We start from the raw sequence: 57,671 nt of genomic DNA, 5'->3' as shown, positions 1-57,671 counted from the left end.
GTCTATAACCTTGACCTTGTCCGGGCTTTCGGTCAGGTAATTCATCACATTACATCCGCCCGAAGCAATCGTCATAACCCGGCTGGTTTTATCAAGCTTCAGCGCCGCAAGATCAACTTCCGGATCTTCCCAGATCTGCGGATAGACAAATCCGCGAAACGAAAGCGTAAACAACCGCTCTAAAAAACCACGTTTGCTGATAGCTTTGTGTTCATGCACCGCTGTTTTTAGCAATGCACCGTCGGGCTTTTCATTTTCATTGGTTGCGGTTGGCTGCGTCATAAAAACTAATCCTTAATTCTCTCTTTAAGTCTTCGTTATTCCTATATATAAAAACCCGGCAGCACAATGGCTTTATAAGGGATTTATGGCTCAAACCGCAGAAAATATTGAAGTTTCTCAAAACGTCATTTACGGCGCAGTAGAAGGACAGGATGCAAGGTTGCTGGCCGCGCGTGCGCGTGAGATTATGCCTGCTGATAAAGTGCTGGTTCATATCGCACTCGACGATGCGCGCATGGCTATCCTGGGAGAACTTCTGGCTTTCTTCGCACCCGACGCGCATGTAATCGAATTTCCTGCTTGGGACTGTTTGCCCTATGACCGTGTGTCGCCAAATGCAGATATTGTTGTCAAAAGAGTCACAGCGCTGACGCAGATGCTAAACTGGGAGAAAGAATCCAAGCGTTATCCTCGCATTGTTTTGACCACCATCAATGCCGTAACGCAGAGGGTTATGCCCAAGGATGTACTGGACGGTGCGTCTTTTGCCGCGCAAAAAGGCAGCCCTCTAAATGTAGCCGCGCTGCAAAATTTTCTCACACAGAATGGATATACCCGCACGCAAACCGTGCGCGAGGCGGGAGAATACGCCATGCGAGGCGGCATCATTGATCTGTTTCCGCCCGGCTATAGCGATCCACTGCGCCTTGATCTGTTTGGTGATGAGATTGAAACTATCCGCAGCTTTGATCCGCTGACGCAACGCACCCACACAGATGTTAAAAGCCTCCAGCTCCGGCCCGTCACTGAATTCTTCCTCAATGAAGAATCCATTGATCGTTTCCGCAGCAGCTATCGTGAAGCCTTTGGTGTCGTACAAGGCTCCGATCCTTTGTACGAATCCGTCTCAGAAGGGCGGCGTTATAATGGTATGGAACATTGGTTGCCGCTCTTTTATGAAGGCATGAGCACAGTGCTCGATTATGCTGGGCAATATGAAGTAATTCTCGATCACCACGCCCGCCGCGCCGAAGGGGAGCGCCTCAAGCAAATTCGCGATTTCTATCAGTCACGTCAAACCCTCAAAGACGCAGCCCTCAAAAAGAAGAAAAAATCCAAAGACATCAGTCTTTCCGGTGCGTTCTATAATCCGTTGCCACCTGAACGATTATATCTGGGCGAAATCGAATGGGCTGCTACGGTTGCAGATGCACAGCTTCTTTCCCCTTTTGGTGCGCCGGGGCAGGGACATTCCCCCGTCAAAAAAGCCCGCGACTTTGCCGACATCCGTGCGCTTCCCGATGGCGACGTTATCGACGAACTAAAAACTCACATAGCCGGCCTCGCCAACGGCGAGCGTAAAATCCTCATCGCCTGTTTTTCCGAAGGCTCAAAGCAACGCTTGCAAGGGTTGATGGAAGAAGATGGAATCGGCCCGATCAAAGCGGTGACAAACGCCGAAGATTTTAAAAAGCTCAAACCTCGCGATATCGGCTTTGTCATTTTAGGTCTTGAGCACGGGTTTACGTCCGATGATCTTGCGGTGTTGACCGAGCAAGACATCCTCGGCGACCGCCTTGCACACAAGAGCAATCGGCGCAAAAAAGCCGAAAATTTTTTACGCGAAGTCTCAAGTCTTGATGAAGGCGACCTTGTCACCCATATCGACCACGGCATCGGCAAATTCCTCCAACTCGAAACTCTGGAAGCCGCAGGCACTCTGCATGATTGCCTCAAGATCGAATATGCCGGCGGCGACCGTCTCTTCGTACCGGTAGAAAATATCGAAGTCCTCTCACGCTTTGGTGCTGATGAAGGTGCGGTCCAGCTTGATAAACTCGGTGGGGCAGGATGGCAGGCCCGCAAAGCCCGCGTTAAAAAAGATTTGATGGCCATGGCCGATGGTCTTCTCAAAATCGCAGCCGAACGCCAACTCCGTAAGACACAACCTATCGAAGTCTCCAAAGAACTATACCACGAATTCGCCAGCCGCTTTCCTTACGCGGAAACTGACGATCAGGAACGCGCCATTAACGACGTGCTGGAAAGCCTTGCCGGGTCGCACCCCATGGACCGTCTTGTTTGCGGCGATGTCGGCTTTGGTAAAACCGAAGTTGCCCTGCGCGCAGCCTATGTCGCCGCAATGGACGGTTTTCAGGTTGCTATTGTTGCACCGACCACCTTGCTCGCACGCCAGCACTATCTTAATTTTACCAAACGTTTTGCCAGCACAAACTTGCGTATCAAACAACTCTCGCGGCTTGTCTCTACAAAAGAAGCCAATACCATCAAAGACGGCCTCACCGACGGTAGCGTCAATATCGTCATCGGTACGCATGCGTTGTTCGGCAAGGGTATAAAATTCAGCAATCTCGGCCTTTTGGTTGTTGATGAAGAACAACGTTTCGGCGTCAAACAAAAAGAGCGCCTCAAAGAGCTAAAAAACAATGTGCATGTCCTCACTTTGACAGCCACGCCTATCCCGCGCACGCTGCAAATGTCACTTACCGGCGTCAAGGAAATGTCGCTCATCACGACCCCGCCCGTTGACCGTCTCGCCGTGCGTACCTTCGTCATGCCCACCGACACGCATGTTATCCGTGAAGCGCTGCTACGTGAACATTATCGCGGCGGCCAGAGTTTTTACGTTTGCCCGCGCATCGCCGACATGGATGAGCTTGAAGATATGCTCAAAGACCTCGTACCTGAGGTTAAAATTATCACCGCCCACGGGCAAATGTCCCCAACCGAACTTGAAGATCGTATGAGCGCTTTTTACGAAGGCCGCTACGAAGTCTTGCTTGCTACTAATATCATTGAAAGCGGCATCGACATTCCACGCGCCAATACACTCGTAATTCACCGCGCCGATATGTTCGGCTTGGCACAGCTCTACCAGATCCGTGGACGCATTGGCCGTTCAAAGATGCGCGCTTATGCCTATCTCACATACCCCGCTAACGCGCCATTAAATCCTCAAGCGCAAAAACGCCTCGAAGTCATGGAGACGCTCGATACGCTCGGCAGTGGTTTTCAACTTGCTTCTCACGACATGGACATCCGTGGTGCCGGAAACCTGCTCGGCGATCAGCAATCCGGTCATATCAAGGAAGTCGGTGTCGAGCTATACCAGCAAATGCTCGAAGAAGCGGTTGCCATAGCCCGCGAGGGCGTTTCGCTCGATAATATGCCTGCGCAGGATGAAGGCTGGTCGCCCACCATCAATCTCGGGGCGTCCGTGCTTATTCCCGAAACTTATGTGCCGGATCTTGGCGTGCGTATGAGCCTGTATCGCCGTCTCACTGATCTTTTAGAGTCGCAAGACATCGAAGCCTTCGCCGCTGAATTGATTGATCGTTTCGGCGATCTTCCCGAAGAAGTGCAAAATCTGCTCGACATTGTCGCCATTAAACAACTCTGTAAAAAAGCCGGAGTTTCATCGGTAGAAGCAGGGCCAAAAGGTGCAGTTATCGGTTTTCACAATAACACTCCGCCTAATATCGAAGGCTTGATGCACTGGATGACGTCCAAAGGCGGCGCCCTGAAAATGCGCCCAGATCACAAACTCGTTGCCATCCGCCAGTGGGACAGCGTTGCCCGGCGCGTCAAAGGTGTGCAAAACCTGATGAAAGAATTGATGGAAATAACCGCATAATTTTATTGTTTTTTAATATTTTAGCATAAAAAGAGACATCATGAACGCCCACAAGAATATAAAACCGGACAATCATGTCCGCGTTGGCATCCTCGCCGAAAGAAATGAAAATGGTGAGGTATCTATTTGTGAACGCTGGGCGCGTCCATTTGAAAAAGCAGGGATGAATGTTGAATATATTCCCGTTGGTGCTGAAAATATTGATGAAATCTTAGACCGTATTCATGGCTTGCTGCTTCCCGGTGGTGATTCAAACATCAATCCGTATTTCTACGATCCAGGCCAACTCAATGACCATCTCTCCATAGCACAGCAGCGCGATATTGCCCGCGACCGCACAGCCATTGCATTGGCCCAAAAAGCCTACGCCTTAAACATCCCGACATTGGGTATTTGCCGCGGTATGCAGGAAATGCTTGTGGCCTTTGGCGGTGCGCTTGAAACGCTGAATACTCAAATCAATCACGCCCAAGGCTATAATGCTGTTCTGGCCGACGGCACCCGCTGCTTTGAAACCATGGATCGCCCCGTCCACGAAATAGAAATCGTGCCTGGCGGCCTTCTGGATAGCATCTATGATAAGAAAAACTTCTTCGTAAACTCCATCCATATGCAAGGCATCACCCATGAATTCTGGCAACATGATCGCAATAAAGATTTACGGGAGGTTTTCAGAGTCGAAGCCTATGCCCCAGACGGAGTGATTGAGGCAATTAGCACCCATCGCGAACATGAAAAGCGATTTTTTGTAGGTCTGCAGGCTCATTTCGAGTTACCAGGTGCATTGCACATTTCAATCTTCACCCCATTCCGCCGTGAAATTCGTGATTATGCCGCCAATAAATCTTAAGAGCTTGGTCAATCTTGCAAAATATGTCATCCTGACAGAGTATAAGGAATGAAAGGTCATCAGCCCGAAAAGGAGGCCGCGTATGTCACTAGAATACGCCGAAAACCGTATTAAAGAGGCTTTAAAGCTCAGTGGCGGGAATCAGATCAAAGCCCGCCAGCAGATCATTGCCTGGACCTTCGAAGATGCCAAGCTGCTTCACGCGCTGGCCAAGCCGCACCTTTCCGGCATTGTGGCCTATAATATAGAGCGTGTGGCTTCGGGGCGCGCCGATGCCGCACGTGCCAAGGCAGGATTGAAACCGGAAAAACCGCAGGCAACTCAAAAATCAAAGGCTTCAAATGAAGAAGCTTTTGGCTTTGAAATTCTTAAAGCTATAGCAGGCTCCAGCCAGATGTTCGGTCTCGAAGATGCAGGCGCGCCGCGCAAGCGCGCACCAACCTCACAGGCCCACGTCGATGCCCTGCGCGCAATAGCATCCAAACAAAAGAAAACTGATTAACGTCATTAATCAAAGGAGACCGGCGTGTCTCAAGCATTACAAAATCTTCTCTTTGACGAGGATCATCGCCAGATGTTTTTAAAAAAACATGGTTGGGAAATAATGCATTCAGTTGGACAGGATTCCTCTATCCGCCGTTATTTCCGGGTATCCAAAGGATCGCAAAACGCAATTTTAATGGAAACGGTTCCCGACGGCTCTACCCATGCCACGCCTGGCCACAGCCTTGATGATTTTATCCGCATCGCCAGTTGGCTCCGCGACATTGGCCTTAAGGCCCCCGAGATTTATGAACAAGACCTGAAAAACGGATATTTGCTGCTCGAAGATCTTGGCGATTTATGTTTTCGCGACGCGTTAGATTCTGGCGAAGACGCGTCCATGTTATACGGCTTGGCACGCGACATTCTGGACCATATCGCTGCGCAAAATTGTTCGCTGGATCTCCCCGATTATTACGACGCTCATGTTCATCGCCGTCATCGCCGCATCGTTGATTGGTTTATACCGCTAATGCGCGGAACGCCTAATGAAGAAGGGTTGGTTGAAGAATACCTCACTGTTTGGCGGGGAATTGAGTCCAGTGCTCCTCCAGTCCGGCAAGGGTTTCTGCATATAGACTTTCATGCACAAAATTTGATGTGGTTGCCCAGTGAAACAGGCCTAAAACGCTGCGGCATTCTCGATTTTCAGGGGGCTATGCTCGGCCCCCGTCCCTACGATCTTGGTAATATCCTCGAAGATGCGCGCCGCGATGTTCCTGCAGAGGTAAAAAGCCACATTCTTGATCAATTAAGTGAAGACGAACGCATCTGGTTTCGCATTCTCGCTACGCAGTTCCATTGCCGCGTTATCGGTCAATTCATCAAGCAGGCCGTAATCGATGAAAATCCCGCCTATTTAAAGCATGTCCCGCGCCTGCAAAACTATCTAGCTAATGGTCCGAAAGATCCGATCCTCACGCCGCTTGCCCGTTGGTTCACGCAGCAGAGGATAGATTTTTCATCTGCCGCATCGCTGGAAAATTTAGAAATCCTTCGCCCCCTTATTGCTGAAGACGCGCAGTAGGCAAGGCTAAACTCATCCCCAAAATAAACCAGAAAAACCGGGCATAAAGAATTTCATGCAGCAGAGAATAAATCCCAAACGCCAGAAGAATCAACACCGCGCTCATGATAAAGGCTTGATTTTCCGGATCAGCATCACGGCGCTTACGAAGCAGGGTCAGTAATATGGAAACATAAACGCTAACAAACCCCAGCAAGCCAAACGGCCCCATCTCGGTCAAAAGCCACAGCGGCGTATTATCAATCACCGATACATACTGCCGCCCTTCATCTTGTTGCAGCTTTAATATAGTTCCAATCCCTGCGCCGGTAAGTGGATGTTCTTTGATCAATCCCCAACTATCTTGAATAATCTGAATTCGCACCTGATCACCGCGATAAACAGACTCCTCATAGGGCAATGAACCTTCGTTTTTGACATGAGCCTGCACATGCGAAATTTTGCCAAGATTGTGCAGAGCATTTTCGACATTCGCAAAATTTGCAAAAGGCACAAGCAACAGTCCTGCTAACGTCAGAGGCAAACAAACCCGCAAAAAAAGGCATCTTTGGGATATAAGCAGATACAACGCTAGCGGAACCAAAACCAGCAAAGAAGCCCGTGATAGATTTAAAACAAGAAATAAAGGTAATAAAAACCACAGCGCCATAAACCCGATCTTTTGTAGCCGGTTAAGCGCCGGATGCAGCGCCAATTGCATACTGCCGAGGATCAGTGCGCATAAATATAAAAACGCAAACGCGTTTCGGTTGACCATAAAACCGGCCAGATCTCGCCCAAAACTATAACCGAAAAGCGATAATGATGGCAGATAGCCATGGGTATAAAGAATGCGTACGATGCTGTCGCCTGTAATTGCAAGGATCAGAAAGGCAATAAACGGTGTAATAAACCAGCGCAGAATTTCTTCAGGCTTGTTGGTGCACAGCCATCCTCCGGCTAGTAAATACGCCATCAATACGCACCAGCCGATGCCCTTGTTAAACAGCGCCCAATGACTCCAGCCGCCCTGCGCCCAATATCCATTCACCAGTGCAAAGCCGATAATAATGCTGAGAAGGGCAGGGGCCCAATATCCAAACGGTCGTTGCCAATGTGGCCAGCATGATTTTTTCAACAGCAAGCTTCCCGCGATTAAAACGCCCGCAAACGGTAATAGCAAATCGGCCAGATTGGCGCGCAGACCAATATAATCATCAGCGGCAAATAAAGTGATTTGAATTTGCAATGCAACAGCAAAAAGAAAAAGTAGCGAAGCGGAAATACGCGCAATGCCCATCATCTTTAACGTGATAATACCGAAAACTTAAAGGGTGAACTCCGCCGCAAGACTAGCGCAGGGACGCCAGCGATAAACGCGCAGAGCATACTGATTAAACCGATTTGCACGGATACGGCAAAAGCAATCTCAATGGGAATATCAATCAGCCCCAGCCCATAAACAAAGGCACCTTCACGAATTCCCCAACCGCCATAACCGACGGGCAAGCTGGCAATGACCGTAATCAACGGCAGAATTGAAATAAAATATAGCCACGAAAATTCTACGCCCATTGAGGCCGTAACCACATATACAGCAGCAAAATAGGCCACCTGCCCAACCAGACTGCTGGTAAGAATCTTGCCCATCATGTTGTGGTCCGTCATCACCGTACGCAAATATTGAAAGCACATCGCCACTTTCCGATGAGAGAAAATAATTCGCCGCCGGAATGTGTCAAACATCAGCAAAGCGAAGAGAAACGCACCGCTGGCAAAGAGGCTCAAAATAAACACGGCCTGATGCACAACATCATGACTGGCAATTGCGCTGAGCACCGGCAGAAATAAAGCGGTAAGGATGAGCAGCGCAAGCAAGGTCATCACCCGGTCAAGCGCGGTCGCGGCAATCGAGCGCACCAGCGAGATTCCGCTTTGCACACTCATTGCCACGCGTACGATGATCCCCCCGATTGATGTAATGAACAGATAATTAGCAATCATACTCGCCAGTGTTACACGCACCGCATTACGATAAGTAATTCGGCTTTCATGGGCGTTTATAAGCAAAAACCAGCGATAAGACAGTGCCAAAATCTGTACAAAAATCATTCCTGCAGCCAGCAACCAGATCGAACCCTGAATATGGCCAACATGCTCACCAAGCGCGCTTATATCCATCCGCATAGCCAGCAGCGCCATAATCGCCAATGAAACGACGATTTTAATGGAAAGCTTGTGCTGGTTATAAAAATCTTTCATGTGGGTTTCTGATTTACATTTCAGCGATTAAAAAAGGAATACAATACGGAACTTGCCAATCCAATGGGAAATTCTTACAACAAGAGGTAAGACTCTAACACAAAAAGATTCATCTATGTGAAACAAGCTAAATAAAAACATGGCTATGAACAAGAAATATGAACAAGAAAAAGGAAAAACTATGTCCATCATTGCCGATCGCCTCAGCCGTATTAAGCCTTCACCGACCATAGCCGTATCGACCAAGGCCAAGGAGCTTAAAGCCGCCGGGCGCGACGTGATCGGCCTGGGAGCCGGTGAGCCGGACTTCGATACGCCAGATTTTATCAAGGGCGCTGCCAAGGCTGCCATTGATGCAGGCAAAACCAAATATACCGCCGTGGACGGTACGCCGGAACTCAAAGATGCGATTATTGCAAAGTTCAAACGCGATAACGATCTGGATTATGTTCGCGAACAAATCACCGTCGGCACCGGCGGGAAACAGATTCTTTACAATGCGCTGATGGCCTCTGTGAATCCGGGGGATGAAGTGATTATCCCCGCGCCGTATTGGGTGTCATACCCCGATATGACGCTGTTGGCTGAAGGCACGCCTGTTATTGTTGATTGTCCGGAAAACAATAATTTCAAACTTCGTGCGGAGGATCTCGAGGCTGCGATCACTCCGAAAACAAAATGGCTGATCTTTAACTCGCCCTCCAATCCGACCGGCGGCGCCTATAGCCATGACGAGCTTAAAGCGCTCACCGACGTGTTGCTCAAACACCCGCATGTCTACGTTATGACCGATGATATGTATGAGCACCTCGTCTATGACGGGTTTGAATACGCCACGCCTGCCCAGGTTGAACCCAGGCTTTATGACCGCACCCTGACCGTTAACGGCATATCCAAAGCCTACGCAATGACCGGCTGGCGGATCGGTTATGCCGGCGGGCCGAAAGATTTGATTAAGGCCATGGCCAAAGTTCAAAGCCAGAGCACCTCCAACCCGTGCTCAATTTCCCAAGCTGCCGCTGTGGCCGCGCTGAACGGCGATCAATCTTTTCTCGCCGAGCGCAACGCCGTATTTAAGCAGCGCCGCGATTTGGTGGTTGATATGCTCAATGAGGCCGACGGCATTTCCTGCATCACCCCCGAAGGCGCGTTTTATGTCTATCCCTCGTGCGCGGGCTGCATCGGTAAAACGACGCCGGACGGCAAGGTGATCGAAAGTGATGAAGACTTCGTCACCTATTTGCTGGAAAGCGAAGGCGTCGCGTGTGTGCATGGCGAAGCCTTCGGCCTGTCGCCGCATTTCCGCATCTCCTATGCGACATCAACCGAGGCACTCACCGAGGCCTGCAAGCGCATCCAGCGCGCCTGCGCGGCATTACAAGGCGAGGCGAAGGCAGCTTAAACATTTAGTCCAACAACCGGGACCAAAAACTGCGTTTTTGTGGCTTAGAGTCGCGGTTACGCACCAAAATATGACAGAGCCGGTCAAATTCCTGGCTCTGTTCTTCTAGAATTGCCTCAGAGAAGTGGCTCATCCGCTTTAAATTTTCTGATCCGGCGTCGTCAATCGCCATGTTCACCGCATCCGGCTTGCCAATATCGGCCACCAGAGATTTGTTAAATACAAACAAATCATCGCCCAGCTCTTGCCGAAAACTTTCAATAAGCGCCGATTCCGGCGCATGGAACAAAATATTGATCAGCGGTAGATCATTCACCGGATCAACAACGCCAAGCCCGCCATAGCTGTTCCAGTCTTCTTTTTTGAATGAACGGTGCGTATAGCCCGTGCCCAGCAAAATCATAATCACCCGCGTTCCAGCGTCCAAATGCTGGCGGATAGCCCCATGATAGGAAACGCAAGGGTTGTCGAAAATGCTGCCGTCAATGCCGGAATATTCAACGATTTTGCCTGTGGCCGGATTTTGGCTTTTAAAATGATGACAAGGGAAGTATGTCGGCGCCGCCGCACTGGCCAATATGGCATCATGCAATTCGACATCCGGCGTTTTGCGCTGATTACGGCGCTGTTGAATGTTTTTGAGCCATACTGCATGCCCGCCGCCATCAATAAAGTTATTTTTCGTATGAACCGGCGTATTGTCGGTTTCTCCAGCCTCTTCAACCAAATCAAGCTGTTCGCCATCAATATTATAAACCGGAATAATAAGGCTCTTAAGTGTTTCGGAAAGCGTGCGCTTACCGTACAATCCGCGCAGGCAATAGGAAAGGTAAGACGGATCGTAATGCCCCTTGCGCATAAGCCCCTGCAACTGGCCGATCTTCATCGTCCGATTGTTAAAATCATGCACAAAGGCGCGGAAATCCCGAAAGCGATCGCGTGGAAAAATCTTAATGCCTTCGCGTTCGTAAAATTTCACCATATGCCGCGCCCGCCATTTGGGCCGCAAAGGGTCATCATCATGTGGAATATTGAGCGCCGCATTCAAGATAGCGCCCGTTGAAGGTCCGGCGAAAATATCAACCATGTCTGCCATAGGCAGGCCGGTAACCTCTTCGATTTTCGACATAAGATGCGCGGGGATAAGGCCGCGCATCCCGCCGCCATAGTTAAACAGGACAACAACAGTATTTTGATTGGTCTTCACAGCTACAAAAACTCTCTACTTCTGAAAATAAAAGCCAGAATAGAATTTTTTGAGCCGATCCGAAACCATTAAAATGCGTTTGTAATAGTATTGGAATTAGCTCGGTTGTTTCTCAGCTTTTGGCGGATTGATCTGTGGCAGCAGACTACCGGCGATCATGCCAAAAATCGCCATAAACAGTCCGGCGAGTTGCGGCGGGACCAGCATGGATTCGTCTTGCGCGGCCATTCGCACGTTGAGATATTCCAGCACAGACCAGGTAATGACGCCGCAGGCGATGGAAAGCAGCGCCCCGGCATTGGTGGCTTTTTTCCAGTATACACCGAAGGCTAGCGGCACGAAGGCCCCGCACAACGTAACGAGATAAGCGTTCTCGACCATCTCGAAAATACTTAAGCCAGCTGATGTACTTAAGTAAGCGTAGGCCAGTACGACCAGACCGAAACAAAAAACGCAGATTCTCAGGACAGTAAGCAGATGCTTATCGTCGAGTTTGGAGACCAGAATCTCCTTGAAAATGTTTTCGGCCAGAATCGCCGAAGGCGCCAGCAACGTACCCGAGGCTGTAGACATGATCGCCGAAAGAAGAGCACCAAAGAACATGACCTGAATAGGCATCGGTACGCCGTTCAGAATAAATTCAGGTAAGATACGCTGCGGATCTCCGCCTTCGCCCATATGCGTTGTGACCAGGTTCGGATCAATCAGGGTTGCGCCATAGGCGATAAAAATTGGCACAAAGCAAAAGAAGATATAGAACGTGCCGCCAATGACAGTGCCGCGCACGGCGGTCTTTTCGTCTTTCGCCGACATGACGCGCTGAAAGACGTCCTGTTGCGGAATTGAGCCGAGCGCCAGCGTCACGAATGCGCCGATGAAGGCGAGGATAGCCGCCGGGTTCAGATCCGGCCAGAAATCGAATTTATTGTTAGCGGCGGCGTCGTGAACGACTCCCATAAAGCCGCCATCGACCCGTCCGGCGATTAACCAAGCGACAATCAGCAATCCCATGAGAATCATCATCATTTGCAGGAAGTCCATGATCGCAACCGACCACATCCCGCCGAAGATGGTATAAAGCAGGACGATGCTCAGGCCGATGAGCATGCCAACCTCAAAGGAAATAGCTTCACCAGAGATTAAGCTAATGGTCAGTCCCAGCGCGACGATCTGGGCTGAAACCCAGCCGAGATAGCTGACACAGATAGCAAGAGAAACCAGAATCTCGACAGTTTTACCGTAGCGTTGGCGGTAGAAGTCGCCAATAGTCAGCAGTTTCATGCGGTAGAGCCTCGCGGCGAAGAATAGGCCGACAAAAACCAGGCACAGCCCTGCACCGAACGGATCGGCTACAATTCCACCCAGCCCTTCCTCCATGAAGGTCGCAGGCATGCCGAGTACGGCTTCCGAGCCAAACCATGTTGCAAAGACTGTAGCAATGGTTACATAAATGGGGAGCGAGCGCCCGGCAAGAACATAATCGGTGGAGGTCCTGACTCGCAGCGAAGCATACAGACCAATCGCGATTGAGATCACCATATACAGAACGACAAAAACGCCGAGTGCGCTCATTTTATTTCCCCACTAGTTATTTTCCTTGTTACTCCTACGCCGTGAGATTCATACTACACGACGATTTTCCGAGCCGATCCGAAACCATTAAAATCTGTTCGTGAAACTTCACCGTAAGCGCCTAATTGCTCTAACCTGATCCAGTCACCGGTTTGAACATCGGCAGGCAGCATAAAAGGGCCCTTCATCATATCAACAGAATCGCAGGTTGGGCCTGCAAAACGGAAAGGCTTAACGGGGCCTTCAAAAGAACGCTCTTCACGGCGGATCAAATGCGCAGGGTAGGCAAGGCCAATGGAGCCGCCGGCTTCAAACAAACCTCCATAAGTGCCGTCATTAAGGTAAAGGAGATCGTCTTTGCGCCCCTCAACACGTACAACAAGAGCGCCAGCACAGGCAACAAGCCCGCGTCCGATTTCGCACAGCAGCTCGAGTTCCTTAAGCCCGTTCACACGCACAGCACCCTCAATTTCTCGTGTAAAAGCCTGAATAGGGGCCATCGGATTTTCTGTATCTAATTCAGCAGGAAATCCGCCGCCAATATCGAGAACATCAACACTAACACCACTTTCCTCAATAACATTTGCGGCATGGGCAATAGCTTTCGAATACGCGGAAGGGTCTTGGCACTGTGTTCCAACATGAAAACTTAAACCCAGCTTCTTACAATAAGGACGGCAGAGTCTGAGTAGTTCGGCAGCATATTCAGGCTTGGCTCCAAATTTGCTGGAAAAATCGGTCGCCACATCGCTGCCTTGGTTGTCCTTCGGTACGGCCAGTCGTACAAAAAGTTCAAGATCCGCCGCTGCATTGGTTTCATAAAGAATTTTGTCCAGTTCATCGGCATAATCCAGAACAAAAGCCCTTACCTTATGGTTTATATAGGCTTCATGAATAGCTTCCGGAGCCTTGATAGGATGCATAAAATAAATCTTAGCCCTTGGAAACAGTCCTCTTATGAGACGAACTTCGCTAATAGAAGCCACATCAAAACGACGGACTCCGTTCGCATACATGGTTTTTAGCAAGACTTCATCCGGATTGCATTTCACGGCATAAAGAGCGCAGCCGGTAAACGATTTGGTAAATTCCTTGGCTCTTTGCGAAAGTTTTTGCGGTTTTAGGATAGCCACGGGAACAGTAGGGCGTAAGGTTCTGATATAATCGTCGATCACGTCAGAATCAATGTCTGCAGCCCCGGAGCGCGGCGGAATATCATCAAAAGAAATCTGATCTGAATGCGAGAATGTAAGTGCGGAAGCCTCCAGACTTCCCTGGAAAGTATCGTCGGTCATCAACGGTAAACCCTATGCTAAAGGAGGCAAAGCCTCAAGTTAACTACAAGATATACGTCGTTGCATAACCGACATAGGGCCATAGGCACGTGCGTACTTCCTTATGATACAAAAATACCAAAAAAGCAATATTTAATTTAACGTCAACATAGTAAAAAAAACCGGGCAACCACTACAAAATATAGTGGGCCCGGCGAGTTGAACAGGGAGGTTTCACGTCTGGGAGACGTAAGGATCTGTTACGACCCTTATCAACATAGTGTTGATCCCGGGGTTATAGGACATCTCGCCTGCGTTTTCAACATCTTCAGAAGGAAAAAATATGTCGTTTTTTACTCGAAAAACGTTACTTTACTTCGTTGATAGCAATTAAAAACGAGGCGGTGCGGAATGTTTTGGGTGTATTTTATGCTGTTTTATTCCGCTGCATGTGCAGGATTTCTGTTGTTAGGAGTATGTTGCACGGCTAAAAACCGATCGGCTTCCAACGCAGCCATGCAGCCCATCCCCGCAGCTGTGACAGCTTGACGATAGACGTGATCAGCAACGTCTCCGGCAGCAAAAATGCCCGGTACAGAAGTCGCTGTAGAATCTGCAGCCGTGTCGATATAGCCCGCCTCATCCATCTTGATCTGGCCTTTAAAAATCTCGGTCGCCGGATCATGACCAATCGCCACAAACATTCCATCAGCCTCCAGCGTACTCTCTTCACTGGTTTTAACGTTCTTGAGGCGTAGACCTGTCATTCCCGAATCATCACCCAGAACCTCTTCAACGGTGCTGTCCCAAATTACTTCGACTTTTTCGTTTTCAAATAAACGATCTTGCATGATTTTCTCGGCGCGCAAAGAATTACGGCGATGAATTAGCGTAACTTTCGAACAGAAATTCGTCAGGAATAATGTCTCTTCGACCGCAGAGTTTCCTCCGCCGACAACCGCAACGTCTTTACCGCGGAAGAAAAACCCATCGCACGTTGCACACGCCGAAACGCCTTTTCCACGAAACTTCTCCTCTGATGGCAGGCCAAGCCAGCGAGCTTTCGCTCCGGTAGAAATAATAACGCTATCACCTGTATAAACCGTGCCCTGATCACCAATTGCTTTAAACGGACGTGTAGAAAAATCGACTTCCTTTATATAATCATTAATCAGGGTTGTGCCGACATGCTCGGCCTGAAGCTTCATTTGCTCCATCAGCCACGGCCCCTGAATGACATCGGCAAAACCGGGATAATTTTCAACTTCCGTGGTGATCATTAACTGTCCGCCCGGCTCAAACCCAGTCACTAAAATCGGCTCCAGATTAGCGCGTGCCGCATAAATTGCCGCCGTGTACCCCGCTGGGCCGGAGCCGATAATCAAAACTTTTGTATGATGCGTTTCATTCATAATTTTATATGCTTTCTAATTTCATGGGCGATCAAATCAGCATCGTTAAGAGGTTCGTACAACCAACCCTCAAGATTACCGTCAAAATCACGTAAACACCCAGATTGTTTAAGGTTTTCGTGGAGCTTGTCAATACGCGGGTGACCACCTTCCAGAGGAATCATGTAAACGGGTTTGCCGGTCGTGCAAGCTTCGGACAACATCGAAGCACTGTCGGCGGTAACCAGAATAAAATCCGCCCATGCCAGCAGGCCAAAATACGGATTTTCACTTTGCCCGTTCCAGAAATAATGATTGCCCAATTCTCTGCGCAAAATCGCTTCATTCTCTGCGCCGGTGCGGCGCGAAGCAGTAATCATCAAGCTGGCATCAATGTTTTTGAGTTGCGCCGCCAATCGCCGCGTAATCTCGCTGGTCATCCCATAGGCTTTGCTGCTGCCGCCAATTAACACCGCCACGCGCGGAGTCGAAAGCTTGCCGAACTGTGAAAATTCCGCTTTTGCGGTTTCCAGCTTTTTCGGTGTAACTCGGTTGGGCGCTGAGGTCGTGACAATCACATTTTCCCCACGTGTCGGATCGTGCGCGGGCACCGCAACCAGATCAAACTGCTTTGGAAAAATGCGCGGATCCTGAATTTGCACGGTAAATGTTTTTCCGCCGCTTGCCTTTTTAATATAGCGCGAAGCTGCAATCGATTTACGCCCCGAGGCAAGCAGTAAATCTGGCCATGGCCCCGTAAGGGCAGGGGAGAAGCTCCAGTTTTGCTCAAAGCCCAAATAGGGCGAGAGGCTTTTCCACGGCTGACGAAGCTCTATGCGTTTAACTTCCGGCACTATGCCCAGAGCCTCGGCCACGCCAAGACATTGGTTTTCCGTGCCCGCAAGGCCTTCGGTAACAACCCAGCAGGTAATATTTTTTGCCGTATTTTTTGAAAGTTCTTGCATCATGGCTTGCGCAACTTTATATCAAGCTCATAGGTCTTTGTGAAACGATTTAATCTAAAAAAGAACCCCTCCATGCGCCGTTCAAAACTCGATGCTATTGATAAAAAAATCCTGCAAAATCTACAAGCTGATGGCCGAATGACCAATGTCGAATTGGCCAAAGTCGTCGGTATTTCAGCGCCGCCATGCCTGCGCCGTGTGCGCGCACTTGAAGAGGCAGGCTATATTCACAGCTACCACGCGCAGATTGATCCGGCAATTCTGGGCTACAGCGTCACGGTGTATGCTATGGTGCGCCTTGAGTCACAAGCCGAAAAAGACCTCGAAGCCTTTGAAAAACACATGGTTGAGCTGCCGATGGTGCGCGAATGTCATATGCTGGCCGGCGATGTCGATTTCATCCTGAAAATTGTGGCTAAAGACTGGGATAGCTATCAGGAATTTCTGACTCATGAACTGACCACAGCGCCCAATGTAGTCTCGGTAAAATCTTCGCTCAATATCCGCAGCGCCAAAGACGAAGCTGGCGTCCCGATTGAGCAATAACCAGGCTTTATTTATATTTCACCGCCAAAATCTCGTAATCGCCCTTACCTTTCGGTGTTTGAATCACGACAGAATCGCCTTCTGATTTTCCAATCAGCCCACGCGCAATTGGAGAGCTAATGGAGATTTTGCTGTGTGCTAGGTCGGCCTCATAATCACCAACGATTTGATAGGTGGACTCTTCATCCGTTTCCTCATCAACTATGGTCACGGTTGCGCCGAACTTCACCGCGCTACCGGACAGGGTGGATGGATCAATCACCTGCGCTCGCCCAATCACCGCTTCAAGTTCTTTAATGCGCCCTTCGATAAAACTCTGCTGTTCACGCGCGGCGTGATATTCCGCATTTTCCGACAGGTCGCCATGTTCGCGCGCTGTGGCAATCGCCTCAATCACATTCGGGCGCTGCACGGTTTTCAAATCTTTCAATTCGGCCTCTAAACCTTCAAAACCGATTTTGGTAACAGGAATCTGTTCCATGTCGTTCTATCCTTTTTTCGTCATTGCGAGCGTAGCGAAGCAATCCAACTCTTATACTCTTGTTCTGAAGATGGATTGCCGCGTCAGGCCATTCGGCCTTCCTCGCAATGACGGGTGGGGTCTTCAAAATAAAACCCGCCAAACGCGGCGGGGATTAACGCGATGCTATGCGAAATTTTAGTTTTCGTCAAGATTGATGTATAGATCCTAAACCCTATTGGGTGTGTGCTCATCTATAAAGCTTCTAAATGCATCATAACCATTATTATATGCATGATGCATGGCTTTTTGACCGCCACTATATGCATCTGGGTCACGCCGATCTTTTGTCTTGTCGTAAGTAGTATCCAAGACTAAAATTTTTGATTGTCCGCCAGCAGCCATCACGCCTTCTGTAAACTTTTCGAAAGCGTCGACAGGGATGTTTACAATATCTTGCTTGTCACACGCTGTTCGGTGTGCATTGGGTATGGAATGGTGAATAATGGTTGCGTTTTGTCCAGAGTCGCTACTGTCAAGATCTGCGGAAATAGCAAATGCGGTTTTAATTGCTCCCCCAAATTTATAAACAAAAAGACTCATAACGACGCTCCTTAACTGAATTTATTTTTCGTAAGGTAATAAGGATTTAATATTATGTCAATAAAAGCTTACGCCGCGTCTTTTTTGGCCTTGGCCCCGACCGGGAAAAACTCCTGCAACGGCGCGACCTCGATATCCTTGGCCTTGATCGCCGCAATCGCTTTGACCGCCGCGCTGGCCGCGGTGAGTAGCGTGTAATACGGAATCTTGTTCATCAACGCCATGCGTCGGATCGAGCTGCTGTCGGCTACGGCCTGCGATGATTTCGTCGTGCTGTTAATCACCAGCGCAATCTCGCCATTGATCATCGCATCCAGCACGTGAGGCTGGCCTTCCAGAACCTTGTTAATCCGTTCGACCTTCACGCCGTGTTCATCCAGATAACGGCACGTTCCGCCCGTGGCGACCAGATCAAAGCCCATCGCCTCTAGCTCCTGAGAAATCGGCAGTAACGCCTCCTTATCGGCGGTTTTCACCGACAGGAACACCGTCCCGGATTTGGGCAACAATGTGCCCGCCGCGAGCTGAGATTTCGCAATCGCATGCGCCAGATTTTTATCAATACCCATCACCTCACCGGTGGATTTCATCTCAGGGCCGAGCAGGGGCTCAACACCGGGGAAACGGTTGAACGGAAAAACTGGAGCCTTTACCGCGCTGTGCGTACTCGGCATACCGACAAGGATATTCTTAAAATCTTTAAGCTTTTCACCGGCCATCAGGCGTGCAGCGATTTTAGCCACCGGGACGCCGGTCGCCTTGGCAACAAACGGCACCGTACGGCTGGCACGCGGATTGACCTCAATCAGATAAATCACCAGTTCACCGGTATCATCATCCGGACGCACCGCGAATTGCACGTTCATCAGGCCTATAACATTCAGCGCTTTGGCCAGCGCGATGGTCTGGCGTTCCAACTCCGCCACGGTTTCAGAGGGCAGGGAATGCGGCGGCAACACGCAGGCACTATCGCCCGAGTGAATGCCCGCTTCTTCGATATGTTCCATGATGCCTGAGACATACACATCCGTCCCATCACACAGCGCATCAACATCCAATTCAATCGCGCTTTTGAGATAACGGTCGAGCAAAACAGGAGAATCGCCCGAAACCTTCACTGCAATATTAATATAGCGCTTCAACTCATCCATGTTATGCACGATTTCCATACCTTGCCCGCCTAGCACGTAAGAGGGGCGTACAACGAGCGGGAAGCCGATCCCTTCGGCCTTTTCAAAGGCTTCTTCCGCAGAAGAGGCCAGCCCGTTGGGCGGCTGTTTGAGGCCGAGGTCGTTGACCAGCTTTTGAAAACGTTCGCGATCTTCAGCCAGATCAATCGCGTCTGGGTTGGTCCCGAGAATAGGAATGCCTTCACGCTCTAATGCATCGGCAAGCTTGAGCGGTGTCTGACCGCCAAGCTGGACGATCACGCCCTTAACCCGACCGAACGCTTGCTCGGCGCGGATTAATTCAATCACATCTTCTTCGGTGAGCGGTTCGAAATATAGCCGGTCCGAGGTGTCGTAGTCGGTTGAAACCGTTTCCGGGTTGCAGTTGACCATGATCGTTTCATAACCCGCCTCTTTCAGAGCATAGGCCGCATGCACACAGCAATAATCAAATTCGATACCCTGACCGATGCGGTTCGGCCCGCCGCCCAGAATAATGACTTTTTCTTTCTCACAAGGATCAATTTCATTTTCAGCCGGGCTAAGCCCATCACCTTCGTAGGTGCCATACATATATGGCGTATCCGACGGGATTTCCGCCGCGCAGGTATCCACGCGTTTGTAAACCGGATGAACGTCATGCGCCCAGCGCGCCTTGCGCACATCGGCTTCTTCGACCTTCATAATCTTGGCCAACTGAGTATCTGAAAAACCGAGTTTCTTGATCTTCATCCAGCCTTCAGCCGTTGTTGGCAGACCGTTTTCACGCATCGCGCGTTCGGTCTTCATCAAATGATCGATCCGTTCCAGATACCATTTGTCGAATTTGCAAAGCTTGTAAACTTCATCGATACTCAGACCTTGATACAGGCCCTCGGCCACGTAAAGAAGGCGTTGCGGCGTGGCGCGGGCAATCTCGGCGCGGATTTCATCAATCTCCATGTCCGCCACCGGTTCAAGGCCTGTCAGTCCTTTTTCAAGGCTGCGCATGGCTTTCTGAATACTTTCCTCAAAATTACGGCCAATCGCCATCGCTTCACCCACCGACTTCATCGCTGTGGTCAGGTGCGGTTCGGCGCCCTTGAATTTCTCAAACGCAAAGCGCGGAATTTTTGTGACGACATAGTCGATTGTCGGCTCAAACGAGGCCGGGGTTTTCCCGCCGGTAATGTCATTGCCCAGCTCATCGAGCGTATAGCCGACGGCCAGCTTCGCCGCGATTTTCGCAATCGGAAAGCCTGTGGCTTTAGAGGCCAGCGCCGAAGAACGCGAGACGCGCGGATTCATCTCGATCACCACCATGCGGCCTGTATCGGGGTTCATACCGAACTGCACGTTCGATCCGCCCGTCTCAACGCCAATTGCGCGCAGAACAGCGATGCTGGCATTGCGCATGATCTGGTATTCTTTATCGGTCAGCGTCAGGGCCGGGGCCACCGTGATCGAATCCCCGGTATGCACGCCCATCGGATCGATATTTTCGATGGAACACACGATGATGCAGTTATCATTTTTATCGCGCACCACCTCCATCTCATACTCTTTCCAGCCCAAAAGGCTCTCATCAAGCAGCACTTCATGGGTCGGCGAAGCGTCCAGCCCCTCGCGCACAATCTTTTCAAATTCCTCGCGGTTATAGGCCACGCCGCCCCCCGTGCCGCCAAGAGTGAAGGAGGGGCGGATAATCGTCGGCAGACCAAGGGTCTTAAGCGCTTCACGCGCTTCCTCCACGGAATGCACCACCGCGCTTTTCGGGTTTTCCAGCCCGATACTTTCCATGCAGTGCTTAAACCGCTCGCGGTTTTCGGCCTTGTCGATCACATCCGCCTTCGCACCGATCAGCTCAATGCCCAGCTCTTCGAGCACACCCATCTTTTCCAGCTCCAGAGCGGTGTTGAGCGCCGTTTGTCCACCCATAGTCGGCAGCAACGCATCCGGACGTTCCCTGCGCAGGATCTTGGCGACAACTTTGGCGGTAATCGGCTCGATATAGGTCGCATCGGCCATCTCCGGGTCGGTCATGATCGTCGCCGGGTTGGAGTTGATCAGCACCACCCGATATCCTTCCTCACGCAGCGCTTTACAAGCTTGTGCGCCGGAATAGTCAAACTCGCAGGCCTGCCCGATAACAATCGGCCCGGCCCCGATAATAGCGATGGATTTTATGTCGGTTCTTTTAGGCATGTCTCATTTCTCTTTCATAAATTCCCAAAGTCCAGCCGTCGTGCTCGACCTCATCCTGTAGTTCAAATCCTAAATTCTCAAAAAAGGCGACAGACGCTTCATTCTTGACTGGTTTATGCACAATGTCAGTAACCCATAAATCGCTTTGCGGAGCATGCGCACGCAAAAACGCATCAAGCATCGAACCAATTCCCATTCCATGATGATCGGGTTTGATTGTAATCTGATCTAAAAAAATGGAAGTATCGGGATATTCTTTGTATTGGTGTATGGGGTTTTTACTTCCGGACTGGCGGGCTATTTGCTTAAAGACTCCCATATCATACGCCAGAATATGACCGACAATTTTACCGTCGGCATCCTCGGCAACCGCCACGTGAGAAGAGCGGCCAATGCAATTTGCATAGTCGTTTTGATCTCTTGGCCAGATTGTAAAGCCTTGATGCGCACGTTCGGATAATTTGTCCAAAGGGACAAAATTACTGTTCGCAACAGCGCTCATCTGCTCCGCATCCTCCGGAGCGGCAAACCTGACGTTTATGTCAGTTCTTTTAGGCATTGTCTTCTACTACTCTCGCAATAAAATAAGGGTTTTCTCCACATTCATATCCAAAAAACGGAGAGGTTCTGCGAACTTCTAAAAGGTCATTAGCAACTTTTGTTTTCCTTTTTGCGTAAGCTCCAATAATTTCATTGAGGTCTAAGCCTTCTTTAGCTGCCAATGCTTTTAAAGCATTGGTAATTTGACTGTCTGTCATACTACCTACCGGTATTTTTCTTTCGTATATTCTATCTAGGCTATCATAGCCCTCTATTAACCAGTATTTTTTTGTCATCTTTCCTCCGCGCTCTCTGCGTCTCTGCGGTTCAAAATATCACGCATCTTTCGCCTTAATATACCCGATCGGTTTTTTCTCCGGCTCTGGCCATCTCAAAAGCCGCTCCACATGTTCATATAAATTCGCGATCTGCTGATCGTGCTGCGCCACTTTCCGGGCCAATTCCTCATTTGTCGCCAGCAATCTGCGCATATGGACAAAAGCCCTTGTAACGGCGATGCTAACCTGCGCTGCTTGTTGGCTGCGTAAAACACTGGAAAGCATCAAAGCGCCATGTTCAGTAAAAACGCGGGGTAATTTACGACGCCCACCGCGGCCTGTGTTTGATATCACAGTTTGTGATATCAAAGATTTCCATTCAATTTCAGTGAGTTGGAAAGAAAAATCCTCAGGAAAGCGTTCTTCATTCCGGCTAACGGCCTGATTTAAAGCACCGGTCGTTACCCCGTACAATTCCGCCAGATCGGAATCGAGCATCACTTTCTCCCCCCGGATAAGGTAAATCGCCGCCGCGATCCGTTCCACGGGGATGACAGTTTGAAGGGTGTTCACGCGCTCAGCCATGGCTTTCCTCTTTTCGACTGTCTTCAGTTTTATGAGAGGCCGAAATAATTCTAAAATCCTTATTCTGAATATTGTATTCGAGCAATTGTCCTTCTTTCATATCAAACAGCCATGCCTTGATGTTCAGGCGGTTTTCGGCCAAAGCGCGTTGAACGCTGGGATAGGTTTTTAGATTTTCCGCACTTTGCAGGATGGTTTCCTTTTCGGTCATGGCCAATATTTCATCATGATCCGAACAACAGGCCTGTGCTTTTTTGAGTGAGGCTTTGGCCATGCTGATGAAGCTCGTAATTTCCTCATCTTCAAGATTTTTCGATAGCGCTTCAATGGCACCGCACTGCGTATGCCCTAAAACGATAACGTTCGGGACGTTATTGTATGTAAGCGCAAACTGCAAAGAGGCGGCCAGCGCCGTGCCTTGCTTGTATGGGCGCACAAGAGCGCCCATCGCCTTATGCGCAAAAAAAGTGCCCGGACGGGCTCTGAAAATTGTGCCTGGATTGGCGCGCGAATCGATACAACTGATGATGAAATATTTCGGGGCCTGACCATCCTCAACCAGTTTAGGCATCAAAGCCGTCCTATCCTCATATTGATAATGGACGAAATCTTCAAATCCGTTTAGCAAGTCTTGCGTCATGCGACCTTGGCCTTCTGAATATTTTCTCTGAACCGCTCAAACGGAGAAACATGAGGGCCGGTAATGCAGATGCAGATGGACGTGATGTCAGCGCGCTTGGACATGAGGTCTCGGTTTTGTTAGTGGTACCGAGGATGATTGTGTATCTTAATTGCGCGAAGAGTTCAACAGAAAAATATGTAAGTACTTTTCCTGCGCGCCATTACGCCAGCTCAAAAGCTCGATTCTCTTGCGGGGCAGGATTTTCATCTGGCAGCAGGACTTTAACAAAACAATTTTTATCCCTATCGGGAACGAAAAGCTCCCTTTTTTCAGGATCTTCGTAAAGAGATAAAACCGAAAGCTTCCTGGCGTTCATAGCCGCTTGAACACCGTCATAGAGTTTTAAATGTTCAATGCTTTTGAGCATACAGTGCAGGCGCACCTGATCCAAAGATGCTCCCGAATTTTTCATCTGTGATAAATCCGGAATGCAGTACTCAAGCCATTGAGAGGAGTAAGGCAGAAGATCTCCATCCATATAGTTTCTAAAGGTGCCGTCCGCATGAAATTTATGGATGAAGGTCTCTACGCCGCTGATCAAAGCCAAAGCAATCGTGGCAGCCAGCGGGTCCGGCTGTGATGTGTCCTGTCTTGGGGGAGGGATCAACCCGAAAGTATGTCTGTGGACGAAGGCATCGCCGATGCGAACGCTGAAGACTTTGCCAAGATCTCCGCTCAGACCGCTGATAAAAAGGGCTTCGGGGTGCTGCCCGTTCAAAACAAGTTCGGGCATGCGACCACCGTTTTCAGAATCGTATAATCCTTCTGTGGCATTTTTATATCGGTGAAGGAATCTCTCGATAATATTCTTTCCTTCACTGTGCCCATCCATCTGAAAAGAGATATTGTCGCAGGCGATATCATCAAGCCCTGTTAAAAGCTTAAATTTTCCGCTCTTCAGACCTTCTTTGATCTGGGGGTATTTTAATAAATTGTCACGGCTTACATCCATGCAGGCTCTTTCTGCGCTTCGTAACACGGCATGCTTTACTCCTTCATTCATATTTTCTTGTCTTAAAACCGCCATGACCTCGTCAGGATCGGAAACAAGTTTAAATTCCGGTGTCATTATGCTGCCCGAAATACCGCTGAAATTTGTAGTGCCGCTCATCGCCGTTAAGAGCGCCTTTGGCCCTTCTCCCGTCATATGCGCTTTTACAGCCCCGCAATGGGTATGCGGAATAAGAAGGGCAATTTCAACCTGATGAGGATTTTTAAGAGCGTGTTCAAGTGCAGCCTTCATCGGAAGAGAGGCTATTTCATCATCAGGATCGGGGACCACCGCGCCGACGGCCCTGTAGAATAAGGCTTCGCCATAATTAAGACCAAACTTGACCTCCATATCTTCGCGGGAATCGGCGCAGGCTATGATGAACATTAATTTCTCTGGAATACGGTCTATATCTGTGTGCCTGAAATAACCTTCTAGAAAATGGTTTACTTTACCGGGAGCAGTCATACCTTGACTAAGGTCATCAACGGATACGGTTTCTTGGGATGTAATTTGACTCATATAAAGTGTCTTTCCGTAGTTTTAAGGGCCCTGTTGATTAGTTTTAAGCGGCTACAATGGTTTCCAGTTTGCTTTCATTCGGAAAATTCGCAAGAAATTGCCATAACTTTATTTTCGTGTCCAGCTTTTTGTCAAGCGGCCTTCGCTTTCTGAATATTCTCTTTAAACCGTTCAAACAAATAATAACTGTCTTGTGGCCCCGGCGACGCCTCGGGGTGATATTGCACCGAAAAAGCAGGTTTATCCTTCACTCTTAAACCTTCATTCGAGCCGTCGAACAGGCTGAGATGACTCTGTTCTGTCCCCTCAGGCAGCGACTCGGCAATCACCTCAAACCCATGATTTTGCGAGGTAATCTCGACCTTGCCGGTGAGCAAATCTTTAACCGGCTGGTTCGCCCCGCGGTGCCCCAGATGCATCTTGCGGGTTTTTGCACCCAAGGCCAGCGCCAGCAATTGATGGCCCAGACAAATCCCGAAAATCGGCATTCCTTGGTCCAGCAAAGCGCGGATCATCGGCACGGCATATTCACCCGTCGCCGCCGGATCGCCCGGACCGTTGGACAGAAACACGCCATCCGGTTTATGTGCTAAAATCTCTTCCGCCGTGCTTGTTGCGGGAACAACCATCACATCAAAACCTGTATCAGCAAGGCAGCGCAGAATATTGCGCTTGGCTCCAAAATCAACGGCCACGACTTTATACTCAGGATGATCTTGTTCTGTATAACCCTCCTCAAGTGTCCAGCATTTTTCCTTCCAGCTATAACTTTGCGTGCAAGACACCTCTTTCGCCAGATCCATTCCTTCAAGCCCGGGCCAATCCTGAGCTTCTTTATGCAGAGCCTCTAGATCGAATTTGCCCGACAGATCATGAACCAGCACACTGTTCGGCGCACCATTATCGCGGATATAACGGGTCAGCGCGCGTGTGTCGATACCACTGATCCCCGGCAGGTTATGGCTCTTAAGCCATTCATCAAGACGGCTCTGCGCCCGCCAGTTCGAAGGATTGGTTACGTCCTCACGCACAATCAGCCCGCGCGCCGCCGGGTTAAGGCTTTCCAAATCTTCATTGTTGGTGCCGACATTCCCGATATGAGGGAATGTGAAGGTGATAATCTGCCCGGCATAGCTGGGGTCGCTCAGTGTTTCCTGATACCCCGTCATTGCAGTATTAAAACAAATCTCGCCGACTGCTTTGGTTTGTGCGCCAAACCCGCGTCCGAAAAATGACGTGCCGTCAGCAAAAAGAATCACAGCGCTTGCTTCGGAAGGCTGTTTTAGGGTAGGTACTTGCGTCATAAAAGATTGTCTTTCTAGCTTGGGTGTCGCTAGAAACAAAGTATCTAAAGAATTTACCGGCGAATGCCAAGCAAAAAACGACGAAAGATGAGGATAAAATGGAGAAAAGGGAAGAATTTACTGCCGCGCTGAAAGATGCATTGAAAGCCAAGGATCAAACGGCGATGTCAACCATCCGTCTGATTCTGGCTGCGCTCAAGGATCGTGATATTACTGCGCGAGGGCAAGGAAAGGCTGATGGAATTGAAGAAAGTGAGATTCTCTCGATGTTGCAAAGCATGATCAAACAGCGTCAGGAAGCCAGCAAAATATATTGTGACGCAGGCCGTGAAGAACTCGCCGAGCGCGAAGAAGCTGAAATTGAAGTGATTCAAAAATTCATGCCGGTGCAGCTTGGTGAAGAGGAAGTTGCCAAAGCGGTAGAAAAAATCATCGGTGACACAGGCGCAACTGGAATCAAGGATATGGGTAAGGTTATGGGCGCTTTGAAGTCCCAATATGCTGGGCAGATTGATATGGGTAAGGCCGGAGCAATTGTAAAAGCCAGGCTGGGGTAAGTTAAAACCGGTGGTATGTACTGCAAAGAAAAGGGCTGCATTATGCGGCCCTGTTATCTTTTAAGTGTTGTTATTTTTGCGCAATCCGCTGGAGCAGTTCAACCAGCTTGTCTTTGACGTATGCGATACTGACCAGACCTTGTTGGTTTGAACCATACTCAACCAGCTTGAACTTGGCACCTGTTGAAAATATTTCTGGCATGACGCCATCCTCTCATTCTTAAATATTGCTAACACCGAATATACACGAATGAGTGCTGCAGTGCAAATTTACATAGATAAGGGATTGATATGATTCAAAATTTTAAAATGGGGAAAGAAGACGGTTACTTTATAAATCTCTTAAAAGTCTTTGAAATATAAGCCTGAATATCTTTTAGATGGAGCGCATTTTGACAGGAATCGCCGTATTGAATGAGTGTAATCTTACAATTTTTCTGAAAGACTTTCGGCATAGTTCCAAACTTCCCTTTCTGAATAAAATATAGACAAGTGTATATGTATTATCCAGAAATATAGCAAGTGCAAATATAATATTTTTTGAATTTATAATCTGCTAACGTGAAACACATGTCTATTTCTCCACGTTTTTTGGATGAACTCCGCAATCGTCTCACCCTGTCCGAAATGATCGGGCGGCGTATTTCTGTGCAGCGCGCGGGCCGTGAATTCAAAGCCTGCTGCCCGTTTCATAATGAAAAAACACCGTCCTTCACAATTAATGACGACAAGCAATTTTATCATTGCTTTGGCTGCGGTGCACATGGAGATGTCATTGGTTTTGTCATGGCCCACGACAATGTATCCTTCATCGACGCGGTCGAAACGCTGTGCGCCGAGGCCGGCATGCAAATGCCCAAGCCTGACCCGATGGCTGTTGAAAAGGCCGAAAAAGCCAAGGGGCTGCACGATCTGATGGATGAAGCCACGAGATGGATGCAAGATCAGGTTATACAGCCGCAAAATACAGATATACTCGAATATCTTGAAGGCCGCGGCATGGATAAGGTAACGCGCGCCAATTTTCGCATTGGCTATGCCCCGGCTGATGGTCAGGCTTTGCGCAAATATTTAAGAGCCAAGGGTTTTTCCGACGCGCAAATGCTTGAGGTCGGCTTGCTCAAGGACCCCAATCGCGGCGCAGAACCTTATATCTTTTTCCGCGACCGGGTGATGTTCCCTGTCTGTGACCGCCGAGGCAGGGTGGTTGCCTTTGGCGGGCGCATCCTGCCAGAATCCATGCGCCCACAAACAGGCAAAAATTTTACCCCGCCCAAATATATCAATACCGCCGATACGCCCCTGTTCGATAAGGGGCGTATGCTTTACGCCGAATCGATGGCTCGTCAGGCCGCGCGTGAAGGGCATACACTGATCGTCACTGAAGGTTATATGGATGTCATCGCCTGTAACAAATATGGCTTCAAAGGCGCGGTTGCGCCGATGGGCACGGCTTTGACCGAAGACCAGATTCTCGTCCTCTGGTCGATGATGGTCGATGAGGATAAGATCCCGATCCTGTGCTTTGACGGCGATAATGCCGGGCGCAAGGCTGCCAGCCGCGCTTGTGAGCGTCTTTTGCCATTGCTTCAGCCCGGCAAAAGCGCCCGCTTTGCCTTTTTGCCCGAAGGCGAAGACCCCGACAGCTTGCTCCGCGCTTCTGGAGCAGGGGGATTCAAAGCCGTGCTGAGCGCTTCGCTCTCCTTGTTTGATTTCCTCTGGATTACCCATACCGCCGGGCGTGATCTCGATACCCCGGAAGCCCGCGCTGGCCTGACCAAAGCGCTGCAAAAACAAGTCTCCGTGATTGGTGATGCCAACGTCCAGCGCCATTACCGCGAACTGGTCCGTGCCCGCATTTCGGAAAAATTCTTTCGGCCCTATCAAAATAAAGGCGGCCTGCGCTCTCAGGGCAGTGCCCCGAAACCTAAATCTTCGATACGCCTGCGTCCGCCTTTGCAGAAAAAAAACGTACTTTCACAGCGAATCTTGTTGGCTTCAATGATCAATAACCCTGCGCTTTATCACAAAGTGGAAGAGGAGTTTGGTCAGTTTATTATTAACGATCCCGCGATGGAGCGCCTGCGTCAGGAGATTATTGTGTTTTTAGGCAACGACGACGCTCTTGACACAGCGTCCTTGAGTACCCATTTGAATTCCTGCGGTTTCGAACAAGAAATGCATGACATATTAAACGAATCTGTATATGTTCACGCTGCTTTTGCGCGGATCGGCGCTTTTGAAACCATGGAGCAAGGGGAAGCCGTTAAAAACTGGCTTGACCTGTACCATGCGCTACAAGGGCGCGAAACCAGAGGAGAAGTGTGCGCTGAATGGAAAACGGCGTTTGAAACTTCGAATGAGGAACAAGAGGATAGGTTAAGGGATTGGGTACGAATCAAGAACGCTGAATAGAGGCGATAGCGGGTATAATTCCGTGAAAATCGTATCTAAACACTTTAAAAATCAAGAATATTAAGATTTAATCAAAGGCCGGATAAACAAAAACGTGGCTTTAAAAGGACTTGGAACTTTGGCTGTGAGTGAAAAACAAACCGACGACAATCAGGACACAGAAGGCAAAGGCTCACTCGCCAATGTCGTGAAAAAACTTGTCAAAATAGGTAAGGACAAAGGCTTCCTGACCTATGATGAAATCAACAAAGCCATCCCCGCTGCTGAGTTTTCCTCCGAGCAGGTCGATGATGCCATGGCGACATTTTCGGACATCGGTATCCAGCTTGTTGAAAAAGAAGACGATGTCGCTGAGGAATCTGGTGATGATAACCAAAGGGGCCACGAGGCCGGTGGAAACATCGCCGATGATGATACGGGCCGTACCGATGACCCTGTGCGCATGTATCTGCGTGAAATGGGCGCGGTCGAACTGCTTTCCCGCGAAGGTGAAATTGCCATTGCCAAACGCATTGAGGCTGGCCGCGAATTAATGATTGGCGGGATATGCGAATCACCGCTGGCCATTGAATCGATTATCGCCTGGTATAAAGCGTTGCAAGACGGCGATATCTTGCTACGCGAGGTCATTGACCTTGATGCGACCTATAATGAACCTCCGGAAGATGCAACCGCGGAGCCGGAAGAAGATGAATCTGACGAGGACGCTGAAGACCGTGATGAAGATTCCGATGACGAAAATGATGACGAATCCTCTGATAGCGATGGCGATGATGAAGTAAATATCTCGTTGGCCGCAATGGAAGAAGAGCTTGCTCCGCAAGTTTTTGAAATGTTTGGGCAGATTCAAAAAACCTATAAGAAAATGCAAAAGGTGCAACAGGTTCGTCTGGATGCGCTGCAAAATGGTAAGGAGCCTGCCGAAGCCGACAACAAAAAATACAATCAACTCAAAGAGGAAATGGTTGAGCACATGAACGAAGTGCAGCTCAATAACGCACGGATTGAGCAGCTTTTGGATCGCCTTTACTCTATGAACCGCGAGTTGGTGGGGGTCGAGGGTAAATTAATGCGCATGGCTGTTGACGCCAAGGTTAAGCGCGAAGATTTCCTGGAAAACTATTACGGCTCCGAACTCGATCCAAAATGGCTTGCCCGCGTATCCAAGCTTAAAGGCAAGGGTTGGGATAAGTTTACCAGCAACAATAAAGAGCAAATCGAGAAAATCCGAGAGCAAATCGCGCTGATTTCCGAAGAGGCAATGCTGCCCATCTCGGAATGGCGTCGCATTATCGGCACTGTACAAAAAGGCGAAAAAGAAGCCGCGCGCGCCAAGAAAGAGATGGTCGAGGCAAACTTACGTCTCGTGATTTCGATTGCCAAAAAATACACAAACCGCGGTCTGCAATTCCTTGATCTTATTCAGGAAGGCAATATCGGTCTGATGAAGGCCGTTGATAAATTTGAATACCGGCGCGGCTACAAATTTTCCACCTATGCAACCTGGTGGATCCGTCAGGCCATCACGCGCAGCATCGCTGATCAGGCCCGCACCATCCGCATTCCTGTACACATGATCGAAACTATCAATAAACTCGTGCGGACCTCGCGCCAGATGATGCACGAAATTGGCCGCGAACCCACGCCGGAAGAATTGGCCGAGCGCTTGCATATGCCTTTAGACAAGGTTCGTAAGGTCTTGAAAATAGCCAAAGAACCGGTCTCTCTTGAAACCCCTATTGGTGATGAGGAGGATAGCTCTCTGGGCGACTTTATCGAAGATAAAAACGCTATCGCACCGATTGATAGTGCTATCCACTCCAATCTGCGTGAAACCACAACCCGTGTTCTGGCCTCGTTGACTCCGCGTGAAGAGCGTGTTTTGCGCATGCGTTTTGGCATTGGCATGAACACTGACCATACATTGGAAGAAGTCGGGCAGCAATTTAACGTGACACGCGAGCGTATCCGCCAGATCGAAGCTAAAGCCCTGCGCAAGCTCAAACACCCAAGCCGCTCTCGTAAGCTGAGAAGCTTTCTGGATACTTAAAAATTCTGCAGTCTCTGCCTTTTCTTGCCTTTTATGTGCGAATAAAAGCCCCATTTTTTCGCCTAAAAATAAACATTATGAAAAGATTGATTTTTCATATAACTGATGTTATTTTGCCCGACAAAACCGGAGAGCTATAATAGAAGGGCATAAAAAATGTATGAGCAGGTGTTCCAGGATATAAAGGGTGTTGGCATTGCAACGCTTAACGATTTTCGTAGCGAAGCCTCAGGCTTAGCCCGTCAGGATATACGTAAAGGTATGTTAAAAGTAGTCTTTTCTGATGGCAGGGCTGTTGGCGTGGCGGCGCCCTATGCAACAGGCATAGCATTGGCAGGGCGAAATAATTTGGAAGAAGTAGCTTTCACATCTTTCCAAAAAAGGTTTTCTGTTGACTGGACTGGAGAAAAGGCAAGAGCCTCAAAGGTAATAGCTGTTACGATAGATAATATTGCAAGTAAGGGGTTTGTATTTCTTTCCAAGGGGATGATCGCCAGTCAATGGGAGCGACTTCAGGTTAGGTTGTCGCCTGAAATTGCATATGATCTTAGTAAAAATATAGGCATTCCTGTTTGGCCGTGGGTAGAGCTAGAGGCAAAGGGCTGTGAATTGATCACGCCGTCTGGTGCCCGCACATTTCCTCGCATTTCTATTAGCAGCTTTTGCCATAAAGCAGAACTCATGAAGGAATTTAACGAGTATGGCAATCCGGTATGTCTTACCTATACTGAAGGTAAGAGAGACGTTGAAAAGGCAATCATGGCGCCATCCTATTATCTGGATGACCTGAGGGAAATAAAAAGAGCCAACGTGAAAGAAATTCCAGCAAAATTTATAACTCAGACGCCTGCTGCCCAGTGGACCATTCCTGACAATGAGATATGGCTCATGAAAGATGCCACAAACCATAACGTCGATCCTCAGGCCATTTTTTTGCCCGCAGAGCTGCCGGCATCGGTCGCAGATTTTTTTTCGGCGCAAAATAGTTTTGCACCGTTAAAGGTCGATGAACTTGATAATGACAAATTTTATGATCTGTCTGCAGGAGCAAAAAAACCGGGATTATCTGATATACTCTTGCAAATAGCATTTAATATACAAAATAAAGAAGGCGGCGATTCAAGGTTTATAAATATTTTGCCACGTTATAAGCGAAACAGTCCGCATCAGCTTTTAATATGTAATGATCTTCATGGTGCCTTTAATCTTTTAGTAAAGACGCCGGTCGAAGGTGGGTTGTTAAATGTAAAAAACATTGTTCAGGCCGATATGCGCAATGCTCTAAATTCAGCTTTATGTAGACTGGAGCGGGCAACTGTTGCGCAAATATCACTCAGTGCTGGCGGAAACCCTATTCTCATGGTGAAGAACGACCAGCGTGCAATGGGTGCCGTTCTGCATGCGCGCGACTTAATTATGTAATAATATTTGCATAGGCCGAAAAGGCGGCTTTTTTCAGTAGCCTCCCGTTTTGAACTCTGGTAATCAATTATCGCATGTTACAATAAGGCATGGGCCTGTAGCTCAGCTGGTTAGAGCAGTCCGCTCATAACGGACAGCTTCGCCGACAGAGGGAAGGCTATTTAATTGTTGTAAATCAATGGGTTTTGTCTTATTTAAAAACTTCATTTTTCCTCTTTGGGTACGTATATGGGTACGTAAAATTCATGGGGGCCTGTAGCTCAGTTGGTTAGAGCGGACCGCTCATAACGGTTATGCCGGGGGTTCAAGTCCCTCCAGGCCCACCATTTAGAAAAGACAAACCCGTCTCTCTGGGGTCGTTCCCCGGGGTGACGGGTTTTCTTTTTCCCCTTGTTTCTAAAGGGTTTGCGCCCGTTTCACATCTTTCCAAAGCACCTCTCCGCACCATCGATTCTCCCCATCCTCCCGCCTTTCTTTCTCTGTTTGGCCCCTGATTCTCTGTTTTCTCCGGACCAAGTCCGAAGCTCGTCCGGAAAGCTACATCCTTGATTGATATGGGTTTGCGGCTGATTGCCATTTTGGGCGGTTGTCTTAGGTCATCGTTCGATGCCGCAACCGGACGTTTTTTTCGAAATCGCCCGCCTCGGCCATGAAAAGAAGCGCGGTTAACTCCGGTTTCCTGCCCCCTAAAGTAAAAAAGCCGACGCTGATGGTCGGCTCTCTGGGGTGGTCTCCGGTCCGGTCGTCAGTCGGTGGCGAAGCCGAACTGGCGGCGCTGTTCGGTCCAGTCCTCTGGAAAGGTCTGGGTCAGCTTGGCCAGCGAGAGCCCGTTGGGTTCCTCGCCGTTGATCAGGGCTTCGACGATGTCGGGGGCCAGGGTCGTCAGCTTGAGAATGCGGGCCACATACGAGCCATCGACGTCGAGGGTACGGGCAAGCTCGCTGATGGACTTGATCTGGCCGGATTCGAGGATGTCGGCCCAGGAAAAGGCCCTTCCCAGCGCCTGGAGGATGGCGGACTGCACCGGTTCCTGCGCTCCGGTGATTTCTCCATCCAGGGCCTGGGGAGCGATGACCGTCTTGCGGCCCCGCATGCGCCGGATCATCATCGGGATGTGGATCTGCAGGTTGCCGTTGTCGGCAACGGTAATGGTCGGCTTCATTTTCATCGGCTTACCCTCCGTTCGGTGACTTCGCATGCCAGACCAGCCAGCTCGGCGATGAGTGTTGTCAGCCCGTTGGTGCGCAGCTCCATATCGATTCCGGTCTCACGGATCTCCACCTTATCCACCAGGAGGCGGATGAGCCGGTTCCGCTCCACCGGGAAAAGGTCTTCCCAGAAGCCCTCGACATTCTGGAAGGCCTCCGAGACATCCTGTTCCGTGATGCTGTTCCCCCGGTAGGCTCTGCAGCGCTCGCTCACATGGGTCAGTTGTTTCGAGAGCTCAACCGCCTGGCGATTGACCGTCGTCAGCATCTCGGTCTTGCCCGGCTGATCGCTGCCGGGTTTCATTAATTCAAGAGCCTGCTCCCGCGCCTGCGACAGCTCCATCTCGAGTTGGGCTTTCTGCTTGAACAACCGCTCCCGCTCTGCCTGCTCGATGTCCCGGGCCGCGAAGTAGGTCTTGGCCACCAGCGTCGGTGTGCGGAACACGGCGCTCAACTGCTCAATCACGGCCTGCTCGATGTCCCCGGCGGGAATCCGCTTGAGCGGGCATCGGCTCACGGTCCGCTTGCTGTCTTTCTGGCAGATGTAATAGGTGTAGTGGCGGCCGTTCTTGCGGGCGTAGGTCGGTCCCATCGCGCATCCGCAGTGGCCGCAGCGGATGACGCCTTTCAGCGGGGCGACCATTTTGGTCCTGGCCATGGAAACCTTGACCGGTTTGTTGTCCTCCAGGATGGCCTTAACCTTGTCCCATGTCGCCCGGTCGATGATCCCTTCGTGCTCACCAGGGTACGCGAGCAGGACGACATCACCCAGTTTATCGCCCGATTCAGCGAGGTCAGTCGGGTCTTCCGCTACCTTAATGGGAACTCCGGAAGAGTGGCACAAAAGGTTTATGATCTTTACAGGCGCCACGCCAAGGAGGTCTGCGATGCAATGGACACCATGGTTGGCCGTAACATCACCGCCATTCGCCAACGAACCTTGCCGGGAGACTGCCTGCTCAGGACGGTCTATGAATCGGGATCGGTAATCTCCGTCCCCGCCATTCCGGTTGAGCAGAATCAGCCGGACAACTACTTCAGGAAGCGCGGGGGTGTCTGGGCTGCACGCTTTAACGGCAACGCCGAAGTGCTCGTGACGGGTGTTGATAAAGGGGCCGAGTACATCAATTTCCTCCTGGCAAGGCCGAACAAGGAAACCTCGGTCTATGAGATCGTCTGCGGGTTCGCCATCAATACCTGCAACACGTTTCTGAACTCTGATGAAACCGAAGACGGTTTTCAGGTCACCCAGGGGGTTCCGTTGGGCGATACCGGCTTCGTCGCCGACCGCAAGGCTATCGAGCAGTACCGGGAGGCGGCTCACGATCTTCTTCGAGAAATTGAAGACGCACGGGCAGAAAACAACGATGCCGAGATTCAGCGGCTTGAAGAAGAAATGGCAAAGGTGACCACAGCGATCAACGAGGCTGTTGGCTTGGGTGGCAAACTCCGGAAATCCAACGACAAGCGAAAGAACGTCCGTGACGCCTTCCGGAACGCCGTAAACCGGGCCATCAAGTATCTTGAGAAGTACGACAAGCCGCTGGCTGCCCACCTGAAGGAATCCATCAAGTGCGGCAACGAACCGGTCTACCGGACCGAAGAGGAGATCGTTTGGGAGGTCCGTCCGATAGTCAACGAATGACCCGGGACCACCCAGGAAGAAAAAACTAAAAAAAATTTCCGCTACGCCAAATGTAGCCATTGCGACGCCGGATGTAGCGCCTTCCCCAATGAAGGCGCGATCCGGCGTTTTTTATTGGTCAGCACAGGGTTGGCCACCGGGCGTGCCAGAACTTCCGAACAAGGAGACTGGCAGTGGCACAAGTCAACAAAGCACATCTCACCCCACCGAAGCGGCGACTCATCGAGCTGATGCAGGACATCAACTTCGGCCGCATCACCAACATTCCGGTCCGCGACGGCGAGCCGGAACTCACCCCTGACACGGTCATCGAGCGCGAGATCAAGCTGGGCGGACAAAGCGGTCCCCGGCCTGAGCGCGACCAGGATGACTTCATTCTCAAGCAAGAGGTCGTGACGCTGCTGGAGCACCTCGCGCAGATGGGCAGCGGAAAAGTCTGCCTGCTCGAGATCAAGCACGGTCTCCCGTTTCTGATGCGCATCGAGGAACGGGCAGCCTGAACACGTAACGACCTGAACCCTTAGACACTGGACAACAAGCTGGACGCATGGCGGAGGCTGTTGTGGGTGTCGCCGAGCCGAATACGGCAATTGGCGGCGTACCTGCGACCCCTTCGCCCACGCGACAGCTTTGTCCTGTGATCTGGCCCGTGCCGACACCCACGCGGACCTCCTCCTCGCTCCGAGGAGGCCCCGATGGTTTCTCAGAATTCTTACAACGGCATCGACAAATATGCCGCCGACCTCATTCGGCACAAAGCACGTCAACTCGTAGGCAAGGCCGGATTCACCGAGGACGACAGACCCGACCTCGAACAGGAACTGATGATCGATCTGCTGCAGCGGATGCGGCATTTCAATCCCGCCAAGGCCAAGAAGACCACCTTCATGGCCCGGATCGTCGAACGTCACATCTCCACCATCCTGGAGGCACGGTTCGCCCAATGCCGGGACTGGCGGCTCTGCCAAACCTCACTCAACGAACCCCTCGACAACGGCGAAGGCGACACCACCGAGCGGATCGACTTCCTGGACAGCGAAGGCTCTCTGGGAGGCGGCAACCGCGAAACAAGGGAGCGTCTCGCCCATGAGATCCGCATGGATCTCGACCGGGCCATCGCCTCGCTGCCGGAAGAGCTCCGGGATCTGTGCGTGCGCCTGCACGACAGCACCATGGCCGAGGTCGCCCGGGAGATGGGCATTCCCAGAACCACCCTCTACGACCGGCTGAGCAAGCTGCGGGACGCGTTCCGCGAGGCCGGGCTCGAGGACTACCTGTGATCTCCGACGCATCGGCTCCGCCTCCGGTAAGTAAGCACCGTGCCGCATGGTGCGGCTATCCGGGGCCTCGGAAATCAGAACCTGAACAAAAGAGGAGTTCAACCATGACTCACGACACTTACAAGTACCGTTTTGACGAGTCGGTCCCGGCCCAGGAACTGGAAGACACTTTCATGCTGGCGATGCTGGCCGTCGAAAGCCTGCATGGCCGTTCCCGTGTGCGGATGGAGAGCCGGTTCAATTTGGACAAGGCCCGACGCACCTGCGTGATCGACGCCTCCACCGATGTCGGCAGTGATCTCGCCCGCATCTTCACCGGCTTCGCCACCAAGGAATACGGCGAACGCTCGGTCCTGATCGAACGAACCCAGCCGTCGGGCTGCGCCTGCGCCTCCAAGCATCGCGCAGCGCCCGCCGCCGCTACAGCGGGGGTGGCGGTATGAGCGAGCTGATGACCACCACCTATTCCATGTGGCGGCTGTTCCGCAACTGCCGCATGGCCTGCAAGTGGCGCTACATCGACGAGCTGGTGCCGCTCGAGCGTGACCCCAATCTGGCCTTCGGCTCGGTCATTCACGACTGCCTGGAGTGCTGGCACGGCGAGCGGGATCTGGCCAAGGTCCTCGACCACATCGACCGGACATATCCGAACCGGGCGCAGGACGATCATCAACAGGCCGACTGGCATCTCGCCCGAGCCATGATGAGCGCCTATGCGGAACACTACCCGGCCGAAGAATTCGAGGTCGTCGCGCTCGAAAAGACCTTCGAAGGTCCCATCGTCAACCCGGCGACAGGCGCGACCTCGCGCAGTTTCATTCTCGCCGGAAAGGTGGACGGCATCGTCCGTCAAGATGGTCAGTATTTCCTGCTGGAACACAAAACCGCTTCACAGATCGACGCCAGTTACCTGGAGCGGCTGTGGACCGACTTCCAGATCATCCTCTACGCCTGGTACCTGGAGCAGACCCTCGGCATCACGGTCAGCGGCATCATCTACAACGTCCTGGTCAAGGCCAAGCTGCGCCAGGGCAAGGGTGAGACCGAAGCCGAATTCGAGGCCCGCCGGGCGGAGCTGATCGCCAAGTCGAAAACCGGCAAGAGCAGCGCCAAGCGCAAGCTGCCGGAGGACGACGAAACCTTCCAGCAGCGGCTCCAGGAGAAGTACCTCGAGGTGGGCATGTTCCACCGCGAGGTGCTCTACATCTCCCGCGACCAGTTCGAGGAACTGCGGGCGGAGCTGTGGGAACTCTCCAAGGCCATGCTCGACGCCCGTCGGCGCGACACCTTCTACCGCAACACCAGCTACTGCTTCCAGTACGGAAGGCCCTGCGCCTACTTCCAGCTCTGCCGCTCGGGCGGCAACCCCAACGTCATCGAAAACCATTTCCAACGGATCGCCCCGCACGAAGAGCTGCGGGACGGAGCCGGTGAAGACGCCGCTCCGGTGTTTTGAAATCCCAACCATAAGGAGACGAAGCCATGCTTCCCAAGACCAAAAGCAAACCCAAACACACGCTCTCGGACCTCACCGCCCTGGTGTACGGCCCGAGCAAGATCGGCAAGAGCACTTGGTGCTCCAAGGCCGATGACGCACTGTTCCTGGCGACCGAGCCGGGCCTGAACGCCCTGGAGGTGTTCCAGACCCCGATCACCTGCTGGGACGACCTCTTGCAGGCCTGCGCCGAGATCGCCGAGGGCAAGCATGAGTTCAAGACCATCGTCGTCGACACGGTGGATAACGCCTACAAGATGTGCTCGGACTACGTCTGCAAGAAATTCAAGATCGAGCACGAATCCGACCTGGGCTACGGCAAGGGCTACGCGCTGATCAACAACGAGTTCCAGCGCGTCATCAACAAGCTCGCCTTCCTGCCCTATGGGCTGATCCTGATTTCCCACTCCCAGGAGCGGGACATCGAGACCCGGACCGGCAAACACACCCGCATCGTGCCGACACTGCCGGAAAAGGCGCGGAAGCTGGTCACCGGTCTGGTGGACCTGATCCTGTTCTGCGACCTGGACATGAAAACCGGCGAGGACGGCAAGCCGGTCTGGCAGCGCGTGATGCGCACCAAGCCCAGTCCCAACTACGACGCCGGTGACCGCACCGGCCGACTCCCCGAAGTCAACCTCAGCGAAATCCTGGGCCGCACTCTACTGCCGGTGGTCACGCCGGTGATCAACGGCGTCTCCCGCTTCATTCTGTTCCTGCAACGCATGGCCAAATCGATGCCGGGCGTGACCCGGGTGGTCCTGGGACTGTCCATGGCCCTCGGCACCATTCTGGTCGTGGCCGGAGCCGTCACCGCCGCCGTGGGCATGGTGGGACTCATGCTTCCCGCCATCAAGGCCGGCTTCGTGGCCATCAGCGCCGCGCTCGCCGGAGTGGGTTCGGCGGTCGCGACCTATTTTTTGCCCGTCACCGCGATCATCGCGGGCGTGATCTTGTCAGTGTATCTGCTCAAACGCGCCTGGGAAACCAACTTCGGCGGCATTCAGGAGATCATAACCGGGGCCTGGAACAAGGTCTCGCTGGTGTTCCGGGGGATCAGAGAGCTGGTGGGTTCGCTCAGCGGTGGCGTCGGGCAGATGTCGGCCGAACTGGCCCAAAAGCTTGAATCCGCCGGTCTGCTGGGCTTCGTGGTCACCGTCTTCAAAGCCTATTACCGCGTTCGTGAGGCACTGGCTGGATTGTGGGGCGCTTTTTCCCATGCTTTTGGCCGCATCCGCGCCATCCTCGAACCGACCGTCCGCACACTGATGAGTGCCTATGCGGCGCTGGCCAGTGCGGTCTTTTCGGTAGTGGAGATCTTCGGCGTGGCCGCCAGCGCCACCGATGGGTCGTCCTGGCGCACCTTCGGCACGGTTACATGGAATGTTGCGACGAGGTGTGGGCGTTCACCGGCAACGGCATTTCCAACGGCATGCGGCGGGAACTCGACCGGGCCGGACAACTGGGCAAGCCGATCCTCGAGATCGCCGAGGTGTAAGGAATGGCCTGGGATCAACAGCCCATCAAGGGATATCTGGTGGACGCCGACACGGGGGAGCGGCTCGAATTCCAGTACAACCCCAACTCCATCAGCGACGAGAAGTCGACCGACTACGCGACGATCAAGATCCCTGGCATGAGCCACCCGCGCTACCAATACGTCGCCGGGGAACCGCGCCGGATCGCCTTCAAGGTCGAGCTGTTCAAGGGGCCGGTGAAACAGAAGGTCGACTGGCTCCGCTCGCTGCAATATCCGGAACACGCCGGAACCATGCTCAAGAACGCGCCGCACCGTGTGCTGCTGATTTTCGGAGATCTCTACCCGGGCGTGACCTGCATCGTCCGGCAGGTGAAGGCGCGTTTCTTCGGCCTGTTCGACCGGGACAACCTGCTGCCGCAACGGGCCGAGGTGGACATCGTCCTCGAAGAATATGTGGACCGTTCCATCAACTGGTCGGAGGTGCGCTCATGATCGGCCGTGATTCCCGATACGCCCGCAGTGTTCTCTACCGGGACAGTGACGGCACCTCCCTCGGCATGCGCCAGCGCATCGACACCACCCCCAGACACGACGACCGCCTGCACACCGTGGTCGAGGGCGACCGTCTGGATCTGCTCGCGCACCGCTATCTGGGTGACGCCCGGCTCTGGTGGATCATCTGCGACTACAACGACCTCTTTTTCCCGTTGGCGCTCGATCCGGGCCTGGCACTGCGCATTCCCTCCCGCGAACACGTCCAGATGCGCCTGCTCGACTGAAGCGTTCAAAAATCCAACGGACTGCGAGGCTCTTTCTTTGTCGAACTTTTGACCGTATGCGTATAGATCATTGTTGTCTGCACATCACTATGCCCCAGTAATTCCTGTATCGTCCGGATATCGTAATTTGCCTGAAGAAGATGACTGGCGAAGCTGTGGCGGAAAGTGTGCGCCGTCACGCGCTTTGTCAGCGTTGTGGAATCGGATGCCGCTTTGATGGCCTTGTTCACATGCGACACATGCAAATGATAGCGTCTGAACTCATTTGCGCCTGAAACTTTTGTCAGCAATATGGCCGGGAAAAACCACTGCCAGATAAATTCTGTCGGAGCTTTTGGATATTTGCGTTCCAGTGCGTGTGGCAGAAACGTCCCGGCGAAGCTTTCCGTAGACAAATCCTGATCAAGAATGGAGCGAACCACCTCCAGTTGAGAACGAATAGCCGGAACCAAGGTTTCGGGCAAAGGCACCGTTCTGTCCTTTCCGCCTTTGCCGTCATGAATTGTCAGCACACCCATCTCAAGGTTGAATGCGTTCACTCGAAGATCCAGACACTCCGATATCCGGAGCCCACAGCCATAAAGCAGTTTTACAACAAGGTCAAAAGGAGGCTCAAGTTTACTTAGAACTATGTCGATCTCCTCCCGGGACAGGACCACCGGCACGTATTTACGCCGCTTGGCGCGTACAACGCCATCAACTTTTCCGAATTCTTTGCCCAGAACGTGTCGATAAAAAAACAACAGCGCATTGAATGACTGATTCTGTGTTGAGGCCGCAACATCCCTTTCCACCGCCAGCCACGTCAAATACCGTTTGACATCGTCGGCATCAAGCAATGTGGGGGACTTGCTCCGGACAAAAGCCTGGAACTTTCTGGCCCAGCCATAATAACTCGATAGCGTTTTGGCAGAATAATGACGAATCCGGATTTCTTCCCTGAGCCTTGTCAGTTCACCCACCCAGGACGCACCTTCAGATTTCATGGTGGCCGGAGGCAGTTTTGAGATTCTTTCAGGTTCGCAGGCAGGTGTCGGCAGGGCATCTTTCGTTTCCCCGGCCATTCGGTAATACAAACGAACGGCACGTGACGCTTCCTCGATCTGGAAAGGGTGCTGACCTTTGTCTTGCAGCTTTTCGGCGAATAGACCAAGGCTCAGTTCGTCAAGGTATCCATTCCCGTATTTGTGGCAGAAATCCAGATAATAGCGTAGCCATTTCCGGTGCTCGCCATGACGGTTGGCATCAACCGCCTCCCGTTCCAGCCAATCGTCATATTTGTCCAAAAGCGCCTTCGGCAACGTGATCATATGGGATATCCTCTTCACATTTATTATGAAAATAATATGATATCCATAAGGAAAAATTTCAAGTATTTTCTTGAAATTGCCAATTGTTAAGTGTAATCTAGCATTTTTTGAGTGGAGTTGTCTGATCGGGCACTCATGATCGGCACCACCTAAGACGAGATATAAAGAAACGAATTAATAATTTGTTGAGCAAAACACCCGCAAAATGATAACCAAAGGGAGAAACCATATTATGGAGCGGAGAAATTACAGGCATTATTTGACATCTATCTTTCTAATTTGTCTTGCAGTAACTGTTTGGGTACTCCAGGCAAAGGCAGCCGAACCTCAAAAATTGATTGGTGAACAAATTTCTATGATCGAAAAACGTCATGGTGGCCGCCTCGGTATTGCTGCGCTCAATACTGCGACTGGCATGCGTATCGAGTACCGTTCAGCAGAGCGGTTTGCAATGTGCAGCACATTCAAATTCATACTAGTGGCGGCAGTTCTCAAGCAAGTTGATGAAAAGAAGATCTCCCTGGATCGTGGAATTCCATATACTACAGCCGATCTTCTCGATTGGGCACCTATCACAAAAAAGCACGTATCTGATGGGGCAATGACTGTAGAGCGACTCTGTGCAGCGGCCATCGAATACAGTGACAACACGGCAGCGAATCTCCTTCTCGACTTGCTTGGTGGGCCTAAGGCTGTTACTGCCTATGCGCGATCTCTGGGCGATTCAGTGACTCGCCTGGATCGAAACGAACCATCATTAAACGACAACTTACCGAATGATGATCGCGATACCACCAGCCCTTCATCGATGGTGGAAACGATGAACAAGGTTCTCTCGGGCCATGCCCTTTCTCCATCTTCTCGCAAGATTCTCGAAAATTATCTACTCGCTAATACTACGGGTGCAAACAGGCTACGCGCCGGTATCCCTTTGGATTGGCGTGTAGGGGACAAAACGGGCACCGGCAGTAACGGAGCCGTCAACGACATTGCTGTCATGTGGCCACCAGATAGGTCACCGATTTTCGTAGCAGTCTATTATTCCGGTTCCCCATCTCCCAACTCTGATCGAGAAGCAGTGCTCGCTGAGGTGGGCAAACTTATCGCTATCGAATTCAACAAACGCAGTCACTAGAATAGCAGGGAAATATGAGGGGTCTCAACTCTATATAAATGATTTGAAGTGATGATCCCAACCAGCCGGTTGCACGCCGCCCCGCCCGGAAAACCGACCGGGCGATGCGGGTGAACCGGGCAACCCGTTGAACAGAGAGGTAAAAATGGTACAGCAGACGATGATCGAGAGTTTCCGCGAGAGGTGTCATCAGGACAATCGTGTTGTTTCCGCGCTGATGTTCGGATCATTTGCGACTGGTGAAGGGGATCGATTTTCTGATATTGAATTCGCAGTATTTATCAGCGACGAGTCATTCGATGAGTTTGAACAGCGCACGTGGCTTAATACGGTCAGTCCAGTAGCGGCTTACTTCCAGGACGATTTCGGCCACCACACAGCACTTTTCTCAAACGGAGTACGTGGCGAGTTCCACTTTATGCGAGCCTCAGAGCAGTCAGTTGTTGCCGGCTGGCAGGGTTACGGGTGGTTTCCTACGCTTGACGCTGGTGTTGTGCTGGATCGAGCGGGCGAACTGTCCAAATATGCGCGGGTTCTGGTGGGAGGACCCCCCAAACGTGAAGGGGCTGAACTGGTGGAGGGGCTGGGCCTTAACCTTATAAACCTGACGCTGTTTGGTGCAAATCTTCTTAATAGAGGCGAATATGCTCGTGCATGGGCCTTGTTGGGTAAGGCTCACGAAAGCCTCCTAAAGCTAGCTCGACTTTACGAGGGGAAAACCGACCATTGGCCCACCCCTTCGCGGGGACTGGAGACCGATCTTTCCGGTAGTGCATATCATCGCTACCTGACTTGTACGGCCAGCGCTGAATGTGTTCCTTTGTACAGGGCCTATCGTGAGTCGTGGGCGTGGAGTAGAGAACTCGTGGATGCTGTTGCCAAACCACATAACATCGAACTCCCACAATCTGTCATGGCACAGGTGGACATTCTGCTTGCTAACGTAGCAGCAGATCCTGGTGGGTGAGTCCTCTTTGGCAACAGACGCAAAATGCTCAACCAGGAAGATGCACCGGCCCAAAAAGGACCGGCCGGTGATCTCCCGGCCCGTTATGCTCTGTGAGCCTGGTTATTGGCGAAGCGAAAGTATGACGATTTCAGCAATAAACGCAAAAGGATAAAAAAATGACATGGAGAACGACCAGAACACTTTTACAGCCTCAAAAGCTGGAGTTCAATGAGTTTGAGATTCTTAATCCCGTAGTTGAGGGCGCCCGAATTGTCGGCATTGGCGAGGGTGCTCACTTTGTCGCGGAGTTCTCACTGGCTAGAGCTAGTCTTATTCGCTATTTTGTCGAGAGGCATGATTTTAATGCGATTGGTTTGGAATGTGGGGCGATTCAGGCATCCCGGCTATCTGAATGGCTCAACTCAACAGCCGGTGCTCATGAACTTGAGCGATTTTCGGATACCCTGACCTTTTCTTTGTATGGCTCAGTGCTGATTTGGGTTAAATCATATCTACGCGAATCAGGAAGAAAACTGCAGTTAGTCGGAATCGATTTACCCAACACCTTGAATCCAAGGGACGACCTAGCGCAATTGGCCGAAATTATCCAGGTCATCGACCACCTCATGAAACCCCACGTTGATGCGCTGACTCAGTTGTTGACGTCCATTGATGGCCAGTCGGCGGTTATTTCATCGGCAAAATGGGGGGAGTTGGAAACGGCTCAGCAGGAGAAAGCTATCTCAGGGGTAACCAGATTGAAGCTCCGTTTGGCGTCGCTTGCCCCTGTCCTGAAAAATCACGTCAACAGCGATTTTTTCCGAAAAGCCTCTGATCGAATAGAGTCGATAGAGTATACGTTGGAAACCTTGCGTGTAATGAAAGCTTTCTTCGATGGTACCTCTCTTGAGGGAGATACTTCCGTACGTGACTCGTATATGGCGGGCGTGGTGGATGGAATGGTTCGAGCGAATCCGGATGTAAGGATAATTCTGCTGGCGCACAACAATCATTTACAAAAAACTCCAGTTTCCTTTTCAGGCGAGCTTACGGCTGTTCCCATGGGACAGCATCTCGCAGAGAGGGAGGAGGGGGATTACCGTGCGATTGCATTCACCCATCTTGGACTCACCGTGCCGGAAATGCATTTCCCATCGCCCGACAGTCCTCTTGGATTCTCTGTTGTGACCACGCCTGCCGATGCAATCCGTGAGGATAGTGTGGAACAGTATGTCATCGATGCCTGTGGTAAGGAGGATTCATGCCTGACATTGACAGATGACCCCATGGAAGCAAAGCGAATGCGGTCCCAAAGCGCCTCTGTAGAAACGAATTTGAGCGAGGCATTTGATGCCATCGTCTGCGTTCCCAGCGCCGGCAAGGACAGCCTGGTTGCCCTATAGGAAACCAGAAATGAAATGAAGGAGCATAACCTGCCAATCCACCGGACGGTTTTCAACCGCCGGTGATCAGCGCGTTATGCACATAACTCTCAATTGCCACACACCCTCCATACGCCAAAAGATTTTCAAACCTAAAGCTTGATCCCCCCCGACACCTCGCCATGCCTTCCGGTAAGTAAGCAGGGAACTGCGAACCGCCGGAGTAACGCATGGATCTGGATACCTTCAAGCCGACATTTCTGATTCAGATCGAGGGGCAAGACCTCTCGAAGGACATCACCCAGGAGATCACCTCGTTCGTCTTCACCGATAACGAGGAGGAGCTGGATGTTCTCGAGCTGTCGGTGACCGACCGCAACCTGCAGTTCGTCGACGATCCCCTGTTCCAGGAAGGCAATGAGATCGTCGCTCGCTTCGGCTACGTGGGTAACCTCTCTCCGCGCAAGAAGGCGGTCATCAAGGACATCGATTACGACTTCCCGGAAAACGGCGATCCAACTATCCGCATCAAGGCATACGACAAGGGCTTCAAACTGGCGGGCAAGGAAAACCAGAAGGTCTGGCAGAAACCCGCTCCCGGCATCCTCTATTCGGAAATCGCCGAACAAGTCGCCGCAGCCAACGGCCTCACGCCAGTGGTCACGGCCACCAAGGGAACCCATCTCCGCGTCACCCAGAGCAACATCTCGGACGCCCAGTTCCTCAAGGAGCTGGCGGAAAAGGCCCGTGACCGCGATGGCGACGGCGTGAGCGGCTATGTCTTCTACATCCAGGACGACGAACTCCATTTCCATCCCCGCGAGCTCGACCAGACGCCGCTTCTGACCCTCGAATATTTCACCGACACCAAGGGCCTGCTGCGCTCGTTCCGCCCCAGCACCCAATCCCAGGGAGCCAAGGGCGCGGGTGTCGAGACCAAGACGGTCGGTATCGACCCGCGCAAGAAGGACGTGGTCGAGCACAAGGCCAACAACGCCACCACGCCCGAGCGGACGGCCCTGGGCAAGCAGACCTATTTGGTCGACGGCAACACCGGCGAAGGCAGCTTCAAGGAACAGGAGACGGGACAGATCGTGCCCAGCTTCGACCGTTCCGAAGGCTTTCACGAAGAGCCGCGCCAGGAGCCCGCCCAGGACAACGCCGAAGGCAAATTCCGCGAGGCCGAGCTGCGGCAGGTCGAGGCGGACGCGGCCACCATCGGCATTCCCCAGCTACGCGCCAAGAAGAACGTCGAGATCAAGGGCGTGGGACGGAAGTTTTCCGGGATCTACTACTGCCACTCGGTGCGCCACAGCATCAGCGGCGCTGGCTATCTCTGCGAACTCAAACTCAAGAAGAACGCCCTCGGCAAAGGCGCGGGCGACAAGTCCGCCGAGTCCCAGGGCAAACCCAACGATAAGGAGGCCCCGCCCACGCCGCAAAACGAGCCGCCAGCCATGGTGACCATCGACGCGGATTCCGGCGCGGTCACACAAGGAGGCGGCAATGGGTGATCTCAGTAAGAATTTCAACCGTTCGGAATTCGCCTGCAAGGGCAAGAACTGCTGCGGCCATTCGGCTGCGGTCCATCCCGACCTGGTCGACGCCCTGCAGGCGTTGCGCGACCGCATCGGCAAACCGCTGTCCATTACCAGCGGCTTCCGTTGCAACCGGCACAATAAGGCGGTGGGTGGCGCGGAGCAGAGTTTCCACACGCTGGGCATGGCGGCCGACGTGAGCTGTCCCGCAGGTGTTTCGCCCGAGCAACTGGCGGTCATCGCCGAGGAAATTCCGCTTTTCCGCGAGGGCGGCATCGGTGTCTATGCCTCCTGGGTCCATCTCGATGTGCGCCAGTCGGGCAAGGCGAGGTGGCGGTCATGAGCGCCGAAACCAAGACCCTGTTTTCGGGCACCGCGCTGGGACTGTCCGGGCCTCTTCGGGTGGAGATCCTGCCCAATGGAATGACCGCGAGGTTGACCCAGCCGTTCCGTGTCCGCACCGGCGCTGGCCGCATCATCGAAGTGCCCGCTGGGTTCGAGACCGACTTCGCCTCGGTGCCGCGCCTGTTCTGGCGCGTGGTGCCGCCCTGGGGACGATATTCCCCGGCGGCCGTCGTTCACGACTATCTCTACCACACCGGTAAGGTCTCGCGGCTTGCTGCCGACCGCCTCTTTCTCGAACTGATGGCGGCCCTGGGCGTGCCTCTGTGGAAAAGGCAGGTCATGTATTGGGCGGTTCGCCTGGGCGGTTGGCTGGCCTGGGACGCCAGTCGAAAACGGGAGGCGGAGCATGCTTGAAACCCGCGACCGACATTCCGAGGAGCGCTACCGCAACCGCTGGTACGGCAAGTACCGGGCCTTCGTGCGCGACAACAACGACCCCGAACGCCTCGGCCGGGTCCGCCTGGAAATCCCCGCCGTGCTCGGCAGCGGGCGGGAGAACTGGTCCGAATGGGCCGCTCCCTGTTTCCCCTACGGCGGCAACGACGACACCGGCATGTTCCTGATCCCCGAGGAAGGAGCTTCGGTCTGGGCCGAGTTCGAGGGCGGCGTCGTTCAGTATCCGATCTGGACCGGGGTCTGGCTGGCCAAGAGCAATCCCGGTGAGCAGCCCGAGGAATCCAAGCGCACCTGCGCGAATGCCTTCTGTCATGACTGTGAGGACAAGGTTGAGCATCAGGCCAACCGGCACGACGATCTCGAACACAAGAAGTACCACGGCCATCCGCCGTATTACTGCCCACGCCTGAAGGTCCTGTTCAAGACCGAAACCGGCCACACCATCCTTGCCGATGACCGCGACGGCGACGAACTGCTGCGGATCATCGACCGCGCCGGACAGATCCTCACCATGGAAGGGAAGGTGAAGCCGGAGATGCAGAGCGGCAACGCCCTGCGCCGAGGCACGAAGGACGCCGAGAAAGGCGACCAGCTCGACATTGCCTCGCAGATCGTCGGCTCCCGCGCCCGCATCCAGCTCACCGACCTCTGCCGCCAGCAGGTAATCCTCGAAGCCTGGCAGGACAAGGAGAAGGTCCACATCCTCTCGTGCGACAAGGGCCGCTCGCGCTGGCAGAAGATCCTCATCGATACCACCAAGGGTCGGGAGAAGGTTCACATCTGGGGGCTCAACGGCACTCAGGAAATCCTCGTCGACTCCACCGCCGCCGCCGAACAGATCCGGCTCACCGACAAGGCCGGTCAGGTGGTGCGCATGAACGCCGCGCCCGGCCAGGAGAGCATCAGCGCCACAGACAAGTCCGGCAGCCTCGTGTTCATGGATGGGGTGGCCGGAAACATCATCATTCGCTCGACAAACACCGTCTTGATCAACACCTGAAGGAAGCATCGCATGGGAGAAAGAACAACAACACCCTCCGGACTTTCGGCCAGCGAGGAATTGCTGGCCCGGACCTTCGATCATTGGCGGGAGGAATTCCGCAGCATCCTCGAAAGTCACCGCCGGGAAATCCAGGACCGCCTCGAGAAGATCGAGCGTGAAATCGAGAAGAAATCGGACAAGGAAAACGTCGAGGTGCTGGTTCGCTCGATCTATTCCGATCTGCACCGGCACGCCGAGGAGATCGACCGGCTGCATGCCCGGGTCGGCTCCAAGATGGGGACCGAGACCATGTGGAAGATCGTCGGCCTGGTGTTGACCATCGGCAGCACCATCGGCGGACTCATCGGCTTTCTGATCCATCTATTGCTGAAGGTGAACCCATGAGCTCCCAGGCGCGACTCGGCGACATCAGCAGCCACGGCGGCGTCATCATCACCGGGGCGAGCCGGACGCTGGACAACGGCATGCCGGTGGCCCGCATGGGGGATCTGCACGTCTGTCCCATCCCGGGGCATGGCGTGACGCCCATCGTGACCGGCAGCTTCGACACCATCACCGAAGGATTGCCCAACGCCCGCATCGGCGACATCACCGCCTGCGGAGCCATCATCGTCACTGGCAGTCCCGACACCATCGACAACTGAGGGGGACGCCATGAACAATCTCGAACAGCCGCAGGAACCGCACTACTGGGATGTCTTCCCGAAGCTGATCCGGGTCTCGCGATCCCCATTCGTCCAGCGCATTCCGCTCTCGATCCGTGGTCTACCCGAAGCGCCTGTGTTCGAATCGTCCAATCCCGACGTGGCCAGTGTCGATGAGGACGGCAATGTCGAGTGCGGCTTCGTTCCCGGGGCGGCCATGATCCTGGTCTGGGATTCGCCCGAGCGGCTCAGCCTGCGTCACGTCCAGGTCGAGGTCTATGGCGGCGGCGTCTCCGCACCGGTGGAGGTTCCTTCATGACGGATACCGCGCCAGACTATAGCCACTGGGAGGTTCAGCCTCGCTCCATCCGCCTCTCCGCTGGCGAGTTCGAGCAACGGGTTCCGCTCTCCCTGCGCGGCGACGTGGACGCCCCGGTCTTTGCCTCCAGCAATCCGGAGGTCGCGGAGATCGGGCCGGACGGTGTCATTCGCTGCGGCTGGACCATCGGCAACGCCGTGCTCATGGTCTGGCGATCATCGGTCCGGGACAGCCTCCGCCATGTTCTGGTGGAGGTCCGCGATCCGTCCTGGTTCGCCGACCACCCGGACTTTGCCAGCGGAGCATCGGTCTTCCTCAGCGGCACTGTGGTCAACGCCCTCAACACCAGCGGCGTCGGCAACGCGCTGATCGAATTCCGCCGCTCGGAAACCGGCCCGGCGGCGTTTCAGACCTTCGCCAACGCCTATGGCGGGTTTGAGCTGTCCGTGCCCGAGGGATTCTATTACGTGGAGGTCACAGCGCCGGGATACATCGCCTGGCATGGCTGGATGAACGCCGACCCCAACACCTCCGGCGACATCCAGATCGTTCTTTCGCCCGAACTCGACGGCCAGGTCGCCCGCATCGTGTTGCAGTGGGGCCTCAACCCCAGGGATCTCGATTCCCATCTCACCGGACCGACGCCATCGGGCAGTCGCTTCCATGTGTTCTATTCCCACACCATCGAAAACGAGGCTGCGGAATTGGACGTGGACGACACCAGCTCCTACGGGCCGGAGACCATCACCATCCATCGGCTCATCCCCGGCGTCTACCGCTACGCGGTCCACGACTACACCAACCGCAACGCCAATCCGAGCACCGGCCTGGCGCAGTCCGGAGCATCGGTGAAGGTGTTCATGAGCGATGGCCGTGAGCAGACCTTCACCGTTCCCAACGCCCCGGGCACGGTCTGGACCGTGTTCGAAATAGACGGTGCGACCGGGACAGTGACGCCGGTCAACGCCATGAGCTATCAATCCCAACCCGCCAATGTCGGCATGTAATGGAGGTTGTCCATGATTTCGGAAGAACCCGCCGATTTGCAGGCCACCATCGAACAGACCGATTCCGGCGAACAGCAGTATGTACTGCGGGCGCTCTGCGATCACCTGTCCGGCATCCGTGAGGAGCTTTCCGGCATCCGCACGTTGCTGGAGGCCGGTCACGCCGCCTCGGAGGCGATGCGTGGCCAGGCCCAGGCCTATCTTGAGGCCCAGCAGGCCAGGACCCAGGAGTATCTGGACCAGGTACATATCGAGCCGAAGCCCGATTTTTATCCCTTTGTCGAACTGCCTGTGGGCACCGAACCCAGGGATCTGCCGGATGGCAACCGGCTCTTCACCTTGCCCGACGGCATGATCCTGCGGACTACGGACGACCAGCGAATCTGCGTTATCGACGGAGGGAAACAGCAGGTCATCACCCCCGGACCCGGCACGGCCATCGAGGTCGCCCCGGGACGCCTTTACACCCTGGTCGAGTCCTATCTGCGTTCGACCCAGGAGGCAGCCGGTATCAGCGGACTGCCTGCCGGGATCGAGCCGACCGCCATGGGCGCGGAACGCTTCGCGGTGGTTCTGCCCGAGGGCATCCGCCTCGACGTCGATCACCGGGAGCGGTTCATCACCCTGATCAACCCGGCCGGACCTATCGACATCATCGGCATCGGCCGCATCGAGGGCATCGGCGAAACTATCGCTGTCCGTCTGCTCTCCGGCGGAGCCAAGGGATTCCAGTGCGGCCAGTCCGGCCACGGTGGGCTGATCGAGGCGGACGGAACCATCCAACTGGGTCTGAAAAGCGGTCTGGATTTGGTAGTCCGGTTCCAGGGAGAAGCCATCGACGACGGCGCACCGGAAAATGGCTGCTCAGGACAATGCGGCATCGACTGCGAGGAGCGTACTTGATGAGCTACGACTTTCTCGGCAAGGGGTTGCGTTACCCGTTCCGGTTTCAGTCGCTATCCGGCGGCACACAGGTCTCGACCGCCACCTCGCGGGAGCACGAGCATATCCGCGAAAGCATCCTGCAGATCCTCGGCACCCGGATCGGCGAACGGTTTATGAATCCGGAGTTTGGCTCCCGGCTGAAGGATCTGGTGTTCGAACAGAACGACGAGGTGCTCAAGGGCCTGCTGCGCCATTACGTGATCGATGCCATCAAGCGCTGGGAAAAGCGGGTGATCATCACGGAGGTGCGCTTCGACGACCGGCCGCTGAACATCGACGGCAACCTGCTGCTGGTGCATATCGCCTACCGGGTGATCCAGAGCCAGGTGGACGGCAACCTGGTCTATCCCTTCTACAGAGAAGACCCGAACAATCCCGCGCCCAGCTATCCTCAGCCAGAACCCGAGCCGGAACCGCCGCTGGTTCGCAGCGTGCGCCTGTCGCCGGACGTGCGCTCGCTTTTCAATCTGCTCTGGTTCGACGCGGCCGAGATGAGCCCCGATCCGGATGATTCCTTGATCTGGCCAGCGGGAGAATACGAAGTCGCCTACATCGAGGGAGCCTTTCAGGACCGCAACGGCAAGTGGATTGTCAGCGATCCGGGTGACAACCACGGCCATTACCTGGTGTTCGAGGGAGCGCCCGAAACCGAAGCGCCCCAGGCCGAGCACGCCCTCTATCTGGCCGCGAGCGGTCTGGGCTTCGACACCCAGAGTCAGGCGGAAGACAACGCCGCTGGCACCGTTCACCGGATCACCACCCTGGAGCCGGGCCGCATCGGTCTGTTCTATTTCGAGGGCAAGAAGGAATCCCACTACCTCAACAACACCTCCGGGCAACCCAATCCCGTCTGGCAACTGCGCGGCCCGCTCTGAGGCATCACGTCTCCGACACATCCAGGCCCCTTCCGGTAAGTAACCGGCGTGGCGAGAGCATCAGGCGCTCTCGCATAAGCGCATCCGCTACCATCAGGATCGCGACCTGCTGGATTCCGAACTCAACGAGCAGCAGGACATCATCAACCTGGAGCGGCGCAAGATCGCCGACATCCTGTTCAAGGAAGGCTCCATCATCATGGGTCTGGAGGTCAGCGCGGCCGCCAACGTCCTGACCCTGGCCCCGGGCGTGGTCTACATCGACGGCCATCTCGAACAGGTGAGCGGCGCGACCCTGACCTATGATCCGGCCACCACCAGCGGGGCCGACTACGTTTACGTGGAGCTGCTGAAGTACAACTACGGCTACACCCAGGACCCGGCCCTGATCAATCCGGCCACCGGCGAGCCCACCGCCGAGCGGGAAAAATGGGTTCTTTCTCTCAAGGCCACGGACACCAGCGGCCAGACGCTGCCCAACAACGTGGCCGAGCGCCGGGTGATCCCGATCTACAAGTTCGACCGCGAGAGCGGCGATGTCACGCCCACGGTGCAGGAGAAGTCCAACCTCTACCTGCGGGATCTGCTGGGCACGCTGCCGGGCAGCCGGATCACCGTCTCCTCGATCACCGAGGATCAGCTCTCCTTCGCCGCCGCCGAGGGGCTCAATTCCCTGATTCAGAATCTGGCCGAGCGCACTTTCGACCAGGCCGGAAGCTATCTGGTGCGGGGCTTCGACACCTTTATCGGCGGGGTCGACGACGACAGCGTGGAGGCGATCACCAATGCCGGACGCGCCTACATCCAGGGCTTCCGGCATCAGCGCGATCTGCCCACCTCGACCCTGGTGCCCAAATCCATCGCCACCAAGTCGGTGCGCGGCGAGCAGAAAACCTTCGACATCAACAAGCGCCGCTATCCGGTCAACTCCACCCCGCTCAAGGAGACGACCCAGGTGGAGGCCATCGTCGAGATCACCCGTAACGTCACTCGCGGCTCGGTGGGCGGCGGCGAAGACCTGCTCGACCCCAATCCCGTGGTGGACATTCTCGAGGTCAGCCAAGGGGCGACCATCTTCCAAGAGGGCGTGGACTGGCAGCAGTCGGGCAACCATGTCGACTGGCTCGGCTCCGGCAACGAACCGGCCATCGGCACCACCTACACGGTGCGCTGGACCTACACCAAGCAGATGGTCAAGGGTACCGACTATGTGGACAGCGGCTGGTTCGGCCAGGCCAACCATCCGGCGGCCGGAAACTACTTCTATCTGGTGACCGCCTACAACGCCACCGGCGAGACGGCCTTCAACGCCGCTGCGGTCGTTGCCCGGGTCACCGCCGCCGGGGAGATGAACAAGCTCTCCTGGCTGCCGGTCAGCGGCGCGACCGGCTATCGCGTCTACCGGGCCGCCACCAACGGCGCACGCACCGATTACAAGCGACTGATGGAGCTGGGCAGCGAGGCGCTCTCCTACGTCGATGACGGCGTCGAGGAGATCGGCACCGCTTCGCCTCCGGCCACCAACACGGCCGGACTCACCATGTCGCCGGTCCAGCTCGAGCTGGGCAACCTCAACGTGATCAACTTCGGGCGCGGCAGCCTCGGCGACCAGCCGGTGAACGGCTCCAACTGCAGCCTGGACTACGACTATTACCTCGGCCGCCGCGACATCGTTTACGCCACCACCACCGAGATCAAGCGGCTCGAAGGGGCTCCGGCGGATTTCCCGAAACTGCCCATCGTGCCGGAAAACGCCCTGGGGCTGTGCAGCATCGACTGTCCGCCCAACTCCACCGACATGGAGATCCGCAACTTCGGCCTGACCCGCATCACCATGGACCAGATCCACGACATCATCCAGGACGTCGAGGACCTGAAGTACAACGATGCCCAGTACCAGATGAACAACGAGCTGCAGAACCGGGACGCCCAGACCAAGAAAGGCATCTACTCGGACGACTTCTCGAACACCGCTCAGTCGGATATCTACCACGCCGAATGGGACGCCCGGGTCAATGAGATCGCCCGTTTCGTCGCGCCGGACCGCATTCCACACTCCACCGTGCTCTCGGTCGATCAGGCGGGCAGCAACGCGAGTTTCTTCGGCAGCCTGGCGCTGTTGCCGGGCAACGAGACCGTGCTGGTGGAGCAGAACGACTGGTCCGAGGAGCGTAACATCAACCCCTATGCGGTGTTCGACAAGCCCCCGGCCATGCTGCAGATCACGCCCAACCTCGGGCGGCGCGGCCAGACCGGCATCGCCGTCACCGGCATCAACTTTACGCCGAGCAAATCCGGCATCGTGCTGCGCTGCGACGGCCAGGTGATGGCCAGCAACCTGATCAGCGACGAGGCCGGTCGGGTCAGCGCCTCCTTCACCATTCCGACCAACGCCCGCAACGGCAACCGGATCGTGGAGATGGCCGACGGGGTCTACTCGGCCCGGGCCAGCCTGCAGATCAACGATCCGCTGGTCATCACCCGCATCGAGCGCATCATCGAGAACCGCATCATCCGCGTACCCGTGGTGCAGGTAGTCTGGCGCACCCAGACCATCTTCGTGCCCCGTGACCCGCTGGCCCAGACCTTCAGCTTCACCCAAAACCAGGTGATCTCCAGCATCGGTCTGCAGTTCACCGCCAGGGACCCGAGCATCCCGGTCACGGTGCAGATTCGCGGCGTCACCACCGGTCTGCCCAACGGCGTGGTGTTCGCCGAGAAGGTATTGGCCCCGAACGAAATCAGCCTGAGCGGCGAGACCCGCATTCGCTTCGACGACCCGTTCTACGCCGAGGCCAATACCAGCTATGCCGTGGTGCTGCTGACCAACAGCACCAATTACAAGGTCCGCACCGCCACCCTTGGCAAGATGGGCCGCTGGGGCATCATCACCCGGCAGACCTACATGGAGGGCGTGCTGCTGGAGAGCTCCAACGCCGAGACCTGGACGCCGCTCAACGGCTCCGACCTGGCGATGAAGATCTACGGTTACAACTTCCAGTCCGAGGGGATGATCCGCTTCCAGCCGATCACCGGCGTGCAGTTCTCCGACATCAACCTCGACGAATACTCGGCCATCCCCCAGGGCACCGGCCTCGACTGGGAATACTCCACCGACGGCGGTGTGACCTGGGACGCCATGGTTCCCGCCGAGGAGGAACGGCTGCCCAACCTCGCCACCCGGGTCCAGATCCGCGTGCGCCTGAGCAGCTCGCTCTCCAACGACACCCCGGCCATCAACTTCCGCGACGTCAACCTGGTGGGCTACCTCAACAAAACCACCGGGGCCTACCTGACCCGCGAGAACGAGCTGACCCAGGGGGTGGAATCGACCAAGGCCTATGTGCAGATGCAGATCCCCAGCGGCACCACCCTGCAATGGTTCGCCAGCAACGACGGCGGCCTGACCTGGGAGGCGATGACCATCCAGGACACCCGGCCCATCGACGAGAACTGGACCGAGTACACCCTGGTGCGCACCTTCGCCGACAACACCGGGAACAAGGTCCGTTACAAGGCCGAGATGACCGGCACGCCGCTGATCTACCCGCGCATCCATTCGCTGGGCGCGACCCTGAGCTAAGGAGGCACGGCCATGATCGTTCGACGCAAAGGCGGACTGACCGAGTTCATCCCTTCGCCCCAGGAGAAGCGCGACGGGCTGATCCGCGACCACGCCCTGGGCCTGCTGGAGAATCTGCACCAGCGCCTGGCGCGGCTGGAACGGGCGTCAAAGCTCCCGGCTGACGAAGCGGAGGCCTTCACGGCGCTGCTGGCGCGGATGCGGGCCGACGAGTCGCGCAACATCGAGCTGCACGCCAGCCTGATCACCTCCGATACCGCCTCCGGCTGACCGGCTCACTGCCACCGCCAACCCAGAAACCCCGGATACGGCCAGCCCGTTCCGGGGTTTCTGCCGTCTGTGCGTCGCCTAATCCGGCCAAACACGCAAGTCATTGAAAATAAAGGTGTTAAATGTCGGCTTTGGCTGTTCTTCTACTTGATTTGTGTCCGGAAAGAAGCATTCATTCATGGTGTAAGCGAAGGCTAAAAAGCCTTGCCTGGCAACGACTTAGAAGCGCCATGAACGACGGAGGCACGCATGAACCTGAAAGAGATCCACTACGGGATCGAGATCGAGACCGTAAAACGCACCCGGGAGCAGATCGCCTGGGCCATCCACTCGGTGGTGGGCGGCACGGTCCGCCATGTCGGCATCCCCAGCAGCTATGACCCCTGGGAGGTCGAGGACCTGCGCGGCCGCGTCTGGAAGGTGGTGGGGGACGCCTCCCTGACCAGCGTTCCGGCCCATCTGCGGGCCGAGGTGGTCAGCCCGGTGCTCGGCTACGACGACATCCCGCAACTGCAGGAGGTGGTCAGACGCCGTTTACCGCCAGCCGTGCGCCCCGGGACTACATGACCGAGGTGCTCTCCGGCATCGAAGGCGGGCCGACCCAGTCATTGCCGGAGGACGCCGCCGCTGCGGCCGCCGAGTTTCTCACCCGTCTGGCCCGGCACGGCCTGATCGAGTTCCTGCCCGACGACAAGGCCAGCGATCCCTGGCCGGAACGCTTCCTCGAAGCCCTGGAGACGGTGCGACTCTCCGGGCGCACCAACATGCTCGACCACCCGGAGGTGACCCGGCTGACCGCCGAGATGGGCTACCCGGAGGTGGCCGAGTGGCTGGCGGACCACCGGCGCGAATACGCGGCCTTCGTTCTTGAGGGGACAAGACCCCTCGGCAAGAACTTCAGCGGCAAGGAGGACCCGGCTCCATGTGCGGACAAGTAGGCATCATCTTCGGCCGCAAGCGCAGACGGCCCGACGAGCGGGATTACCTGCGCGAGCTCTTCATCCGCATGCTGCTGCACAGCGAGGAGCGCGGCCCGCACGCCTCCGGTCTGGCCTGGCTCAAGACCGACGGCAGCCACCGCATCTTCAAGCGGCCGATGCGGGCGCACGAACTGGTCTACGAGAAGCCGTTCCAGGAGCTGCTCGGGCAGGTCGACAACGAGACCACCATCCTCATGGGCCACACCCGCTGGCGCACCCGGGGCAACGAGTTCAACAACCGCAACAACCATCCCATCCGGGCCGGGATCGTCATCGGCACCCACAACGGCACCATCTACAACGCCGATTATCTGTTCCGCCGTCTCGGTCTGCCGCGCTACGCAGAGGTGGACAGCGAGCTGATCTTCCGCCTGGCCGACCGTTTC

At 53.8% G+C, this 57,671-nt stretch carries 52 protein-coding genes, 1 tRNA gene and 6 pseudogenes (2 of these 59 running past the window's edge); 38 read left to right on the top strand and 21 right to left on the bottom strand.

The window, feature by feature from the left end:
- On the bottom strand, positions 1–282 hold the beginning of the coding sequence (locus H6859_05080; GenBank protein ID USO06543.1) for a DUF3419 family protein. Its footprint begins 999 nt before the window's first position; the window shows 282 of its 1,281 coding nt (coding positions 1–282); its start codon is at positions 280–282; its stop codon lies off the left edge, out of view.
- Between the two features lie 85 nt (positions 283–367).
- On the opposite strand from H6859_05080, the gene mfd reads away from it, so the two are divergent.
- The 4 genes from mfd (at position 368) to H6859_05060 (ending at position 6,297) form a co-directional block, all read left to right on the top strand.
- Complete coding sequence (gene mfd, locus H6859_05075) at positions 368–3,877, top strand: transcription-repair coupling factor (GenBank protein ID USO06542.1); 3,510 nt, start codon at positions 368–370, stop codon at positions 3,875–3,877.
- A 40-nt stretch (positions 3,878–3,917) separates the two neighbouring features.
- Entirely contained in the window at positions 3,918–4,727 is an 810-nt protein-coding gene (locus tag H6859_05070) for a gamma-glutamyl-gamma-aminobutyrate hydrolase family protein (protein USO06541.1), read from the top strand.
- A gap of 82 nt (positions 4,728–4,809) precedes the next feature.
- Complete coding sequence (locus H6859_05065) at positions 4,810–5,229, top strand: hypothetical protein (GenBank protein USO06540.1); 420 nt, start codon at positions 4,810–4,812, stop codon at positions 5,227–5,229.
- Positions 5,230–5,253: 24 nt separating this feature from the next.
- Positions 5,254–6,297: a phosphotransferase gene (locus H6859_05060; GenBank protein USO06539.1), complete on the top strand. Its 1,044-nt coding sequence runs from the start codon at positions 5,254–5,256 to the stop codon at positions 6,295–6,297.
- Here the strand turns inward: H6859_05060 and H6859_05055 are convergent.
- Together H6859_05055 and H6859_05050 are read right to left on the bottom strand one after the other, a co-directional pair.
- Complete coding sequence (locus tag H6859_05055) at positions 6,275–7,579, bottom strand: O-antigen ligase family protein (GenBank protein USO06538.1); 1,305 nt, start codon at positions 7,577–7,579, stop codon at positions 6,275–6,277. The genes H6859_05060 and H6859_05055 overlap by 23 nt on opposite strands.
- A 2-nt stretch (positions 7,580–7,581) precedes the next feature.
- On the bottom strand, positions 7,582–8,538 hold the full coding sequence (locus H6859_05050; protein ID USO06537.1) for a flippase-like domain-containing protein: 957 nt from the start codon (positions 8,536–8,538) through the stop codon (positions 7,582–7,584).
- Positions 8,539–8,719: 181 nt separating this feature from the next.
- Between H6859_05050 and H6859_05045 the strand changes: the two genes are divergently transcribed.
- Positions 8,720–9,940 (top strand): aspartate transaminase, encoded by a 1,221-nt coding sequence (locus tag H6859_05045; GenBank protein ID USO06700.1) that lies wholly within the window; start codon positions 8,720–8,722, stop codon positions 9,938–9,940.
- A gap of 4 nt (positions 9,941–9,944) precedes the next feature.
- On the opposite strand, the gene H6859_05040 is transcribed toward H6859_05045, so the two are convergent.
- From H6859_05040 to H6859_05020, 5 genes are all read right to left on the bottom strand, one after another.
- Positions 9,945–11,096 (bottom strand): patatin-like phospholipase family protein, encoded by a 1,152-nt coding sequence (locus H6859_05040; GenBank protein USO06699.1) that lies wholly within the window; start codon positions 11,094–11,096, stop codon positions 9,945–9,947.
- A 147-nt stretch (positions 11,097–11,243) separates the two neighbouring features.
- Positions 11,244–12,719, bottom strand: a complete 1,476-nt coding sequence (locus H6859_05035) for a sodium:solute symporter family protein (protein USO06536.1) — start codon at positions 12,717–12,719, stop codon at positions 11,244–11,246.
- A gap of 53 nt (positions 12,720–12,772) precedes the next feature.
- Complete coding sequence (locus H6859_05030) at positions 12,773–14,014, bottom strand: type III PLP-dependent enzyme (GenBank protein ID USO06535.1); 1,242 nt, start codon at positions 14,012–14,014, stop codon at positions 12,773–12,775.
- A gap of 416 nt (positions 14,015–14,430) precedes the next feature.
- Positions 14,431–15,405 (bottom strand): thioredoxin-disulfide reductase, encoded by a 975-nt coding sequence (trxB, locus tag H6859_05025; protein USO06534.1) that lies wholly within the window; start codon positions 15,403–15,405, stop codon positions 14,431–14,433.
- Positions 15,402–16,349: a mitochondrial fission ELM1 family protein gene (locus tag H6859_05020; protein USO06698.1), complete on the bottom strand. Its 948-nt coding sequence runs from the start codon at positions 16,347–16,349 to the stop codon at positions 15,402–15,404. The genes trxB and H6859_05020 overlap by 4 nt, the downstream gene beginning before the upstream one ends.
- A gap of 72 nt (positions 16,350–16,421) precedes the next feature.
- Between H6859_05020 and H6859_05015 the strand changes: the two genes are divergently transcribed.
- A complete protein-coding gene (locus H6859_05015; GenBank protein ID USO06533.1) occupies positions 16,422–16,895 on the top strand; it encodes an Lrp/AsnC family transcriptional regulator in 474 nt (157 codons plus the stop codon).
- A gap of 7 nt (positions 16,896–16,902) precedes the next feature.
- Here the strand turns inward: H6859_05015 and greA are convergent, their stop codons facing one another.
- The 9 genes from greA to carA form a co-directional block, all read right to left on the bottom strand.
- Entirely contained in the window at positions 16,903–17,376 is a 474-nt protein-coding gene (gene greA, locus H6859_05010) for a transcription elongation factor GreA (GenBank protein USO06532.1), read from the bottom strand.
- A gap of 207 nt (positions 17,377–17,583) precedes the next feature.
- Positions 17,584–17,958: a hypothetical protein gene (locus H6859_05005; protein USO06531.1), complete on the bottom strand. Its 375-nt coding sequence runs from the start codon at positions 17,956–17,958 to the stop codon at positions 17,584–17,586.
- Positions 17,959–18,026: 68 nt separating this feature from the next.
- The gene (gene carB, locus H6859_05000; GenBank protein ID USO06530.1) at positions 18,027–21,311 is read right to left on the bottom strand and encodes a carbamoyl-phosphate synthase large subunit; all 3,285 of its coding nucleotides are present in this window, start codon (positions 21,309–21,311) and stop codon (positions 18,027–18,029) included.
- Positions 21,304–21,870 (bottom strand): GNAT family N-acetyltransferase, encoded by a 567-nt coding sequence (locus tag H6859_04995; GenBank protein USO06529.1) that lies wholly within the window; start codon positions 21,868–21,870, stop codon positions 21,304–21,306. The genes carB and H6859_04995 overlap by 8 nt, the downstream gene beginning before the upstream one ends.
- Positions 21,863–22,147 (bottom strand): hypothetical protein, encoded by a 285-nt coding sequence (locus H6859_04990; protein USO06528.1) that lies wholly within the window; start codon positions 22,145–22,147, stop codon positions 21,863–21,865. Before H6859_04990 ends, H6859_04995 begins: the two co-directional genes overlap by 8 nt.
- 39 nt (positions 22,148–22,186) lie before the next feature.
- The gene (locus H6859_04985; GenBank protein ID USO06527.1) at positions 22,187–22,714 is read right to left on the bottom strand and encodes an ORF6N domain-containing protein; all 528 of its coding nucleotides are present in this window, start codon (positions 22,712–22,714) and stop codon (positions 22,187–22,189) included.
- Positions 22,707–23,354 carry a hypothetical protein gene (locus H6859_04980; protein ID USO06526.1) on the bottom strand — a complete coding sequence of 216 codons (648 nt, stop codon included), beginning with the start codon at positions 23,352–23,354 and terminating at the stop codon, positions 22,707–22,709. Before H6859_04980 ends, H6859_04985 begins: the two co-directional genes overlap by 8 nt.
- Before the next feature lie 202 nt (positions 23,355–23,556).
- Positions 23,557–24,909, bottom strand: coding sequence for a hypothetical protein (locus H6859_04975; GenBank protein ID USO06525.1), 1,353 nt, complete (start codon positions 24,907–24,909; stop codon positions 23,557–23,559).
- Positions 24,910–25,040: 131 nt separating this feature from the next.
- A complete protein-coding gene (gene carA / locus H6859_04970; GenBank protein USO06524.1) occupies positions 25,041–26,213 on the bottom strand; it encodes a glutamine-hydrolyzing carbamoyl-phosphate synthase small subunit in 1,173 nt (390 codons plus the stop codon).
- A 98-nt stretch (positions 26,214–26,311) separates the two neighbouring features.
- Between carA and H6859_04965 the strand changes: the two genes are divergently transcribed.
- The 5 genes from H6859_04965 to H6859_04945 all read left to right on the top strand — a co-directional run bounded on the left by H6859_04965 (position 26,312) and on the right by H6859_04945 (position 32,983).
- Positions 26,312–26,770 (top strand): GatB/YqeY domain-containing protein, encoded by a 459-nt coding sequence (locus H6859_04965; GenBank protein USO06523.1) that lies wholly within the window; start codon positions 26,312–26,314, stop codon positions 26,768–26,770.
- 570 nt (positions 26,771–27,340) lie between these two features.
- Positions 27,341–29,185, top strand: coding sequence for a DNA primase (locus H6859_04960; GenBank protein ID USO06522.1), 1,845 nt, complete (start codon positions 27,341–27,343; stop codon positions 29,183–29,185).
- Between the two features lie 118 nt (positions 29,186–29,303).
- Positions 29,304–31,235: an RNA polymerase sigma factor RpoD gene (gene rpoD / locus H6859_04955; protein USO06697.1), complete on the top strand. Its 1,932-nt coding sequence runs from the start codon at positions 29,304–29,306 to the stop codon at positions 31,233–31,235.
- 156 nt (positions 31,236–31,391) lie between these two features.
- The gene (locus H6859_04950; protein ID USO06521.1) at positions 31,392–32,657 is read left to right on the top strand and encodes a hypothetical protein; all 1,266 of its coding nucleotides are present in this window, start codon (positions 31,392–31,394) and stop codon (positions 32,655–32,657) included.
- Between the two features lie 249 nt (positions 32,658–32,906).
- Positions 32,907–32,983: transfer RNA gene (locus H6859_04945), tRNA-Ile, on the top strand.
- Positions 32,984–33,402: 419 nt separating this feature from the next.
- Here the strand turns inward: H6859_04945 and H6859_04940 are convergent.
- Both H6859_04940 and H6859_04935 read right to left on the bottom strand, forming a co-directional pair.
- Positions 33,403–33,825 carry a hypothetical protein gene (locus H6859_04940; GenBank protein ID USO06520.1) on the bottom strand — a complete coding sequence of 141 codons (423 nt, stop codon included), beginning with the start codon at positions 33,823–33,825 and terminating at the stop codon, positions 33,403–33,405.
- A pseudogene (locus H6859_04935) lies at positions 33,822–34,616 on the bottom strand (recombinase zinc beta ribbon domain-containing protein). Before H6859_04935 ends, H6859_04940 begins: the two are co-directional and overlap by 4 nt.
- Here H6859_04935 and H6859_04930 point away from each other — a divergent pair.
- From H6859_04930 to H6859_04890, 9 genes and pseudogenes are all read left to right on the top strand, one after another.
- Positions 34,608–35,510, top strand: a pseudogene (locus H6859_04930) (hypothetical protein). The pseudogenes H6859_04935 and H6859_04930 overlap by 9 nt on opposite strands.
- A 173-nt stretch (positions 35,511–35,683) precedes the next feature.
- The gene (locus H6859_04925; GenBank protein USO06519.1) at positions 35,684–36,010 is read left to right on the top strand and encodes a hypothetical protein; all 327 of its coding nucleotides are present in this window, start codon (positions 35,684–35,686) and stop codon (positions 36,008–36,010) included.
- 195 nt (positions 36,011–36,205) lie between these two features.
- A complete protein-coding gene (locus H6859_04920; protein ID USO06518.1) occupies positions 36,206–36,790 on the top strand; it encodes a sigma-70 family RNA polymerase sigma factor in 585 nt (194 codons plus the stop codon).
- A gap of 104 nt (positions 36,791–36,894) precedes the next feature.
- Complete coding sequence (locus tag H6859_04915) at positions 36,895–37,233, top strand: hypothetical protein (protein USO06517.1); 339 nt, start codon at positions 36,895–36,897, stop codon at positions 37,231–37,233.
- Positions 37,230–38,246, top strand: coding sequence for a PD-(D/E)XK nuclease family protein (locus H6859_04910; GenBank protein USO06516.1), 1,017 nt, complete (start codon positions 37,230–37,232; stop codon positions 38,244–38,246). The genes H6859_04915 and H6859_04910 overlap by 4 nt, the downstream gene beginning before the upstream one ends.
- Before the next feature lie 26 nt (positions 38,247–38,272).
- Positions 38,273–38,920: pseudogene (locus H6859_04905) on the top strand (ATP-binding protein).
- Positions 38,921–39,661, top strand: a pseudogene (locus H6859_04900) (phage tail tape measure protein).
- A 125-nt stretch (positions 39,662–39,786) separates the two neighbouring features.
- Positions 39,787–40,257: a hypothetical protein gene (locus H6859_04895; GenBank protein ID USO06515.1), complete on the top strand. Its 471-nt coding sequence runs from the start codon at positions 39,787–39,789 to the stop codon at positions 40,255–40,257.
- Entirely contained in the window at positions 40,254–40,544 is a 291-nt protein-coding gene (locus tag H6859_04890; protein ID USO06514.1) for a hypothetical protein, read from the top strand. The genes H6859_04895 and H6859_04890 overlap by 4 nt, the downstream gene beginning before the upstream one ends.
- A gap of 5 nt (positions 40,545–40,549) precedes the next feature.
- Here H6859_04890 and H6859_04885 read toward each other — a convergent pair whose 3' ends face one another.
- Entirely contained in the window at positions 40,550–41,854 is a 1,305-nt protein-coding gene (locus tag H6859_04885; GenBank protein USO06513.1) for an integron integrase, read from the bottom strand.
- A 232-nt stretch (positions 41,855–42,086) separates the two neighbouring features.
- Here H6859_04885 and bla point away from each other — a divergent pair, with 232 nt between their 5' ends.
- The 3 genes from bla to ere(A) all read left to right on the top strand — a co-directional run bounded on the left by bla (position 42,087) and on the right by ere(A) (position 45,341).
- Entirely contained in the window at positions 42,087–42,989 is a 903-nt protein-coding gene (gene bla / locus H6859_04880; GenBank protein ID USO06512.1) for a class A beta-lactamase, read from the top strand.
- Between the two features lie 145 nt (positions 42,990–43,134).
- Complete coding sequence (locus H6859_04875) at positions 43,135–43,956, top strand: nucleotidyltransferase domain-containing protein (GenBank protein ID USO06511.1); 822 nt, start codon at positions 43,135–43,137, stop codon at positions 43,954–43,956.
- 158 nt (positions 43,957–44,114) lie between these two features.
- Entirely contained in the window at positions 44,115–45,341 is a 1,227-nt protein-coding gene (ere(A), locus tag H6859_04870) for an EreA family erythromycin esterase (GenBank protein ID USO06510.1), read from the top strand.
- Between the two features lie 52 nt (positions 45,342–45,393).
- On the opposite strand, the gene H6859_04865 is transcribed toward ere(A), so the two are convergent.
- Positions 45,394–45,552: a hypothetical protein gene (locus H6859_04865; protein USO06509.1), complete on the bottom strand. Its 159-nt coding sequence runs from the start codon at positions 45,550–45,552 to the stop codon at positions 45,394–45,396.
- On the opposite strand from H6859_04865, the gene H6859_04860 reads away from it, so the two are divergent.
- The 15 genes and pseudogenes from H6859_04860 to H6859_04790 all read left to right on the top strand — a co-directional run.
- A complete protein-coding gene (locus tag H6859_04860; protein ID USO06508.1) occupies positions 45,551–46,834 on the top strand; it encodes a phage late control D family protein in 1,284 nt (427 codons plus the stop codon). The genes H6859_04865 and H6859_04860 overlap by 2 nt on opposite strands.
- Complete coding sequence (locus H6859_04855; protein ID USO06507.1) at positions 46,827–47,201, top strand: DUF882 domain-containing protein; 375 nt, start codon at positions 46,827–46,829, stop codon at positions 47,199–47,201. The genes H6859_04860 and H6859_04855 overlap by 8 nt, the downstream gene beginning before the upstream one ends.
- A complete protein-coding gene (locus tag H6859_04850) occupies positions 47,198–47,617 on the top strand; it encodes a DUF1353 domain-containing protein (protein ID USO06506.1) in 420 nt (139 codons plus the stop codon). The genes H6859_04855 and H6859_04850 overlap by 4 nt, the downstream gene beginning before the upstream one ends.
- Positions 47,610–48,659, top strand: coding sequence for a baseplate assembly protein V (locus H6859_04845; GenBank protein ID USO06505.1), 1,050 nt, complete (start codon positions 47,610–47,612; stop codon positions 48,657–48,659). Before H6859_04850 ends, H6859_04845 begins: the two co-directional genes overlap by 8 nt.
- 12 nt (positions 48,660–48,671) lie before the next feature.
- A complete protein-coding gene (locus H6859_04840; protein ID USO06504.1) occupies positions 48,672–49,046 on the top strand; it encodes a hypothetical protein in 375 nt (124 codons plus the stop codon).
- Complete coding sequence (locus tag H6859_04835) at positions 49,043–49,306, top strand: PAAR domain-containing protein (protein ID USO06503.1); 264 nt, start codon at positions 49,043–49,045, stop codon at positions 49,304–49,306. The genes H6859_04840 and H6859_04835 overlap by 4 nt, the downstream gene beginning before the upstream one ends.
- 10 nt (positions 49,307–49,316) lie before the next feature.
- On the top strand, positions 49,317–49,625 hold the full coding sequence (locus H6859_04830; protein ID USO06502.1) for a hypothetical protein: 309 nt from the start codon (positions 49,317–49,319) through the stop codon (positions 49,623–49,625).
- On the top strand, positions 49,622–50,632 hold the full coding sequence (locus H6859_04825) for a hypothetical protein (GenBank protein USO06501.1): 1,011 nt from the start codon (positions 49,622–49,624) through the stop codon (positions 50,630–50,632). Before H6859_04830 ends, H6859_04825 begins: the two co-directional genes overlap by 4 nt.
- Positions 50,633–50,644: 12 nt before the next feature.
- On the top strand, positions 50,645–51,535 hold the full coding sequence (locus H6859_04820; protein ID USO06500.1) for a hypothetical protein: 891 nt from the start codon (positions 50,645–50,647) through the stop codon (positions 51,533–51,535).
- Positions 51,535–52,452: a GPW/gp25 family protein gene (locus H6859_04815; GenBank protein USO06499.1), complete on the top strand. Its 918-nt coding sequence runs from the start codon at positions 51,535–51,537 to the stop codon at positions 52,450–52,452. Before H6859_04820 ends, H6859_04815 begins: the two co-directional genes overlap by 1 nt.
- 82 nt (positions 52,453–52,534) lie before the next feature.
- Positions 52,535–56,035: a DUF4815 domain-containing protein gene (locus H6859_04810; GenBank protein USO06696.1), complete on the top strand. Its 3,501-nt coding sequence runs from the start codon at positions 52,535–52,537 to the stop codon at positions 56,033–56,035.
- Positions 56,036–56,047: 12 nt separating this feature from the next.
- Positions 56,048–56,305: a VrlD gene (locus H6859_04805; protein ID USO06498.1), complete on the top strand. Its 258-nt coding sequence runs from the start codon at positions 56,048–56,050 to the stop codon at positions 56,303–56,305.
- 249 nt (positions 56,306–56,554) lie between these two features.
- A pseudogene (locus tag H6859_04800) lies at positions 56,555–56,833 on the top strand (amidoligase family protein).
- A pseudogene (locus tag H6859_04795) lies at positions 56,827–57,243 on the top strand (DUF5049 domain-containing protein). Before H6859_04800 ends, H6859_04795 begins: the two co-directional pseudogenes overlap by 7 nt.
- Positions 57,228–57,671, top strand: partial view of a glucosamine 6-phosphate synthetase gene (locus tag H6859_04790; GenBank protein USO06497.1) — the 5' portion only. The gene runs 354 nt beyond the window's last position; only the first 444 of its 798 coding nucleotides appear in the window; the start codon lies at positions 57,228–57,230; its stop codon lies off the right edge, out of view. Before H6859_04795 ends, H6859_04790 begins: the two are co-directional and overlap by 16 nt.

It is taken from the genome of Rhodospirillales bacterium, assembly GCA_023898785.1.
Taxonomy (GTDB): domain Bacteria; phylum Pseudomonadota; class Alphaproteobacteria; order Micavibrionales; family Micavibrionaceae; genus TMED27.
This window is presented reverse-complemented; position numbering and strand designations above follow the sequence as displayed.

Bases quoted from the DNA above. Each gene is read 5' to 3' on its own strand.
- greA (USO06532.1), bottom strand. From the start codon at position 17,376: ATGGAACAGATTCCTGTTACCAAAATCGGTTTTGAAGGTTTAGAGGCC.
- carB (USO06530.1), bottom strand. From the start codon at position 21,311: ATGCCTAAAAGAACCGACATAAAATCCATCGCTATTATCGGGGCCGGG.
- H6859_04980 (USO06526.1), bottom strand. From the start codon at position 23,354: ATGACGCAAGACTTGCTAAACGGATTTGAAGATTTCGTCCATTATCAA.
- H6859_04965 (USO06523.1), top strand. From the start codon at position 26,312: ATGGAGAAAAGGGAAGAATTTACTGCCGCGCTGAAAGATGCATTGAAA.
- trxB (USO06534.1), bottom strand. From the start codon at position 15,405: ATGAATGAAACGCATCATACAAAAGTTTTGATTATCGGCTCCGGCCCA.
- H6859_05045 (USO06700.1), top strand. From the start codon at position 8,720: ATGTCCATCATTGCCGATCGCCTCAGCCGTATTAAGCCTTCACCGACC.
- carA (USO06524.1), bottom strand. From the start codon at position 26,213: ATGACGCAAGTACCTACCCTAAAACAGCCTTCCGAAGCAAGCGCTGTG.
- mfd (USO06542.1), top strand. From the start codon at position 368: ATGGCTCAAACCGCAGAAAATATTGAAGTTTCTCAAAACGTCATTTAC.
- H6859_04985 (USO06527.1), bottom strand. From the start codon at position 22,714: ATGGCTGAGCGCGTGAACACCCTTCAAACTGTCATCCCCGTGGAACGG.
- H6859_04990 (USO06528.1), bottom strand. From the start codon at position 22,147: ATGACAAAAAAATACTGGTTAATAGAGGGCTATGATAGCCTAGATAGA.
- H6859_04885 (USO06513.1), bottom strand. From the start codon at position 41,854: ATGATCACGTTGCCGAAGGCGCTTTTGGACAAATATGACGATTGGCTG.
- H6859_04820 (USO06500.1), top strand. From the start codon at position 50,645: ATGATTTCGGAAGAACCCGCCGATTTGCAGGCCACCATCGAACAGACC.
- H6859_04895 (USO06515.1), top strand. From the start codon at position 39,787: ATGGCCTGGGATCAACAGCCCATCAAGGGATATCTGGTGGACGCCGAC.
- H6859_05040 (USO06699.1), bottom strand. From the start codon at position 11,096: ATGCGCGGCCTTATCCCCGCGCATCTTATGTCGAAAATCGAAGAGGTT.
- H6859_04860 (USO06508.1), top strand. From the start codon at position 45,551: ATGGATCTGGATACCTTCAAGCCGACATTTCTGATTCAGATCGAGGGG.
- bla (USO06512.1), top strand. From the start codon at position 42,087: ATGGAGCGGAGAAATTACAGGCATTATTTGACATCTATCTTTCTAATT.
- H6859_04920 (USO06518.1), top strand. From the start codon at position 36,206: ATGGTTTCTCAGAATTCTTACAACGGCATCGACAAATATGCCGCCGAC.
- H6859_05050 (USO06537.1), bottom strand. From the start codon at position 8,538: ATGAAAGATTTTTATAACCAGCACAAGCTTTCCATTAAAATCGTCGTT.
- H6859_05065 (USO06540.1), top strand. From the start codon at position 4,810: ATGTCACTAGAATACGCCGAAAACCGTATTAAAGAGGCTTTAAAGCTC.
- H6859_04960 (USO06522.1), top strand. From the start codon at position 27,341: ATGTCTATTTCTCCACGTTTTTTGGATGAACTCCGCAATCGTCTCACC.
- H6859_04855 (USO06507.1), top strand. From the start codon at position 46,827: ATGGGTGATCTCAGTAAGAATTTCAACCGTTCGGAATTCGCCTGCAAG.
- H6859_04940 (USO06520.1), bottom strand. From the start codon at position 33,825: ATGAAAATGAAGCCGACCATTACCGTTGCCGACAACGGCAACCTGCAG.
- H6859_04845 (USO06505.1), top strand. From the start codon at position 47,610: ATGCTTGAAACCCGCGACCGACATTCCGAGGAGCGCTACCGCAACCGC.
- H6859_04995 (USO06529.1), bottom strand. From the start codon at position 21,870: ATGCCTAAAAGAACTGACATAAACGTCAGGTTTGCCGCTCCGGAGGAT.
- H6859_04815 (USO06499.1), top strand. From the start codon at position 51,535: ATGAGCTACGACTTTCTCGGCAAGGGGTTGCGTTACCCGTTCCGGTTT.
- H6859_04890 (USO06514.1), top strand. From the start codon at position 40,254: ATGATCGGCCGTGATTCCCGATACGCCCGCAGTGTTCTCTACCGGGAC.
- H6859_05020 (USO06698.1), bottom strand. From the start codon at position 16,349: ATGCAAGAACTTTCAAAAAATACGGCAAAAAATATTACCTGCTGGGTT.
- H6859_05030 (USO06535.1), bottom strand. From the start codon at position 14,014: ATGACCGACGATACTTTCCAGGGAAGTCTGGAGGCTTCCGCACTTACA.
- H6859_05015 (USO06533.1), top strand. From the start codon at position 16,422: ATGCGCCGTTCAAAACTCGATGCTATTGATAAAAAAATCCTGCAAAAT.
- H6859_04840 (USO06504.1), top strand. From the start codon at position 48,672: ATGGGAGAAAGAACAACAACACCCTCCGGACTTTCGGCCAGCGAGGAA.
- H6859_04830 (USO06502.1), top strand. From the start codon at position 49,317: ATGAACAATCTCGAACAGCCGCAGGAACCGCACTACTGGGATGTCTTC.
- H6859_05070 (USO06541.1), top strand. From the start codon at position 3,918: ATGAACGCCCACAAGAATATAAAACCGGACAATCATGTCCGCGTTGGC.
- H6859_05035 (USO06536.1), bottom strand. From the start codon at position 12,719: ATGAGCGCACTCGGCGTTTTTGTCGTTCTGTATATGGTGATCTCAATC.
- H6859_04835 (USO06503.1), top strand. From the start codon at position 49,043: ATGAGCTCCCAGGCGCGACTCGGCGACATCAGCAGCCACGGCGGCGTC.
- H6859_05005 (USO06531.1), bottom strand. From the start codon at position 17,958: ATGAGTCTTTTTGTTTATAAATTTGGGGGAGCAATTAAAACCGCATTT.
- H6859_04910 (USO06516.1), top strand. From the start codon at position 37,230: ATGAGCGAGCTGATGACCACCACCTATTCCATGTGGCGGCTGTTCCGC.
- H6859_04950 (USO06521.1), top strand. From the start codon at position 31,392: ATGTATGAGCAGGTGTTCCAGGATATAAAGGGTGTTGGCATTGCAACG.
- H6859_05055 (USO06538.1), bottom strand. From the start codon at position 7,579: ATGATGGGCATTGCGCGTATTTCCGCTTCGCTACTTTTTCTTTTTGCT.
- H6859_04875 (USO06511.1), top strand. From the start codon at position 43,135: ATGGTACAGCAGACGATGATCGAGAGTTTCCGCGAGAGGTGTCATCAG.
- H6859_04865 (USO06509.1), bottom strand. From the start codon at position 45,552: ATGCGTTACTCCGGCGGTTCGCAGTTCCCTGCTTACTTACCGGAAGGC.
- H6859_04805 (USO06498.1), top strand. From the start codon at position 56,048: ATGATCGTTCGACGCAAAGGCGGACTGACCGAGTTCATCCCTTCGCCC.
- H6859_04975 (USO06525.1), bottom strand. From the start codon at position 24,909: ATGAGTCAAATTACATCCCAAGAAACCGTATCCGTTGATGACCTTAGT.
- H6859_04915 (USO06517.1), top strand. From the start codon at position 36,895: ATGACTCACGACACTTACAAGTACCGTTTTGACGAGTCGGTCCCGGCC.
- H6859_04825 (USO06501.1), top strand. From the start codon at position 49,622: ATGACGGATACCGCGCCAGACTATAGCCACTGGGAGGTTCAGCCTCGC.
- H6859_04850 (USO06506.1), top strand. From the start codon at position 47,198: ATGAGCGCCGAAACCAAGACCCTGTTTTCGGGCACCGCGCTGGGACTG.